The sequence below is a fragment of the Clostridioides sp. ZZV14-6345 genome, from assembly GCF_020657775.1.
In the GTDB taxonomy this organism is placed as follows: domain Bacteria; phylum Bacillota; class Clostridia; order Peptostreptococcales; family Peptostreptococcaceae; genus Clostridioides; species Clostridioides difficile_D.
The window spans coordinates 1-57,671 of sequence record NZ_JAGWCX010000003.1; the positions used below are offsets into that span (position 1 = coordinate 1).

54 protein-coding genes, 1 rRNA gene and 1 pseudogene (1 of these 56 running past the window's edge) are annotated in these 57,671 nt (G+C 29.4%); 7 read left to right on the forward strand and 49 right to left on the reverse strand.

Features of this window, described 5'->3' with window-relative positions; genetic code table 11:
• The 25 genes from KGF39_RS01060 to KGF39_RS01180 form a co-directional block, all read right to left on the reverse strand.
• Positions 1-284: ribosomal RNA gene (locus KGF39_RS01060) — 16S ribosomal RNA — on the reverse strand; the annotation flags it as partial.
• Positions 285-569: 285 nt separating this feature from the next.
• The gene (locus KGF39_RS01065; RefSeq protein ID WP_054275396.1) at positions 570-764 is read right to left on the reverse strand and encodes a hypothetical protein; all 195 of its coding nucleotides are present in this window, start codon (positions 762-764) and stop codon (positions 570-572) included.
• A gap of 308 nt (positions 765-1,072) precedes the next feature.
• Complete coding sequence (gene lysS / locus KGF39_RS01070) at positions 1,073-2,602, reverse strand: lysine--tRNA ligase (protein ID WP_227820863.1); 1,530 nt, start codon at positions 2,600-2,602, stop codon at positions 1,073-1,075.
• Between the two features lie 14 nt (positions 2,603-2,616).
• A complete protein-coding gene (gene greA / locus KGF39_RS01075) occupies positions 2,617-3,096 on the reverse strand; it encodes a transcription elongation factor GreA (protein WP_107598370.1) in 480 nt (159 codons plus the stop codon).
• A 108-nt stretch (positions 3,097-3,204) separates the two neighbouring features.
• Positions 3,205-4,173: a tRNA dihydrouridine synthase DusB gene (gene dusB / locus KGF39_RS01080; protein ID WP_227820864.1), complete on the reverse strand. Its 969-nt coding sequence runs from the start codon at positions 4,171-4,173 to the stop codon at positions 3,205-3,207.
• Between the two features lie 135 nt (positions 4,174-4,308).
• The gene (locus KGF39_RS01085; RefSeq protein WP_227820865.1) at positions 4,309-5,079 is read right to left on the reverse strand and encodes a type III pantothenate kinase; all 771 of its coding nucleotides are present in this window, start codon (positions 5,077-5,079) and stop codon (positions 4,309-4,311) included.
• An 18-nt stretch (positions 5,080-5,097) separates the two neighbouring features.
• Positions 5,098-5,688, reverse strand: coding sequence for an ECF transporter S component (locus KGF39_RS01090; protein ID WP_054275400.1), 591 nt, complete (start codon positions 5,686-5,688; stop codon positions 5,098-5,100).
• 185 nt (positions 5,689-5,873) lie between these two features.
• Positions 5,874-6,842 carry a P1 family peptidase gene (locus KGF39_RS01095; RefSeq protein ID WP_227820866.1) on the reverse strand — a complete coding sequence of 323 codons (969 nt, stop codon included), beginning with the start codon at positions 6,840-6,842 and terminating at the stop codon, positions 5,874-5,876.
• Positions 6,835-7,812 carry a biotin--[acetyl-CoA-carboxylase] ligase gene (locus tag KGF39_RS01100; protein ID WP_227820867.1) on the reverse strand — a complete coding sequence of 326 codons (978 nt, stop codon included), beginning with the start codon at positions 7,810-7,812 and terminating at the stop codon, positions 6,835-6,837. Before KGF39_RS01100 ends, KGF39_RS01095 begins: the two co-directional genes overlap by 8 nt.
• A gap of 316 nt (positions 7,813-8,128) precedes the next feature.
• Entirely contained in the window at positions 8,129-10,099 is a 1,971-nt protein-coding gene (gene ftsH / locus KGF39_RS01105) for an ATP-dependent zinc metalloprotease FtsH (protein ID WP_054275403.1), read from the reverse strand.
• Between the two features lie 33 nt (positions 10,100-10,132).
• Entirely contained in the window at positions 10,133-11,521 is a 1,389-nt protein-coding gene (gene tilS, locus KGF39_RS01110) for a tRNA lysidine(34) synthetase TilS (RefSeq protein ID WP_107595743.1), read from the reverse strand.
• A 182-nt stretch (positions 11,522-11,703) separates the two neighbouring features.
• A complete protein-coding gene (locus tag KGF39_RS01115) occupies positions 11,704-12,132 on the reverse strand; it encodes a DUF1934 domain-containing protein (RefSeq protein ID WP_306800909.1) in 429 nt (142 codons plus the stop codon).
• Positions 12,133-12,148: 16 nt separating this feature from the next.
• Positions 12,149-12,955: a glutamate racemase gene (gene murI / locus KGF39_RS01120; protein ID WP_227820869.1), complete on the reverse strand. Its 807-nt coding sequence runs from the start codon at positions 12,953-12,955 to the stop codon at positions 12,149-12,151.
• 201 nt (positions 12,956-13,156) lie between these two features.
• Positions 13,157-13,642 (reverse strand): cell wall hydrolase, encoded by a 486-nt coding sequence (locus KGF39_RS01125; RefSeq protein WP_227820870.1) that lies wholly within the window; start codon positions 13,640-13,642, stop codon positions 13,157-13,159.
• A gap of 50 nt (positions 13,643-13,692) precedes the next feature.
• Positions 13,693-14,352 carry a stage II sporulation protein R gene (spoIIR, locus tag KGF39_RS01130; RefSeq protein WP_227820871.1) on the reverse strand — a complete coding sequence of 220 codons (660 nt, stop codon included), beginning with the start codon at positions 14,350-14,352 and terminating at the stop codon, positions 13,693-13,695.
• A gap of 143 nt (positions 14,353-14,495) precedes the next feature.
• Positions 14,496-15,176 carry a GntR family transcriptional regulator gene (locus KGF39_RS01135; protein WP_009892132.1) on the reverse strand — a complete coding sequence of 227 codons (681 nt, stop codon included), beginning with the start codon at positions 15,174-15,176 and terminating at the stop codon, positions 14,496-14,498.
• A complete protein-coding gene (gene ispE, locus KGF39_RS01140; protein WP_054275409.1) occupies positions 15,160-16,050 on the reverse strand; it encodes a 4-(cytidine 5'-diphospho)-2-C-methyl-D-erythritol kinase in 891 nt (296 codons plus the stop codon). The genes KGF39_RS01135 and ispE overlap by 17 nt, the downstream gene beginning before the upstream one ends.
• Positions 16,051-16,167: 117 nt before the next feature.
• Positions 16,168-17,718 carry a DUF3794 and LysM peptidoglycan-binding domain-containing protein gene (locus KGF39_RS01145; RefSeq protein WP_227820872.1) on the reverse strand — a complete coding sequence of 517 codons (1,551 nt, stop codon included), beginning with the start codon at positions 17,716-17,718 and terminating at the stop codon, positions 16,168-16,170.
• A gap of 92 nt (positions 17,719-17,810) precedes the next feature.
• The gene (locus KGF39_RS01150; protein WP_009892135.1) at positions 17,811-18,077 is read right to left on the reverse strand and encodes a Veg family protein; all 267 of its coding nucleotides are present in this window, start codon (positions 18,075-18,077) and stop codon (positions 17,811-17,813) included.
• 147 nt (positions 18,078-18,224) lie between these two features.
• Positions 18,225-19,085 carry a sporulation peptidase YabG gene (gene yabG, locus KGF39_RS01155; protein WP_227820873.1) on the reverse strand — a complete coding sequence of 287 codons (861 nt, stop codon included), beginning with the start codon at positions 19,083-19,085 and terminating at the stop codon, positions 18,225-18,227.
• Between the two features lie 83 nt (positions 19,086-19,168).
• Positions 19,169-20,107, reverse strand: a complete 939-nt coding sequence (locus KGF39_RS01160; protein WP_227820874.1) for a dipeptidase — start codon at positions 20,105-20,107, stop codon at positions 19,169-19,171.
• A 98-nt stretch (positions 20,108-20,205) separates the two neighbouring features.
• Positions 20,206-20,367: a hypothetical protein gene (locus KGF39_RS01165; RefSeq protein ID WP_054275413.1), complete on the reverse strand. Its 162-nt coding sequence runs from the start codon at positions 20,365-20,367 to the stop codon at positions 20,206-20,208.
• A 9-nt stretch (positions 20,368-20,376) separates the two neighbouring features.
• Complete coding sequence (locus KGF39_RS01170) at positions 20,377-20,874, reverse strand: SEC-C metal-binding domain-containing protein (RefSeq protein ID WP_227820875.1); 498 nt, start codon at positions 20,872-20,874, stop codon at positions 20,377-20,379.
• A 105-nt stretch (positions 20,875-20,979) separates the two neighbouring features.
• A complete protein-coding gene (locus KGF39_RS01175) occupies positions 20,980-21,690 on the reverse strand; it encodes a UPF0489 family protein (RefSeq protein WP_227820876.1) in 711 nt (236 codons plus the stop codon).
• A gap of 444 nt (positions 21,691-22,134) precedes the next feature.
• Complete coding sequence (locus tag KGF39_RS01180) at positions 22,135-22,305, reverse strand: hypothetical protein (protein WP_227820877.1); 171 nt, start codon at positions 22,303-22,305, stop codon at positions 22,135-22,137.
• A gap of 245 nt (positions 22,306-22,550) precedes the next feature.
• On the opposite strand from KGF39_RS01180, the gene KGF39_RS01185 reads away from it, so the two are divergent.
• Positions 22,551-23,306, forward strand: coding sequence for an SGNH/GDSL hydrolase family protein (locus KGF39_RS01185; RefSeq protein ID WP_227820878.1), 756 nt, complete (start codon positions 22,551-22,553; stop codon positions 23,304-23,306).
• A 13-nt stretch (positions 23,307-23,319) separates the two neighbouring features.
• Here KGF39_RS01185 and KGF39_RS01190 read toward each other — a convergent pair whose 3' ends face one another.
• From KGF39_RS01190 to KGF39_RS01210, 5 genes are all read right to left on the reverse strand, one after another.
• On the reverse strand, positions 23,320-24,516 hold the full coding sequence (locus KGF39_RS01190; RefSeq protein ID WP_227820879.1) for an alginate O-acetyltransferase AlgX-related protein: 1,197 nt from the start codon (positions 24,514-24,516) through the stop codon (positions 23,320-23,322).
• 15 nt (positions 24,517-24,531) lie between these two features.
• Positions 24,532-25,947 carry an MBOAT family O-acyltransferase gene (locus KGF39_RS01195; RefSeq protein ID WP_227820880.1) on the reverse strand — a complete coding sequence of 472 codons (1,416 nt, stop codon included), beginning with the start codon at positions 25,945-25,947 and terminating at the stop codon, positions 24,532-24,534.
• 652 nt (positions 25,948-26,599) lie between these two features.
• A complete protein-coding gene (locus KGF39_RS01200; protein ID WP_227820881.1) occupies positions 26,600-27,853 on the reverse strand; it encodes an MFS transporter in 1,254 nt (417 codons plus the stop codon).
• Positions 27,854-27,903: 50 nt separating this feature from the next.
• A complete protein-coding gene (locus KGF39_RS01205; protein WP_227820882.1) occupies positions 27,904-29,058 on the reverse strand; it encodes an aminotransferase class I/II-fold pyridoxal phosphate-dependent enzyme in 1,155 nt (384 codons plus the stop codon).
• Positions 29,059-29,619: 561 nt separating this feature from the next.
• Positions 29,620-30,189, reverse strand: coding sequence for a recombinase family protein (locus tag KGF39_RS01210; RefSeq protein WP_079740218.1), 570 nt, complete (start codon positions 30,187-30,189; stop codon positions 29,620-29,622).
• A 202-nt stretch (positions 30,190-30,391) separates the two neighbouring features.
• On the opposite strand from KGF39_RS01210, the gene KGF39_RS01215 reads away from it, so the two are divergent.
• The gene (locus tag KGF39_RS01215; protein ID WP_054275421.1) at positions 30,392-30,619 is read left to right on the forward strand and encodes a single-stranded DNA-binding protein; all 228 of its coding nucleotides are present in this window, start codon (positions 30,392-30,394) and stop codon (positions 30,617-30,619) included.
• A 218-nt stretch (positions 30,620-30,837) separates the two neighbouring features.
• Here KGF39_RS01215 and KGF39_RS01220 read toward each other — a convergent pair whose 3' ends face one another.
• Positions 30,838-31,581 (reverse strand): DUF3298 and DUF4163 domain-containing protein, encoded by a 744-nt coding sequence (locus KGF39_RS01220; protein ID WP_227820883.1) that lies wholly within the window; start codon positions 31,579-31,581, stop codon positions 30,838-30,840.
• A 167-nt stretch (positions 31,582-31,748) separates the two neighbouring features.
• Here KGF39_RS01220 and KGF39_RS01225 point away from each other — a divergent pair, with 167 nt between their 5' ends.
• From KGF39_RS01225 to KGF39_RS01235, 3 genes are read left to right on the forward strand one after another with little or no spacing between them, the layout of a single operon-like run.
• Entirely contained in the window at positions 31,749-32,621 is an 873-nt protein-coding gene (locus KGF39_RS01225; protein WP_227820884.1) for a class I SAM-dependent methyltransferase, read from the forward strand.
• Complete coding sequence (locus KGF39_RS01230) at positions 32,621-33,286, forward strand: RluA family pseudouridine synthase (RefSeq protein WP_227820885.1); 666 nt, start codon at positions 32,621-32,623, stop codon at positions 33,284-33,286. The genes KGF39_RS01225 and KGF39_RS01230 overlap by 1 nt, the downstream gene beginning before the upstream one ends.
• A 20-nt stretch (positions 33,287-33,306) precedes the next feature.
• Entirely contained in the window at positions 33,307-34,164 is an 858-nt protein-coding gene (locus KGF39_RS01235; RefSeq protein ID WP_107595752.1) for a MerR family transcriptional regulator, read from the forward strand.
• 308 nt (positions 34,165-34,472) lie between these two features.
• Here KGF39_RS01235 and KGF39_RS20145 read toward each other — a convergent pair whose 3' ends face one another.
• The 5 genes and pseudogenes from KGF39_RS20145 to KGF39_RS19780 form a co-directional block, all read right to left on the reverse strand.
• Positions 34,473-34,742 carry an FtsX-like permease family protein gene (locus KGF39_RS20145; RefSeq protein WP_413927058.1) on the reverse strand — a complete coding sequence of 90 codons (270 nt, stop codon included), beginning with the start codon at positions 34,740-34,742 and terminating at the stop codon, positions 34,473-34,475.
• Between the two features lie 18 nt (positions 34,743-34,760).
• Positions 34,761-35,447, reverse strand: a pseudogene (locus KGF39_RS01245) (ABC transporter ATP-binding protein).
• 44 nt (positions 35,448-35,491) lie between these two features.
• Positions 35,492-36,100: a sensor histidine kinase gene (locus KGF39_RS01250; RefSeq protein WP_413927001.1), complete on the reverse strand. Its 609-nt coding sequence runs from the start codon at positions 36,098-36,100 to the stop codon at positions 35,492-35,494.
• On the reverse strand, positions 36,087-36,773 hold the full coding sequence (locus KGF39_RS01255) for a response regulator transcription factor (RefSeq protein WP_054275429.1): 687 nt from the start codon (positions 36,771-36,773) through the stop codon (positions 36,087-36,089). Before KGF39_RS01255 ends, KGF39_RS01250 begins: the two co-directional genes overlap by 14 nt.
• Positions 36,770-36,892: a hypothetical protein gene (locus KGF39_RS19780; RefSeq protein ID WP_054275430.1), complete on the reverse strand. Its 123-nt coding sequence runs from the start codon at positions 36,890-36,892 to the stop codon at positions 36,770-36,772. The genes KGF39_RS01255 and KGF39_RS19780 overlap by 4 nt, the downstream gene beginning before the upstream one ends.
• 290 nt (positions 36,893-37,182) lie before the next feature.
• Between KGF39_RS19780 and KGF39_RS01260 the strand changes: the two genes are divergently transcribed.
• Complete coding sequence (locus KGF39_RS01260; protein WP_227820886.1) at positions 37,183-37,512, forward strand: PadR family transcriptional regulator; 330 nt, start codon at positions 37,183-37,185, stop codon at positions 37,510-37,512.
• A gap of 111 nt (positions 37,513-37,623) precedes the next feature.
• Here KGF39_RS01260 and carB (KGF39_RS01265) read toward each other — a convergent pair whose 3' ends face one another.
• From carB (KGF39_RS01265) to KGF39_RS01295, 7 genes are all read right to left on the reverse strand, one after another.
• Positions 37,624-40,830, reverse strand: coding sequence for a carbamoyl-phosphate synthase large subunit (carB, locus tag KGF39_RS01265; protein ID WP_227820887.1), 3,207 nt, complete (start codon positions 40,828-40,830; stop codon positions 37,624-37,626).
• Between the two features lie 181 nt (positions 40,831-41,011).
• On the reverse strand, positions 41,012-42,061 hold the full coding sequence (gene carA, locus KGF39_RS01270) for a glutamine-hydrolyzing carbamoyl-phosphate synthase small subunit (RefSeq protein WP_227820888.1): 1,050 nt from the start codon (positions 42,059-42,061) through the stop codon (positions 41,012-41,014).
• 258 nt (positions 42,062-42,319) lie between these two features.
• The gene (carB, locus tag KGF39_RS01275) at positions 42,320-45,526 is read right to left on the reverse strand and encodes a carbamoyl-phosphate synthase large subunit (protein WP_227820889.1); all 3,207 of its coding nucleotides are present in this window, start codon (positions 45,524-45,526) and stop codon (positions 42,320-42,322) included.
• A gap of 53 nt (positions 45,527-45,579) precedes the next feature.
• Positions 45,580-46,623, reverse strand: a complete 1,044-nt coding sequence (gene carA, locus KGF39_RS01280) for a glutamine-hydrolyzing carbamoyl-phosphate synthase small subunit (RefSeq protein ID WP_227820890.1) — start codon at positions 46,621-46,623, stop codon at positions 45,580-45,582.
• Between the two features lie 25 nt (positions 46,624-46,648).
• A complete protein-coding gene (gene pyrF, locus KGF39_RS01285; RefSeq protein WP_227820891.1) occupies positions 46,649-47,365 on the reverse strand; it encodes an orotidine-5'-phosphate decarboxylase in 717 nt (238 codons plus the stop codon).
• Between the two features lie 377 nt (positions 47,366-47,742).
• On the reverse strand, positions 47,743-48,378 hold the full coding sequence (locus KGF39_RS01290; RefSeq protein WP_227820892.1) for a DUF1847 domain-containing protein: 636 nt from the start codon (positions 48,376-48,378) through the stop codon (positions 47,743-47,745).
• Between the two features lie 24 nt (positions 48,379-48,402).
• Entirely contained in the window at positions 48,403-49,317 is a 915-nt protein-coding gene (locus KGF39_RS01295) for a nitroreductase family protein (RefSeq protein ID WP_227820893.1), read from the reverse strand.
• A gap of 602 nt (positions 49,318-49,919) precedes the next feature.
• Here KGF39_RS01295 and KGF39_RS01300 point away from each other — a divergent pair.
• Complete coding sequence (locus tag KGF39_RS01300) at positions 49,920-51,149, forward strand: aminopeptidase (protein ID WP_227820894.1); 1,230 nt, start codon at positions 49,920-49,922, stop codon at positions 51,147-51,149.
• A 204-nt stretch (positions 51,150-51,353) separates the two neighbouring features.
• Here the strand turns inward: KGF39_RS01300 and KGF39_RS01305 are convergent, their stop codons facing one another.
• The 6 genes from KGF39_RS01305 to KGF39_RS01330 all read right to left on the reverse strand — a co-directional run.
• Complete coding sequence (locus KGF39_RS01305; protein WP_227820895.1) at positions 51,354-53,735, reverse strand: homocysteine S-methyltransferase family protein; 2,382 nt, start codon at positions 53,733-53,735, stop codon at positions 51,354-51,356.
• Positions 53,707-54,432: a vitamin B12 dependent-methionine synthase activation domain-containing protein gene (locus KGF39_RS01310; protein ID WP_227820896.1), complete on the reverse strand. Its 726-nt coding sequence runs from the start codon at positions 54,430-54,432 to the stop codon at positions 53,707-53,709. The genes KGF39_RS01305 and KGF39_RS01310 overlap by 29 nt, the downstream gene beginning before the upstream one ends.
• Positions 54,422-54,877: an S-ribosylhomocysteine lyase gene (locus tag KGF39_RS01315; RefSeq protein ID WP_227820897.1), complete on the reverse strand. Its 456-nt coding sequence runs from the start codon at positions 54,875-54,877 to the stop codon at positions 54,422-54,424. Before KGF39_RS01315 ends, KGF39_RS01310 begins: the two co-directional genes overlap by 11 nt.
• Before the next feature lie 273 nt (positions 54,878-55,150).
• Positions 55,151-56,338 (reverse strand): ATP-binding protein, encoded by a 1,188-nt coding sequence (locus KGF39_RS01320; RefSeq protein ID WP_227820898.1) that lies wholly within the window; start codon positions 56,336-56,338, stop codon positions 55,151-55,153.
• A complete protein-coding gene (locus tag KGF39_RS01325) occupies positions 56,328-57,020 on the reverse strand; it encodes a response regulator transcription factor (RefSeq protein ID WP_227820899.1) in 693 nt (230 codons plus the stop codon). The genes KGF39_RS01320 and KGF39_RS01325 overlap by 11 nt, the downstream gene beginning before the upstream one ends.
• A 133-nt stretch (positions 57,021-57,153) precedes the next feature.
• A protein-coding gene (locus tag KGF39_RS01330; protein ID WP_227820900.1) for a M15 family metallopeptidase crosses the window boundary here: on the reverse strand, positions 57,154-57,671 show its 3' portion. The gene runs 199 nt beyond the window's last position; 518 of the gene's 717 nt are visible here — the last part of the coding sequence; its start codon lies beyond the right edge, outside the window; the stop codon is at positions 57,154-57,156.

The following is a 57,671-nucleotide window of genomic DNA, read 5'->3' on the forward strand; positions in this document are numbered from 1 at the left end:
CAGGTCGGCTACTGATCGTCGCCTTGGTAAGCCGTTACCTTACCAACTAGCTAATCAGACGCGGGTCCATCCTGTACTGGCTCACCTTTGATATTCAAGAGATGCCTCTCAAATATGTTATCCCGTATTAGCATACCTTTCGGTATGTTATCCGTGTGTACAGGGTAGGTTACCCACGCGTTACTCACCCGTCCGCCGCTCTTTACCGAAGTAAATCGCTCAACTTGCATGTGTTAGGCACGCCGCCAGCGTTCATCCTGAGCCAGGATCAAACTCTCAAATAAAAGTTTATCAGGCTCAGATACTATTGTTATCAAAATATCTGGCTTTATGGTTTGTTTCTTGTTTTATAAATTAACCTACTGTTTAATTTTCAAAGTTCATTTTTTATGTTTGCCCTTTTCTTAAGTACAAGTAATACTATATCATCTTAAAAATAATTCGTCAATACTTTTTTTGTTTTTTATTTTAAAAAAGGTTATAACTCTTTGTTTTTTTTAATAAACTTAACTAAAACTAATAGATATAACCCTTGATATTACAGACAATACATGCATATATAACTTTCCCTATTTTGCAATTTTATTTTCATAAGAATATGAATTGGCTCTTACTCTATCTGCCCAAACATTTATACTCTTAACTTTATTAACTTTAGTTGTACTTTCAAAAATATCCATTGCATCCTTACAAAAATATATCATAACATCAAGAACCAAAAATCCAACACAAAATAAGCATAAAAAATTAATCACTTGAAACATCAGACATTCCCCCAATAATTTTTTATATATAGTATTCTCAGAAATTATTCCTTTTACCTTCTCAAAAATTATTCTATATATTTTCATAATAAATTACTTTCAATCATATTTTCTAAATATAAAGTCTCAATCAACAAAAACTAATATCAATTTCTAACGTTTGTTGGTAATTTATAAATTAAATATATGAGAGTCTCTTTGAAACATATAAAAAGCATTCTACATTGACATTTTAAATAAAATAAAGCTATTTATTGCTAATTTAATAGTTACACTTTATTTAAAACTTAGTAGAATGCTAATATTTTTTAGTTCTCTTCTTCTTTATTTGAATTGTTATCAATAGGTTTCATAGTAGGGAATAATAATACATCTCTTATAGATGGAGAATTAGTTAATAACATAATTACTCTATCTATACCTATTCCTAATCCTCCTGTAGGAGGTAGACCTACCTCTAATGCTTTTAAGAAGTCTTCATCCATTTCAAAAGCTTCATCATCACCTAATTCTCTTTTTCTTAATTGGTCTACGAATCTTCCTTTTTGGTCAATCGGGTCATTAAGTTCAGAGAATGCATTAGCTAACTCCCACTTATTAGCAAATGCCTCAAATCTATCAGTTTTTCTTGGGTCTTCAACATTTCTCTTAGACAATGGAGATACTTCAACTGGATGATGAGTTATAAATGTTGGTTGGATTAATTTATCTTCTCCAAATTCTTCAAAGAAAGCATTTATTACTTCTCCTCTTCTCATTCCAGGTTTTATCTCTATACCTTTTTCTCTAGCAACTTCTAATGCTTCTTCATCTGTGTTTATAGTAGAAAAATCTACGCCAGAATACTCTTTAACACAATCTTCCATACTCATTCTCTTCCAAGGTGGTGTAAAGTTTATTTCTGTTCCTTGATAGTTAATTATCATACTTCCTGTAGCAACTTCCGCCATATGTGCAATAACATTTTCTGTTATTTCCATCATATCAGTATAATCTGCATATGCTTGATATAGTTCTATTGCAGTATATTCAGGATTATGTTTTAAGTCCATACCTTCATTTCTAAACATTCTTCCCATTTCATAAACTTTATCAAATCCACCAACAATAAGTCTCTTTAGATATAATTCATTTGCTATTCTTAAATACATTGGTATATGTAAAGTATTATGATTAGTTATGAACGGTCTAGCATTTGCTCCACCTGCTATAGTATTTAATATTGGAGTTTCAACTTCTAAAAATCCTCTATCATCTAAGTATGCTCTTAATGCTTTTAATGCTTTTGTTCTAATTAAAAAAGCATTTTTTACTTCTGGATTTACTATTAGGTCAACATATCTTTGTCTATATCTTAATTCTTGGTCTTTTAATCCATGATATTTTTCTGGTAGAACTTGTAAAGATTTACATAGCAATACTACAGATTTAGCCTTTACAGATATTTCTCCCTTTTTAGTTTTAAATATTTCTCCTTCAATTCCAACTATATCTCCAATATCATACGTCGAAAATACACTATATTCTTCCTCTCCTATAGCATCTAATCTTACATAAGATTGAATTCTTCCCTCTTGGTCTTGAATATCTATAAAGCCAGCTTTACCTTGTATTCTCTTGCTCATTATACGTCCTGCTATTTTTGTAGTTTTACCTTCAAGAGAATCAAAGTTGTCTTTTATCTCCATAGAATAATGAGTTCTATCATATCTACTTTCTTTAAAAGGGTCTCTACCTGTTTCTTGTAATTTTTTTAGTTTATCTCTTCTTACTTGAAGTACTTCACTAAGGTCTTCCTGAATTTGAGCTTCTTCATTGCTTTGTTGATTATTTTTCATTTTTTTCCTCCAGATTATCTTCTTATTTCTAATATTTCAAACTTAGCAACTCCATCAGGAACTTGCACTTCTACAACTTCTTTGACAGCTCTACCTAAAAGTGCTTTTCCTACAGGAGATTCGTTTGATATTTTACCATCATATGGGTCTGCTTCTGTCGAACCAACTATAGTATATTCAACCTCTTCATCAAATTCTAAATCCTTAACTTTAACTATTGATCCTATTGTAACAACATTAAGGTCTATTTTGCTTTCATCTATGATAACAGCTTTTCTAACCATATTTTCTAATTTTAGAATTCTTTCTTCAACTTGTGCTTGTTCCTTTTTAGCTTCATCATACTCAGCATTTTCAGATAAATCACCAAAAGATATAGCAACCTTTATTCTCTCTGCAACTTCTTTTCTCTTTACAACCTTTAAGTTTTCTAATTCTTCTTCTAATTTATCATATCCCTCTTGTGTCAATAAAAACTCTTTATTTTCTTCCATTATAAATACAACTCCTTCACAAATTTCTTAGGAATTTTCCTAATTATATTTTAAAAATTTTATAATCTTTTTTTAATTTATGCGCTATATTATAAGTCACTATTATTTTTATGTCAAGGAGTCTTCCATATAGTACTCCAATTTCGACACAACTTCTTGATAGTCTTCTATTTTGTTAATTTCATCCCTTAATTTTGCAGAGTTTCTAAGACCTTTTAAATACCAAGCGATGTGTTTTCTCATTTCCCTTACAGCTACATACTCTCCATGTTCTTCTACTGCAAGCTTTAAATGTTTAATGGCAGTACTTATTTTTTCGTTAAGAGTTGGCTCTGGCAAAATCTCGCCTGTATTCATATAATGGTTTATTCTTTTAAATATCCATGGGTTACCTTGAGCACCCCTACCTATCATTATAGCATCACAACCAGTTTTGTCTAACATATTTATTGAATCTTCGACTGTAAATACATCGCCATTTCCTATCACTGGTATGTTTAAGTTTTTCTTAATTTCTGCAATTATATCCCAATCTGCTTTACCTGTATAAAATTGTTCTCTTGTTCTTCCATGTATTGCTAAAGCACTTATTCCACAAGCTTCTGCTATTTTTGCTATTTCAACAGAATTTACACTATTGTCGTCCCATCCTTTTCTTATCTTTAAAGTTACTGGCTTTTTTGAATTCTTCACTACTGCATTCAATACCTTCTCTGCAAGCTTAGGATTTTTCATAAGTGCTGAACCATCTCCATTTTTAACTACCTTTGGAGCTGGACATCCCATATTTATATCTAGAATTTCATTTGAATAATCATTCATTATCTCTGCTGCTCTTCCCATAAAATCTGGTTCTGAACCAAATATCTGAACTGCTACAGGATGTTCTTCCTCTTCTATCTTAAGCATTTTTTTAGTATTTTCATCATCATAGCAAAGTGCCTTACCATTTATCATTTCTGTATATAAAAGTCCACAGTCTTGTTCTTTACAAATCAATCTAAATGGTAGGTCTGTTACCCCTGCCATAGGCGATAGAAAAACTTTATTTTTCAATTCTAAATTTCCTATTTTCATTGTTTTTCTCCTATTTTTCCTTTATTTTCTGATTTAACTTTAAATTCATATTTCCTCATTATAATATACCACACAAATCTAGAAATCTATCATAAAAAGGGAATTGGATATATAACCCAATTCCCTGTATATTAATTATTCTTGGTTTTTTTCATATATTATTCTCAATCCTTCTAGTGTTAAAAAACCATCTACATAATCTATACTTTTTGTCTCTGAAGCAATCAGTTTAGCTAATCCACCTGTAGCTATAACCTTAACATCATCACAATTCAATTCTTTCTTCATCATACTTATTATTTTATCAACTAAACCAACATATCCATAAATTATTCCAGATTGCATGGCTGATACAGTGCTCTTACAAATAGTCATACCTGGCTTAGCTAATTCTACTCTAGGTAATTTAGACGCACTCTGAAATAAAGCCTCACTAGATATTTTTATTCCTGGTGCTATTGTTCCACCTAAATATTCACCTTTTTTAGAGATAGCACAAAATGTAGTTGCTGTTCCAAAATCAACAAGTATACTTGGTGCTCCATATTTTTCTATACCTGCTACAGCATTAACTATCCTATCTGCTCCAACTTGTTTTGGATTATCATATTTTATATTTAGACCTGTTTTTATGCCTGGACCTACTATTAATGGTTGTTTCTTACAGTACTTTATACAAAAGTTTTCAAGAGAATGCATAACATTTGGAACTACAGATGATATTATCACATCATCAATATCATTTATATTCACATTATCATAATCAAATAGGTTACTTATTAGAATTCCATATTCATCAGATGTTTTTTCTCTATCTGTTTTAATTCTCCAATAATTAACTAATTTGTCACCTTTATATATACCTAAAACCATATTAGTATTTCCAACATCAAATACTAGAAGCATATGTCATTAACCTTCTTTCTATTTTTTGCTTTTCTTAAGTACAGTGGCAACGGCAGCTACTACTAAAGCCCCTACTATTGCTTCTGGTACTCCATTTGCTGCAGCAAGAGCCATTATTACTTTTCCTGCTGAACCACTTTTACCCATTGCCTGAAGATACTTGTCAGCATATAGGACATATATCATTCCTAAAACTCCAGCTGTATTTAACATGGAACCTATTGCTCCTGTAATTAAACCTGATATGTATACCTTATTTGTAGCTTTAATTATTAGCTGATATACATAGTAAGCCAATATACCTATCATAACTCTTGGTAATATTGAAACTAATGGATTTATAAAAACAAAAGATGTTACTGTTGGGTTTATTATAGCATTTAAGAGACTTGATACCCCAAATATAAATCCTATTACTCCCCCAACTATTGGTCCCTCCATAATAGCTCCAATAATAACTGGTATATGCATTATAGTTGCTTTTGTAGGTCCAACTGGAATAAATCCCAATGGAGTCATAGATAGCATAATAGAAATAGCTGATAGTACTCCTATTATAGTCATCTTTCTTACATTTACTTTTCTTACTGATGCACTTGTGTTCATCATAAAAAATACACCTCCGTTCCAGCTCATTACGATGCCGGACTACTTATTTTTTTAGTTTTTTCGTCTTTTTTTCTTATTAATTATGAGTCAAGCTACCATTGTAGGATGCCCGCTCTAACAAGAATAATTTTATCAAGATGAGTTGCCATTGTCAACAATTTGACAAGAAAAATATGCTAATTTCATCATATTTCTCGTTTTTTTACTATATCTTTATATGCTATTATATTTTCTACACTATCCGCTTTTTTTACTGCATTTATTATACTTTTTTCCACAACCTCTACAGCCAATGAACCTACTAATGTTATATCTGTTTCTATTTCTCCTGTCGATATTGTGAATATTGTATCTCCATCATGAGATGTATGGATAGGAAAGATAGCTTTAGCATATCCATCATGCCCCATTTGAGATATCTTTTTACATCCAGCCTTGGTTAACTTAGCATTTGTTGCAATTATCCCAATCGTAGTATTATCTATACTAAACCCACCCTTACCTTCGCCTTGTTTCATTAATTTATATGTATCAATAGTTTCTGTCTTTTTATCATTTAAAGCACCAGCTATAACCTTACCACTTTCATAAACATCTCCAAGAGCATTTACAGCAACCAATGCAGATACAATTAATCCATTATCTAATTTTATAGAATAGCTACCTATTCCACCTTTCATAGCATATTCCTGCCCTCTTATCTTTCCAACAGTGGCTCCACATCCTGCTCCATAATTTCCTTGATTTAAAACATCAGCATTTGCAACTTCACAAGCTCTATAACCCATCTGCATATCTGGTCTACATTTAAAATTTCCTACTCCTAAATCAAATAGAACCGCCCCCACAACTATAGGTACTTTTCCAACACCCACATCAAAGCCAATTCCTTTTTCCTCTAAGTATTTACTTACACCACAAGTAGATTCAAGACCATATACAGAACCTCCAGCTAAAACCACTGCATGGACTTTTTGAACCATATTTACAGGGTCTAATAAATCGGTTTCTCTAGTCCCTGGAGCAGAACCTCTTACATCAACACCACAAGTAGCTCCTTCTTCACATATTACTACTGTGCATCCAGTAAGACCATCTCTATCCTCAACCTGTCCAACCTTTAGACCTTCTATATCCAAAATATTATTATACATATCCCTTTTCTCCTCTTATAGAAACTTCACCTGAAATAATTTCTTTTACACTCCCATCACTGCTTTGAACTAACAGATTCCCTTCTTCATTTATGTCTAAGCATTTCACTAGTTCCTTATCATTGCCTTTTAATACATATATATTTTTATCTATAATTGCAGAATAATCTCTACATATTTTTAAGGTTTCCTCTTTGGAATTATTTGCAATATAATCTAAATATAATTTTTCAAATTCAGTCAATACATTTCTAACAATATCTACTCTGGATAACTTGTATCCTTCTTTATACAATGATGTAGCTTTATCAACTATTTCTGGTTCAAAATCCATTATCTTAACATTTATTCCAATTCCAAGAACAACATAATTTGTTCTTTCAATTTCAGCAGATAACTCTGTCAATATGCCACATATTTTTTTTCCATTTAAAATAACATCATTTGGCCACTTTATTAATGTATTTATTCCTAGATTATTTAAGGCTTTTGTTACACTTGCTCCTGCTATTAAAGTTATAAATGGAGCTTTAAATGGTTCCATATCCGGTTTTAATATAATACTCATCCATATTCCTTCATGAGGTTTGGAATCCCATCGTCTTCCCAATCGTCCTTTTCCCATATCTTGATGTTCACTTAAAATTACAGTTCCATCTACACTATTTGTAGCTATTCTTTTAGCATGTTCATTCGTTGAATCTACAGTTTCAAGATGTTCAATATTCTTTCCAATAAACTTTGTATTTAGTTTATAGTAAATATTCTGTGGACTCAACAAATCAGTTGGATTTTCTGCTAATCTATATCCTTTTTTATTTACAGATTCTATATTATATCCCTCTTCTTTTAAGGCTTTCATATGTTTCCATATAGCTGCACGTGACACCCCTAATTGTTTTGATAATTCCTCTCCTGAAATAAATTCAGATTTATTATTTAATATAATCTCTATTATCTTATCTCGCATATTTCACCTCTAATATGACATGATTTCATGACTTATTTTCTTCTAATAAATAATTATACATTATTAATACAACTTTAATACTATTAATTTTAAATTTCCTTTTTAATTATTCCCACAGTTAGATTTATATTTTATGTTGATAATTTATATGTTTTATATTTTACTTAAATATTTTTAAAATAATAAAAAAACTGAAAGTATCAATCAAATTAACATATGCAAATATACTTTGCTTATCAATTTAATATTATACTTTCAGTTTTAGTATTATTTAACCCATAATAGATAATAATCTTAAATTACTAATATTTTAAAATTATTTATCTTCATCAGATTTATTTTCTAAATTTTTGTTTATATCAATAACATTATTTCTTTCTTCTTCATTTTTTTCTAATTTTATAGTAAGTTGCTCTTCAATTTCTTTAGGAGAATTTTCCTCTGTAATTGCATTTTCAATATCATTTAATGGTAATTCTTTATTGAATGCTTTTACAAATTGCTTTGCATCTAAAGTTTCGTATATAAGTAAAGCTTGTGCTACATACTCTAATCTATCCATATTTTCTTGTAATATACTTCTTGTCTTATCGTATGCATCATCAACTATACGCTTTGTTTCTTGGTCTATTTCAAAAGCAACTTCTTCAGAATAGTTTCTCTTGCTTGAAAAACTATTACCTAGAAATACTTCATCATCACTATCAAATGACATTGGCCCAAGCTTAGAACTCATTCCATATTTGGTTACCATACTTCTTGCAGTAGCTGTAACTCTTTCTAAGTCATTTGAAGCACCTGTAGATACATCTTTAAGTACTAACTCTTCTGCTACTCTACCACCAAGTAAAACTACAATATTTTCTTTCATTTCATTTTTTGTAGCATAAAACTTATCTTCAACAGGAAGTTGCATTGTAAACCCTCCAGCTCTTCCTCTTGGAACTATTGTAACTTGATGAACAGGACTTACTTCCTCAAGTACATGAGCACAAACTGCATGCCCTCCTTCATGATATGCTGTAAGTCTTCTTTCTTTCTCACTTATTACTTTTGATTTTTTAGCTACACCTGCTATAACCTTTGTTATAGCTTCTTCTATAGTTTCCATCTTAATTTTCTTTTCTCTTTTTCTAGCTGTTAATATTGCAGCTTCATTCATTAAGTTCTCTATATCAGCAGGAGTAAATCCTGGTGTTCTTCTAGCTAAGACATCCATTTTTACATCATCACTTAATGGCTTATTTCTTGAGTGAACTTTAAATATAGCCTCTCTACCTTTTACATCTGGTGTACCAACAACAACTTGTCTGTCAAATCTTCCTGGTCTAAGTAAAGCTGGGTCAAGTATATCTGGTCTATTTGTTGCTGCCATGATTATTATACCTTGGTTTACTCCAAATCCATCCATTTCAACTAGAAGTTGATTAAGAGTTTGCTCTCTTTCATCATGACCTCCACCAAGACCTGCTCCTCTTTTTCTACCAACTGCATCAATTTCATCTATGAATATTATGGCTGGAGCACTTTTCTTAGCCTGTTCAAATAAATCTCTTACTCTTGATGCACCAACCCCAACAAACATCTCAACGAAATCAGAACCACTTATACTGAAAAATGGAACGCCTGCCTCTCCTGCAACTGCTCTTGATAGATATGTTTTACCAGTTCCAGGTGGGCCTACCATAAGCATACCTTTTGGTATTCTTGCACCTAATTCAATATATTTCTTAGGATTCTTTAAGAAGTCTACTACCTCTTGTAAGTCTTCTTTTTCTTCATCTAAACCAGCTACATCTTTAAATGTAACTCTAGTTTTTTCATCATCTTTATGAACCTTAGCTTTTGATTTACCAAAGCTCATAACCTTTCCGCCTCCACCTTGAGACTGATTCATAAATACGAACCAAAGAATCACCATAAAGAATATTAACAGTAATGTGGGCAACATTTCGACAAACCAAGGTGTAGATGGCTTAGCTTCACCACCAAAAGTTAGTTTCCCTGCTTTAGCTTGGTCTAACACCTCATCTGCAAGTTTATTTCCCATTACTTCTGTTGGAACATATGATTTAAACTTTGTATTTGTATCTTTTATAGTACCTTCTACAGAAGTTTGATTTACAAAGTATAATCTTGATATATTCTCATCTGTTAATTCTCTATATACTTCAGAGAATTTTAAATCTTTTATTTTTTCTGTAGGCTTACCTGAGAATTGAACTATACCTACTATAATTATAAAAACAAGTAGATAAAAACCTGCCCCTTTTAGCAACTTATTCAATATAGAAGCCCTCCTTTCATACATTGCTTTGCCCTATAATTTGTTGAAATTAATTTTTAATACTTCTTTTGTGCTTTCATCAATTTTATAATTCTCACTGATTTTATAATCTCCAACACATATTATTCCTTCACTATCTGTGATTATAGGAATTTTACATCTTTCTTCTCTTGGGATTTTTAAATCTATGAATAAATCCTTCACTTTTTTACTTCCCATAGCAAGCTTTATCTTATCACCTTGCCTTCTACTTCTTATTACTATACCCCCTTTTACCTTATTAAAATCAAACCCTTTAGATGAATTGTCTAATTTCATACTCTTATACCTATCTATACTTATTACTTGGGTCTCAATAATTTGTTTTAATTCTTTTATTTTTATAAACCCATTACTAGGTACATTGTAATAAAATTCAATTTCCTCATTAACAATTTCCTCATTGGTTAATATTATACTGTCTTTTTTTCTATAAACAAATATATTTCTTGGAAGAGTTAACATTTTATTTACTTTTGAATCACTTTCTAAAGACATTATATCCTCTATATGTCTTTGGTCAACAAAATTAGTATCTCCTAGTATATGTTTTATAGAATTTCTAAGAACCCTAACTTTGATTGCATCATGCAAGCAAATAAAATTATCTAAATTTATCTCTACAAAGCCTTTTTCTTTTACATTTGAAACTTCTCTAAATTTAGCCTCCGCCTCTTTCTCAATATAATCGTTATCACTTTTTAAACTATTGCTCATCCTCACTATAGATTCTATTACATTTGAATTAAAATTATCCTTCATATATGGTAAAAGGTCTAACCTTATTTTATTTCTAGTGTATATATTTTCTAAATTTGTTTTATCTATTCTCGGGTTTAAATTATAAGCTTCACAATACTCCTCTATCTCACTTCTTTCCACATCTAATATGGGTCTAATTATGCAATTATCTCTAATATAATCAATTCCCTTTAGACCTGTTAAACCTGTTCCTCTCATAATACGCATCATAACAGTTTCAGCTTGGTCATTGAGATTATGACCTATTGCTATTTTATTGGCTTTAATCTTATCCTTAATTTCATAAAACATTTCATATCTTAGCTTCCTTGCTCCTTCTTCTAATGATAATCCCTCATTTTCACAATATTTTGGTACATTAATAGACTTTACAAAGAATACAATTCCCATATCCTCACAAAGCTTAGATACATATAATGCATCTTTTTGAGCTTCTATCCCTCTTATTTGATGATTTAAATGTGCTGCATATATTTCTATATTAAAATCTTTTTTCAATCTATTTAGTACATGCAATAAACAAACTGAATCAGGTCCTCCAGAAAGACCTAAAACTATTTTATCGCCTTTTTGTATTAAATTATGTTTATTTATAGTACCTAGTACCTTATCAAATATCATATTTATCCCTCTTACACTTAGTTTTATTCACTTTTAAGTATACTTTCTATAAAAAAACGCTAAACCCTTGTATCAATTTTAAGAAATTAAAGTTTAATATAAATATAATAATACCAAATAAATTAAATAAAAGGTAGTTTTTTCACTACCTTTATAAAATTTCTGGAAAATAGCTATAGTTATTATTTAATACCTATGTATATATCTATTTTATTCCTACCTAAAAATAAATCTTGTATCTTTATATTATAGTCTATTTTCAATTTTATGTATTCCCCTTCTTGTATATTTATATCTAATTCTCTTGTATCAATATCAATTAATAAAGTAGCTTGTGGGGTCACATATTTTGTAGTGCTACTTTCTCCACATTTAAACAGCATTGTTGAGTTAATAGCGCCAAACTTTTTGATACTAACTTCATTTTTAAGTATCTTTATAGTATTAGTTATTTCTATATTTTCTTCTTTTTCCTTGTAAATAACATATATTCCATCATTTTTGTAAAAAATTTTACCAAAGGCAGTCATCTCTATGGTGTCCATATTTCCTTTTTCATCATATTGTCTAGTATTTATACTTATTTTTACACTCAACGATTTTTCCTCCATAGATTCTTCATATAAGCTAATATTTTTGTATTTCTACTTTTTGAATCTTATCAATTTTTTTCTTTAAAAATTCTCTTGCTATATCTGAAAATTTTTCATGTATATCTGATACATAATATTGATAAGTTCCGTGAACTTCTGTATTGTTTATAATATTTTGTCCCTCTAAAATTGTTTTTAAATCTTTAGCAGTCTCTTTAGCTGGATTAACTAGTTTTATATGTTCTCCAACTTCTTCACCTATTGTTCTCTTCAAAATAGGATAATGAGTACATCCTAATACTAGAGAATCTATGTTTTTTTCTTTCAATTCTTGTAAATATATCTTTGCTGTCAATTTAGCTACTTCTGTATTTGCCCATCCTTCTTCAACAATAGGTACAAATAGAGGACATGCTTTATTGACAATTTCTATGCTCTCATCTATTTTAGATATTTCCAAATTGTATGCTTTTGAACTTATAGTTCCTTCAGTTCCTATTATTCCTACAATTTTGTTTTTTGTAGAACTTACAGCTGTTCTAGCTCCTGCTTCTATAACACCAATTATTGGTATATCATATTTTTCTTGAGCTTCTTTTAAACTTCTTGCAGTAGCAGTGTTACATGCTATAACTATAGCTTTTACATCTCTTGTTTTTAAAAAGTTTATGGCTTGAAAAGTATATTTAATTATAGTTTCTTTAGACCTTGAACCATATGGTATTCTAGCAGTATCTCCAAAATATATTATATCTTCATTTGGTAATATCTTCATTATCTCTTTTAAAACTGTTAATCCACCCAATCCTGAATCAAAAACTCCTATTGGCTTATTGCTCATATTTATACAACACCTACTTTACATTTTTGTGTTTAACAACAACTTATTTATCGCTAAAATTTTTATTTATATTCATAATTAATATATTATTACCTAAATGATTATTATAGTTTATTTTACACAAAAAATAAAGGAGCTATCTAAAATTAGAAAATAATTTCTAGAAAAAGACAACTCCTTTCACTACTTAAAAATTTAAATTTATTTTGCAAACACATGATTTCCTATTCTCATATATGGATTTAGTCTATTTATCCATTTGCAAGTGGCTATTTCTGGATTCCAGAAATATACTGCTTTATTAGTTGGGTCAGTTCCATAAAGAGCTTCTTGAGCTGCTTTACATGCTGAGTCTGTCGGTGTCATCTTTATTGAACCATCAAGCACAACTGAGAAAGCATTTTTTTGGTATATAACTTCTTCTATTGTGTCTGGAAATCTAGGGTCCAATACTCTATTTATTACTACAGCTGCTACAGCAACCTGTCCCTCATAGCTTTCTCCTCTAGCTTCTCCTGCAACCAACTTAGATAATAGTATTAAGTCATTATCAGATAAATTTATGACTTCTTTCTTTGCTATATTTTTTTCTTGTTTATTTATTTTCTTAATCTTCTCTGTTGGTTCATATGCAAATACCTCTTTAATAGGTATAAATATAAAAGTCAAAGCTAATAGTATAGCCATCAGTTTACTCCACCTGTCCATGATTAAAACCACTCCTTACAATCTTATTTTTAAAATTTTTTCTCTAAATCTTTTACCACTTCAAGTACTTTAAATTTAATTTTTACTCTACTTGTTTTCTTTGGTGTATCTTGCTTTATTAACTTATATTCTTCATCAGTTAAAACTTCTTTCAACTTATCGTCTGTAGATTTATCTATTACTCCATTAGACTCATCAACAAAGCATAGTGGAGGGAACATAACACACCACCAATTTTTTCCTTCACCTTTTCCAATAATAATCTTTAATGCCTTATATTCACCAGCAGGAAGAACTATATTAGAATATTGTTTAGTAGGAAAGTTGCTGTATTGTATACCTACCTTTACACTGTAATTATATCCATTTTCAAGAATAATATTTTTACTTATTTCTTCCAGATTACTATATTCCTTTTTTATAATAGCTTCACTCTCTTTTATACTTTTTGAATTTTGAAGCTTTGGTTGTAAATATTTTATTACTTCATCTCTAACTTTTAGTTTAAGTTCTTGGTCTTCATCTGTATTGCTGTTTGCTATAACATGAAATCTTATTAATTTATCTTTATAATCTTTTGATATATTATCTACCTTTTTTACCTCACCATTTATTACTATTGTCATTATTGATATGACTGATATAAGACTTAATATTAATAGTCCCAATCTAATCTTAATTTTTCTCATTGAAAATTCCCCCTTAAGATAAATTTATATCATCAATTATGTCCAATTAAATTTAATTTATTCATAATATTTTTTAATATTAATAAAAAAAGCTATTTTAAAATGATTGTAATCATTTTAAAATAGCTTTTTAAACTTATATTTTATAAGTCTTTACTAATCATAGCCTTATCTATCATAAACTGCTCTGCTTTTTCTATATGCTCCGTAGCATACTTCTTAGATAGCTCACTATCACCTTTAATTATAGCATCAAGTAAATATTTATGCTCTTCAACAATATTATGCGATGTATCATAAGCAGACATGTAAGTAACCCTAAACCTATATACTTGTTCCCATAATGAGTTTATTAATTGGATTAATTTTTTATTATTAGTTGCTTTAAATATACATTCATGAAATTCTACATCAAGTTTTAACAGTGCATCTACATCGGATTCTAAAGTACTCTTTTTGAATTCTTCTGATATATCTTTAAGCTTTTTAATATCTTCATCACTAATTCTTTCGGCGGCAAGATATGCTGCTAAGCCTTCTAAGCTTGCTCTTACTTCTAATACATCCATAATATCCTTTAACGACATATTTGCAACATACGCACCTTTCCTAGGCAACATAACAACTAAACCTTCTAATTCAAGCTTTCTTATTGCCTCTCTCACTGGAGTTCTGCTTACTCCTAATTGTTCTGCTAGTTGTACTTCCATTAGCCTTTGACCAGGCTTTAATTTTCCTTCTAAGATTGCCTCTCTTAAATTTTCAAAGACTACATCTCTTAATGGCTTGTAATTATCCAAGTTCAGTTTAGTTAAATTCTCCACAAATTTCAACCCCTTTTTGACTGCTATTAACAACATACACCTGTTTATATTTTTTTAATAATTCTTTTTTTCCAATTAGAGCATCTTCTTTACTTTCAAATAGTCCAAAAACTGTAGGACCACTTCCACTCATCATAGAACCTAAAGCATTATTTTTCATCATTACTTGCTTTATATCATTTATTTCTCTATGTTTACTTATAGTAACATTTTCAAGAATATTTACCATGCTTTCTGATACAGCTTTTATATCTTCAGACTTTAAACACTCCATCAAATATTTATTATTTGGTCTTTTTTTAATATTATTCAAATCTAATCCTTGATAAACTTCTTTAGTAGAAACGAATAAGTCTGGTTTACATATCAATATATTCATATCACACGGTAAACCTTTGATGTCTGTTAGCTTTTCTCCAACACCTTGAGCTAAAGCAGGTCTTCCTGATATACAAAATGGAACATCTGCTCCTAAATTAAATCCTATTTCTTTTAATTCATCTTCAGATAATCCAAGTTTCCATAATTGATTTAGACCTACTAATACTGCGGCTGCATTAGAACTTCCTCCAGCCATTCCTGCTGCTACAGGAATATTTTTTTCTATGAATATCTCTACACCTTTTTTTATATCAAATTTATTCTTAAGTATTTTGGCAGCTTTATAAACAATATTATCTTCATCTAAAGGAATATCTAAACTAGTGCTTTTTACCTTTATTTCATCTTCATCTAAATTTTTTATCTCTACTATATCGTATAAATCTATCGTTTGCATTATCATTTCAACAAAATGATAACCGTCTTGCCTTTTTCCTAAGACATCAATGGATAAATTTATTTTTGCTCTACTCTTTAGTCTTATAAAATCCATTCTATCCTCCTTGTTTAAAGAATAATGCATCACTAACAATAATATTATACTACAAAAAATAAAATAATAGGGTATTATAATACCCTATTATACTTAATTACTTTAAATTTTTTAACATTAATCTACTAATACGACTTTTTTTTCTAAAATAAGACACTTACCAGGCTTAATTGGTTCATCAAGTTTTATATCATTAAGTTCTGCAATTTCATTTTCTGTTGTATTGTATTTTTTTGCAATGTTCCAGAAAGTATCTCCTTCTTTACATATATATACGATTATGCTAGGAGCTTTAGATAAATCATAGACACCTTGGTCTTCACCCTTGATAATAAAGTTTTCTGCTTTCTTATCTAATGCTTCAGTAAATCGCTTGATTTTTATAATCAAATCTATCTGGTCTCTATTCAAATCAACTTCAACTTTATCAATACATGCTGTATTAAACACAGATGCTGTATCAGTTAAATTATCCATCTCTATATCGTGTTCAAATGGAATTTCTTCACTAATTTTATAAACCAATTTTAAACCTTCAACTGGAACAAATAAAATTTCAACTTTTACGATTCCTTGTATAATGCTTTTATTTCCTTCAATATAGCTATTTTCTATAGACATAGTTGGACAAACGCTTACAATATCTTTTATTTGTATATCATCATTATCATTTCTTATGCCTTCTCTAACCATAAATGTTTCTTCACTATTTCTTAAAGTCTTATTCAACTGAATAGGTTTATGGTCAAATTTTATTATTTTTTGAGGAGAATATGCATCTTGTAATACTTCTCTTGTCACTTCATCTGTAACTTTTACTTTACAACAAGCCATACAATCTATTTCTAAAAGACCTGTATTACTTTCACTATTTTGTTTGAAAATATGATTAAAGTCTGACATAGATAACAGAACTTCCTCAGTCATACCATCACTAACTCCAGGTACTTCTACAAATTGAGTAAACTCAATACCTACTCTATCCAACTCCACAAGTTCACCCTCATATGTACAAGCTAATGGATTTATTTCTAATACTCCACCAATAATAACTTTATTGTCAGTCACTCTACTTTCTTTTACTTTAACACATGGATTCAAACTTATTATAGACTGAATTTCTTCTGTGTTTATAGTTATAGTATCTCTTATAGAACTTTCTGCTTTTTCTATTCCAACTATATCTTGAAAACATATTTCCTTTCTGTACTTTTGTATTCCTTCTACTTGTGCTACATCTTTTACAATGTCTAATCTTTGCTTCTCAAACAAACTTCCCCTTATATTCATAAGAGCTCCTACTTTAATTTTTCTCTCATTCATTATAGTACAATCCATATGCTCTACTTCTGAAAACAACATGTATTCCATATCTTGAACAACATTATCTTTTTCTATTACTTCGTTTATATCTACTTTCCCATCTACATTAGAAATAGTATTTTTATCATCTGCAATATAGATTACATTATAATTAAAACTTCCTCTACAAAGTATCTTCCCATCTGCCATTTCAATTTTTTTAATTGATATGTACCCTTCTGTTTTTACAATTTCATATACATCTAATTTTTTGTCCGGCACAACTGCCTCCGCCTCAATGAATGTTTGAAATTTTCCAAAGTCTATTCTATTGTCAACCTTAATTACATCTTTAATTAATTCCATAGCTTACCTCCTTAAGTATTATAAAAATATCACACTATATTTATATTTAAGAAGCAAAAAAAAAATTACACCTATTTTTAATAGGTATAATTTTAACTGATTTGTAATTTATCTTGATCTCTAAAAACTTGTAACTTTACATTAGATGTTAATAAATCTGAGTAACTATAAGATACTCTAGGATATCCATTACTTTCATCATCTAATTTTATAACAAACACGCTTGGATAAACTTTTTCTAGTATACCCTCTTTTGTAATAATCTGCTTTCTTCCTTTATTAGCTTTCAACAATATTTTCTTTCCTATATGTCTCTCTAAGCTTACTCTTATCTTGTCTAGAGTTTGAACAGTAGCCACAATATCACCTTCTTTAACGTTTATATGTTTACATAATATCACATATAAACATTTTTGTCAAATGTTTAAACTAATTATTTTATATATTTTTTGCAAAAATGTCAATACTATTTTTGAAGATATACAGTATAATTATGTTAATTTTTGCTAATGTAATATTGTTTTTGGCATTGCCCATCTAAATTTTCCTCTTGTTTCAGAACCACCAATTCCCTTAACACCTGTAATAGTCTGCTCTATAACCTCATCAATAGGCACTACTACATCAATTCTTGAACAAGCAATTTTCTCTACTATAAAAACAGGGTCTAATGCATGTATCATTATTCTTCCAGGTGAACTTGCATAGTTTGCTCCTGCACTTATTATTTTTTCATAATTTGATTGGCATGCTCCTGCAAATATAACAAGATTATCCAAATTTGGTTGCCATTTACGTGCTTCTTTTACTGTTTTAATAAAGTTTAAAGAGTTTCTATAGTTACTCATATCTTCTATATCCCCTCTTTTTATTGTCATTGCATCATGACCTGTTATTACTAGTATATCTGGATTATATTTTTCTAGTAACGCTCTTACTTCTTTATATTGATTTTGTTCTGAAACAGCTACACCTACTGCAGGTATTCCAAGTTGAGCATATACATCCAAGCAAATCTTTAAATATTCTTTATCTCCATCTATCTGTAATACCTTTCCAGGCATTCCATATGTGTTAGGATTTAATTGAAGTTTTGGAACTGCTCTTGTCATTCTTTTTTGTCTTTCTTTAGCTTTTCTTACTGACTTATATAATAAATTTTCTACATTTTTATCTATTAATATACCTTTTATATCAGGTGCTTTTACTAATTCTAAGTCATCAATATAAGCATCTGCTATTACTCTAAATGCAATTCCCTTTAGTATAGCTATTTTCTCATTATTTTCATCTACACCAAAAGAGACTATTTTAAATACTATATCTTTGTCATGTGACTTTCTAGCTACAATGTCTCCTACCTTCATAGTTAAACCTCCAGTAAATTTTTATCTTAGTTTATACTATGTTCGATATAAAACTTTGTTTCCTAATGTCAAAAGAACATTTCTTATAATACTTCTTTTATTACTCTTAAAGCATTTTTATAGTATATCTTTTCTATCTCATCTTCACTAAATCCTTCTTTTTTTAAAGGTTCATACAATTTACCCATTTGTGATATATCTTCAATCTCAACCTTTGAATCTATTCCGTCAAAATCTGAACCTAGAGCCACAACATCTATTCCTCCAACATTTACAATATGTTTTATATGTCTAACCATATCTTCAAGTTTACTTTCACTTTTATCACTTAAAAATAAGTGGAAGAAGTTAATACCTGTAACTCCACCTTTATTTGCTAATACTTTAATCATATCATCAGTTAAATTTCTAGAATGGCTCATCATTTTTCTTGAATTAGAATGTGTAGCAACTATTGGTTTAGAAGAAATCTTTGCAATTTCATAAAATCCACCATCTGAAATATGAGAAACATCAACTATCATTCCTAATTCATTCATTTTATGCACCACTTCTCTTCCAAAATCAGTAAGTCCTTTTTCTTTATACTCTACTTTATTATGAGGAAAACTCAATTCATTCACATGATTCCAACTTATTGTCATCATTCTAACTCCTAAGTCGTAAAATTTCTTTAAATTCTCTATTTTACCTTCAAGTACTGCACCTTCCTCAATAGATAAAAGTGCTGTAAGTTTACCTTCTGATTGATTTTTCATAATTTCTTCATAATTAGTGGCTAAAGCTATTACATCACTATTTTTTTTCATTTCCTCATGAAATTTACTTGCCATACTCATACAGTAATCAAAAGGATGCTTTACTTCTTCAGTATCAACAAAAAGAGCAAATGTTTGAGCTAATGAATCCCCTTTTTTTAATCTGTCTATATCAACAGAATATTTGTTAGACTTAAGTTCACTTGTCTCTACATTTTCCATTAATTTTGCTATAGTATCACAATGTAAATCAATAAATTTCATATTTATACCCCCTGTATATTTTATATTTATATCTAAAAATAGAAATAGTTGTCCTTATAGACAACTATTTTTAATATTCTTTTTGATGTTACTTAATCTTAGTCTTCTTTTAAGTTAGGTATTACTTTTTTAACTTCTTCAATTTGATGCCATGTTTTATCTATATCATTTTCACTAATATATTTTTTTAAATCAGTTAAAGATGTAAAATCTTTAACTGATAAATTGTCATCATCATCCGCAAATCTTAAAATAAACATGAGACTACCTTACTTTCCACAACATTTCTTATATTTTTTCCCACTTCCACATGGGCATGAATCATTTCTTCCTATTTTTGCTTCTTTAACTATTGTTTTAGATTTCTTGTAAGCCTTTATTATTTCTTTTCTTTGGTCTGCTGGTAGTATTTCTTCCCAACCTTGTAAATTATATAGCCAATGAGCTTCAACAGTTACCATATTGTTATATAATTTTTCCCAATCTATTTTTATAGAAACTTCTTTATCAGCTTCTACATCTTCTAAAACTATACCTTCTTTTAAACTTTCACTTATTCCATCTATGAATCCCATGAAAAATTCATTAGTAGTTCCAAATTTTTCAGCTAATTCACTTACTTTCCCTTCAACAACATCCATTTTATTATTTAATATTTCATTATATATTCCAGCTTCAATTTTTAAATATTCTTCCCAGAATTTTACCTCTGCTTCTTGACTTTCATGATTATCACTTAAATTTCTCCATTCAGTATATAAACTCATACTTTTTCCTCCTAAGTATACCTATATTTTTATAGTATAAAATCTTTTAGTTAGATTAGAAGTTTCTTCTTTTTGATTATACCATATTTTATTTAAAGTTAACTCTTACATTATATCATAATTAAACAATTCTTTTAATACTTTTATAGCATACTCTTGATTTATAAAGTAAGGGCTTGTCGCAATTGTTATTATTTTGGCTTTTTTAATTAAGTTTTTTATCTTTTCTAATTTGAAATCAAATGGTATATAGTCCATATCACTTGAAAATATATCTAAATCTATATCAAGGACAAATTCTGATTCTATATCTAAATCAAATCCATATGAACTGTCTATTATTATTAATTCTGAGAATATGTTATGTTTTAAAGCGGGTTTTATAAAACTTCCTACATTTAAAACTTCATTTGTATACCTGAATACATCTTTTATATTATTTATATCTACATTATAGTTTTCAGGTTCTCTAGTATCCTTATGTTGGTCCACATGCACTAACTTACATCCTCTTGTAAACTCATCCTTCAGCATAGATTTTACCCAAAAATAAAATGCATGATTATGATTGTCAAATACATATATCTTTTTATTTCCCAGGACATATTCGACCATATTCTTCAACCCTATTGCTTTTATTTCCTTATTCTCATCTATTTCATTAAAGACTACCTCATTACCTAACATTACATCATTCAATGTACCATTTATAAGCTTTGGAACATATATACTCTTACCTTCTCTTTTTTCATATGAAAACACATTATTTCCAACTGGTTTTTTTATATAAAACCCAATATATTCATACTTTTCCATAAAAGTTAAATTCCTCCATTATTATAATATATAAGCCTAAATTCACCTATTTTTGTATTCTCCTCATAGACAAATTTATGGTATTCTTGGTGACTAACACTAATATCTTCTCTCAATATGTATTATACAATAAGTATAAGATATATTTATAAATTAGTATTATTTCTTGCGTAAACATAAACGAGATTATCTCAAAATTGATTTTTTTCTAATCAAATTTTAAGTTCAACTCATTTTTGAGTTTTTGTATGTTATTTTTTATTACTTCTTTTTCAATTAATATCTTAAATTTTAATATTGAGGAAATTTGAGTACAAGAAATAGAGCCTATGTATTTTTTTAAATTACTTAAATAGCTATTTCAAATCAATATCCATTTCATTTATTTTCACCATCCTTTACTTTTCTACTCATATACATTAGTCAACAGAGCAATAATATATTCTAATTTGAATTTGTTCTAAATGCTTTAAGATATTCTGATTTTTGATCAATATCCTTATCTCCAATTTCTATTAATTGTTCAACACTTAAATTATCTAATTTTTCAGACTTACCATTAATATTTTTATTAGAAAATACTAATGGTACTTTTAATAAAAATACAATTATCATTAAAATGATGGACTTATTTTTTTATTTAACATATAATCCTCGTTTTATAAAAACATCTAATACTACTAAAAAAAATAGCCATACAAATCAATCAAAGCAATATGTTTATACATTTTATTCAAATTTTTTATAGGTATATTTAGTTTTAGATATCCATAAATTTTCCGCTTTATTTGTATCTAAATTATGTTAGGAATAATTTATGAATACTTAATACATAATAAAGCATATAGGAGTGGTATCATATGAAAAAGAGCACCATATGTTTTTTATTAGTTACAATAATTAGCTGTATTACTTCATATACGTTAGTTGATTTAAATAATTCATCACCTGTATTTAGTGATACACAAAACAATACATCCTTAGAATTGATGTACTTTAACAAGTGGAAAGGCAAGTCATGGATAACTCTAGGTGATAGTATAACAAGGGCTAATGGATATCAGGATAAACTTAAGAATATATTAGGATTCTCAAGAATTGATAATATGGGTGAAAATGGTCAAACAATGGTATCCCAATCTAAAAATAAGTCAACATATACACTTGGAAAGACAATTGATTATAAGGTATACGATTTGGCAACAATTTTTACTGGAACTAATGATTTTAGATATAATAAAAAACTTGGAAAAATTAAAGCTAGCGGAAGTGTTGAGTTTGATGAAACTACCTTTACAGGGTCATATCAGCTGTTAATAGAGAAAATATTGTCATCAAATCCTAGTATAGATTTGGTTTTAATTACTCCGCCCCAAAGAATTCGTGATGGATATGATATTGACTTTACCAATGAAGTTGGAAGTAAGCTAATAGATTATGTAAACGTTATAAAATCTTTAGGTCAGATGTATTCGCTTCCTGTATTAGATTTATACTCTGAAGGTGGGATATCAAAAAAGAATATTAGTACATTTACAAGAGATGGTCTTCATCCAAATGATGTTGGATATGATCGTATATCAGATAAAATGTATAGATTTTTATTAAGCATATAGCAAAGAGAGAAGATTAACTCTTCTCTCTTTGTTCTTTCATTACATCTATCATCATTTTAAAATCTCTTGTATTGTACATAAACATGACTAAATCGGCCTCACTATCTCTTATAATATCATCAATAGATATATCAAGTTTATCAATATATCTAGGATCTACTAGTTGCACCTCTGAGAATATATCCGCGAACAACCATGATGTAGGAGCTTGATATGAATCTCTTATAATAAGTATTTTTTTATCAGATAATGCATCTTCATTTCTAATTTTTAAAATAGAGCAAGCATTACCAAACATATATGCACCACCATATAAAATGTCTTCTTCATTTTTACGAGTAGCTATAACATCTTCTTCCTTGCATTTAGTTTCTGTTTTTCCATCAAATTTATAATATTCGTAATTAGGCTTATCTTTTAGATGAACATATGGAATAGTCTCATCTTCTTTAACTAGTTTATTTAAATTTTTATTGAAACTTCCTAGAAAATATCCTTTATCATACATTGTTTGGGTATAGTTATCCCAAGAAATATTATTTACTATATTCATATCTTCAATTATAAATTTAAAGCCTTCATAAGCTCCTATTCCATTCCAGTGATGGTCTGTTTTAAAATACAAGCCTTCTCGCTGAGATTCATTAAACTCTTTTAAAAAATGTTCATCTACATCTATAGAGTTTATAATTTCTAAATCCAAATAACTTTTGAAAGCATTTTTATTATTAATATCATTTTTTAATCCATCAGTATATTTGGGGTATAAATGTGTTAACATACTTTCTTTATTTGGAGTAGAAATATAATAAACTTTTTTATTTGAATCAGCTGCTATTTTAGATAATTCATTTATTTCATTTGCAGCATCTTTTAATTCTTTTTCAGTCATTGATTTTGATGGCATTGGCATAATCCAGTTATCATCTAGTAAATAATAGTTTTTAATTTTATTTTTACCAAGAACTATTTGTGCCTTAGAGTATATTTCAGATAACTCTTCTCTAAATGGAAACTGGTCTGAAAAATAACTTTCAAATTTACTTGTATATTTTTCAAATTTAAAATCTTGTAGAGTTGGTTTTTGAGCCAACGTTCTATTTTCAGATTCACTAATTTCTTTATCTTTGCTTACTATGTGTATAAGGAATGTTCCTATTATTATAACTACAAAAGGAATTGATATCCACTTTGATTTCTTATTATTCATCTTAATTGTCCCCCCTTAGAATCTGAAATATAAAAATGGATTATATGTAGAATTTATCAATATTACAACCACTATAAACATTAGTGCCACTAAAAAAGTTGAATGAAGTACGTATACAAAATTACTTTCAACCAGCTTTTTAGTTTTTGATTTTAATATTGACTTAAGCTTAGGTATTATAGGTATTGCAAATATAATAGATAAAATTATAATATATCCATAATCATTTATATACATAATAAAGGAGTTATTATATATTGGACTTGAGCCAATTCCAAATAAAACTTGTACAAATTCAGATGCTTGTACTATATTATCTGCTCTAAAGAATACCCATCCAATCATTACTATTAGTACTAAGTATATATGTCTAAATATCTGTGGTACCTTTTTTAGTAATTTATCTAAAAAGGCTTTTTCTATACTAATTAAGATTCCATAATATATACCCCATGTAAGAAATGTCCAGTTAGCACCATGCCATATTCCTGTTAAAGACCATACCACAAATAAATTTGTATACTGCTTAATAGGAGAAACTCTATTTCCACCTAAAGGTATGTATACATAGTCTTTAAACCAACTACTTAGTGATATATGCCATCTTCGCCAAAATTCAGATACAGATTGTGATATGTATGGATAGTTGAAGTTTTCAAGAAAATCAAATCCAAACATTTTACCAAGACCTATAGCCATATCACTGTAACCTGAAAAGTCAAAGTATATTTGAAGTGTATAGCATATTATTCCCAGCCACGATTCAGCTATTGAAAGATTAGCTATATTTGCTGAAAAAACTCCATCTGCTACCACACCAAGTTGATTTGCTAAAATAACTTTCTTAGCTAGTCCACATATAAATCTATTTACTCCAACTGCAAATTTTTCATTAGAATGAGTCCTCTTACTTATTTGCTCATCTACAGTTCGATACCTAACGATGGGACCTGCTACAAGTTGTGGAAATAAACTTACATATAGCCCTAAGTCAAATATATTTTTTTGAACGCTTCCATCTTTTCTGTACACATCAATTACATAACTCATTGTTTGGAATGTGAAAAATGATATACCTAAAGGTAGTGCTATTGTTGGAATGCTTATATGAGCATTAAATAAAGCATTAAAATTGTCTATAAGGAAATTAGAATATTTAAAAATCACCAATAATGATATGTTAAAAATCACAGATAATGTTAACCACAATTTCTTTTCTTTCTTATTATCTGAAGATACTTTAAGCCCAAACATATAATTGATTGCTATAGACCCAAGCATTAAGAATATATATCTAGGTTCCCCCCATGCATAAAAGAATAGACTCATAAGTAATAACACAAAATTTTTAAGTTTATCATTAACTAAAAAATAAAGTATAAAAACTACAGGTAAAAACGCGAATAAAAATGTTAAGCTACTAAAAATCATATTTTTATATCAATTTAAATCCTCTAAATTGATATATTCACCTCCTTTAATTGACACCTTTATGGATCTATTTTATTATATAACTACACTTGAACAAACTTTGTTTAAAAAAAATGTATAATAGTGGACTAACATAGTTATATTTAGATACAAAATGTATTAGTATGTAAATTTAAGTAAGAGTAGGACTTAATTTTATAATTAGAGCCATCTCTTGATAATCATGAAAGTTATTTTTGACAGACTTATTCCTTATATAAATATAAAATTATATAAACGCATAAAATCATAATATTTTTCTTGAATCTAAGTCTATTTTATATATTACTTATATAGGTTAACATAATAACATAAAAAACATATTTTGCAAATATTTTTAATTTAATTGTAATTATTTGTTATTGAAAATATTATTTATATATACTCATCTCGACACAAAATCTTATAATAACGAGTCGCACCTGGAAATTTTCAAACATATTGTAAACACTTATTTACATAGATTTTTCATTTCTAACTATAAATTCGTTATATTTCTAGTTGTGCAAATAAATTTTCTAGAAGAATAAATGCATTGTGTTATTTTTTGCCCAAAAAGGGGATAACTCAAAGTTTTATTTTGAGATATCCCCATATAAATAAGTATAAATATTTAAGCAATCTTGTTATTCAAATTCTTATTTTCTCTTTTGTTTATCTTATTTAAAGCATAAGTGGCAAATATACCTATAACTGCACATACTACAGATAAAATAAATATATATGTATATCCTGTTTGTCCATATTTATCTAACCAATTACCTGCAATAGTGTAATAAAATGCGTCTGGAGAAAATCCTATAAATGACGCAAATCCAACTACTGCTCCTGTGGTTTCTAAAGATATATTAGACTCTGAAACAGATGCAAAGTATATACCTCTAAATCCAAATAATATTACACTTAGTATTATCATGTTTATTACAGCTATCCATATAAATCCTGCACTCTTAGGAATAACCAAGTAAGCAGCTGTGCTCACTGTCATTAGTATAAATCCTACAAACATTACTCTTATAGATGAACCAACTTTATCTGTTATGACACCAGCAACTGGAGATGCACCCATTTTTATAACATAAGTTCTGATTATTGATAGAGCTGAAACTAGAGTCATTGGCATTACGTAAACTTCTGATAAGTATGGACTTAAATAAGTTAAACTTGAAAATACTAAATAAGTTGAAAATATTATAAGACCAATCAACCAAGCCTTTGGCATTGTAACTACTTTTAATAATGACTTAATGCTTAATCCTTCGTCTGATGTTCCACTATCTTTTTTATCTTCTACTAAGAAGAATAGAAGTATACCACATATTATAGATGCTGCAGAATATAACCATACTACATATTTGAATCCTACTGTTATTTCAGCAAATTTACCAAAAAAGTAAAGACCTATAAAAGAAATTAATGTACCTGATACACCTGATAATCCTTCATAAAAACCAAATATTCTTCCTTGCTCTGACTCACTTCCTTGCATTCTAACAACCTTAACAGATGCTGAGAAGAAAGTTAATATAGTCGTAAATCCCCATAATACAAATATTAAAAGTATCATACTATATGATGGGAATGTAGAGAAATAAAATCCAAGTATTCCTGAAGCAATTAAAGAAAAAGTTATCAGTTTTCTAACTGAGAATCTATCTGCAAACCATCCTCCTATAAAATAAGATACCATTCCTACTAATCCATATAAACTTAATAAGTTCCCTATTTGTGTATGACTTAATGCTAAAGCCTGTTGCATTGGGTCATAAAATGATGATTTCATATATGGTAAACTATACATAGCTGTTGTTCCAAATGCCAATATGAATATTATTAAAAATCTTTTAACATTACTTTTGTTTTCCATTGATTCTCTCTCCTTAAAATTTTATTGTTTATAATCTCATTCATGTAATTTTATTTTAATTTTTTTATTGCTTGTTTGAAGTCATTTATTATGTCATTTGAAGATTCTAATCCAACAGCTATTCTTATTAGATTTTCTCCATTCATTTGAACCAATGTATGTTCTTCCCCTAAGCTTGTTGCTATTGTTGCAAGCTCTAAAGAATTCATTAATTTTCTACTAGCTTGGTCTCTTGTCAAACCATTTATACCATCCTTAAGTTTAAATGAAACTACCCCTCCACCTAAACCATTCATTTGAGTTTTACAAAGCTCATATTGAGGATGAGATTTTAGTGCTGGATATTTTACTAATTCTACATTTTCTTCTTTCTCTAAAAACTCTGCTACTGCTAATCCATTTTCACAATGTTTTTTCATTCTCATATCTAATGTTTTCATACCCCTTAAAATCATCCACGCACTCATTGGTGGTAAAGATGCTCCTGTAAAACAACATAAACTTGGCCATCTAACTAAATCTATCAATTCTTTTGAGCCTGCTACTGCTCCTCCTAAAGTATCCCCATGTCCATTTATAAATTTAGTAAGACTATGTATTACTAAGTCTGCACCTAAATCTATTGGTCTTTGCAAGATTGGTGTACCAAAAGTACTATCAACTATAGCTAAGCTTTTATTTTCATGAGCAATTTCTGCTATTGTTTTTATATCTACTAAATCTAAGGATGGATTTAAAGGACTTTCTATATAAACTATCTTAGTATTTGGTTTCATTGCATCTTTTACATTTTGAGGATTTACTGCATCTACAAATGTAACTTCAACTCCAAATTTAGATAACAATTCAGACATAAATAATTTAGTATGTGAGAATATTCCATCTGAGCTAACTATATGGTCTCCACTTTTTACTAATGCCAATATAGTAGATGTTATTGCTCCCATACCTGATGTACTAGATATAGCGCTTTCTGCATTTTCAAGCATAGCTAACTTAGCCTCTAACTCTGTAAGTGTTGGATTACACTCTCTTGTATACACATATCCCCATGTCATACACAACTCTTCAAAATGTTCTACTGTCTTTGCAGCAAATGTTGCTGTTTGACATATTGGTGTAGCTAATGCTCCTGTTGCTGGGTCTGCACTATGTCCCCAATGTATTATTTTTGTCTCTAAATCTTGATTAATATTATTACTCATTTTGATTCCCTCCTGTTTTGATTTATCTATACAACGTTTTCCCAGCTAAATTTCACCAATTTAGCTTATCCTTAATATATTTTTTTAAGTATACTTTTATATTTGTTATAATTCCTAAAAATCTGACACTTATTTTGTTTTTTTACAGTTCTAATTATAAACTCTATAGTAACTATAGAGTCAATATATTTTTGATATTTTTTTTACAATGTTTAAAATTTTTGATACAAAAATAGGTATATCTTAGAATAACTAAGGTCATTCTAAGATATACCTATTTTTATACTATATATTAAATAATTTACATAAAGCATCAACTTTTTATATCATACATAAGTTTTTCAATATTTATTACCTTTTCATAAATGCATTACAGTTAAGGACTTTAATATTACTTAATATTTATAACAAAATATACCTTTATAAAATTATATAATTTAAAAATATCCTATAAAAAGTTAAAAAAGTTTTTCTACTTATTAAATCTAAAAATAAGATTATTTAAAGGCATAAATATATTTAGTTTACTTATACCTCTAATATTTCATAAATTATGCCTCATTAGATTGACTTCTTAGCACGAATAAGTGTACTCTTAGATATGCCAGTCATCTTCACAACCTCTCTATAGGATTTAGAATTTAATAATCCCAATGCATATTGTATCTGTTGATTGCTGTATTTCTTTGGTCTACCATCTTTAAAATCTTTTTTCTTCCTAGCAAATTCTTTCCCTAATTGAGTACGTTCTATTATCATGTTTCTCTCAAGTTCTGCAACTGCAAGTAATGTAGTTAGAAAAAACTTGCCCATTGAAGTATTTTCTAAGAGACCTATATTTAAAATATGAACACTCACTTCTTTAGCGAACAAACCTTCTATTAGTTGTATCCCTTCTGATGTACTTCTCGCTAGTCTATCTAATTTAGTAGCAACAAGTAAATCTCCCTTTTTTAGAGATGATATAATTTTTTCAAATTTAGGTCTATTTGTAGTAGTACCTGTATAAGTTTCCTTTATTATTTTAGCATCATTATATTTGTTCAATATTTCTTGCTGTTGCTGATACAGACTGTTATTATCTGTTTGATTTTTTGTACTTACACGGCAATATCCATATATAATAATCATCACTTCCTAACATAAATATTTAGTACAGAAGTTACTCATAAGTCTGTATTTATTTATCTTTATCCATTTTACTAAAACGGTTTTTTAGTGTCAATACTGTTAACTTTTGACACCATAATAATTCCTTTATAATTTGTTTGACTATGTCAAAAATTACCAATATAATGAAATTAATGAGTCTATACAAATTGGAGGAAATAATATGAATAGTCTGTTAAAAGAAGCAATAGATGAATTAAAAAACATCCATTGCGGAGAAGTTTTTTTATTAAAAGAATTGTTCAAAGGCTATGAATGGAACAGGTTGGAGATGAATATCAGATTAAAATTAGGAAAGCTTTTTTTGTATGAAGTGGTAAGTAATCCCAATTTGAATGTAGAGGTCATAAATAAAAACTCTGCTTATCAGCAAATGTATAAAAAAAAATAATCACTTAAATGTATATAATAATATAATCTTCTTGTTGATTCAAAAGTTAAAACTTTTAATACAAAACAATCGTGCTATTTTAATATTTATCAATATGTCTAAGTTTATAGAATTAGTACATATAAATAGTATTGTTTAAATCACATTGTTTAAGATAGATAAATCTTAACCCTACTCCAGCATAAATACTAAAATAGGGCTTAGAATTATCTATATTTTTATCTCATAAAATGTTTAGCCCTTCCTCTTGATTGAACATATATATCTGGGGAAATACAATAAAAGCGTGAATTTATGAAATTTCCAAAGTCAGAAAACTTCAACTTAAACTTAGGTATTCCAAAGCTTTCAGGTGCTATCTCATCAACCCCAAAATAGATGACAATTCCACCATCTGTAAGATAAAAAGCTTGGTCTTCAGGTACAACTAATTCAACATTAGAATAATACATTTCTCTATTTTCATTTATTTGAGATTTTATATAATCAGTTATTATATTTATATAATCAACCCTATCTCTAAAAATATCACCAAGCAAAAGTTCCTTTCCAGTTGTCAAATCTATATTGTAATTATTCAATGTATTGTATTTAGGTCCAGAGTTATTAGTAAATCCCATAAGGTTTAATATCATACTTAGTACATAATTTTTATTAAAAGTAACTGCGTAATTAGTGGATACCCAATAACTTTGTTTTGGAAGTGAATTTTGAGAAGCTGCATTATTATATTCTTGTTCTTCTTCCTGCAAACCGTTTTTAAAATTATTTACAGTCATTCTTACAGCATTGTTTATGTTATTTAAAATAACTGGGTTTACGTACGTAGATTGATTTCTAATATTGTATATAACAGGATACTTTACATCATATGAAAAATACTTACTTCTTTCAAAGTCTTCATTAAATTGCACATATAATATATTATATGTACAAGTATTTGTGGATTGATAATTTTCCATTAAAATCCTCCCCCTTTTATAAAAAAATCAGATACAATATAATATGCTTAAAACAGTAATAATGTTAATAGTAAATGTAAAGAATAGAAAGTATCTAAAACAGCAAAAAATGACTAATTTTGTGGTATAATACATAGGATTGAGAGTTATTTTATAGGAGGAAAAATATGTTATTATTAGCAGATAAATGGAAAGATTATGAACTTATAGATATGGGAAATGGAGAAAAATTAGAACGTTGGGGTAATTATGTACTTAGAAGACCAGACCCACAAGTTGTATGGCCAATGGAATCTGAATGGGCTTTATGGAAAAACCCTCATGGACATTATCATAGAAGTAATAAAGGCGGAGGTCAATGGGAGCACAAAAAAAGATATCCAGAACAATGGACTATAAATTATAAAAACTTAAAGTTTCACATTAAACCAACTGGATTTAAACATACTGGATTGTTCCCAGAACAAGCAGCTAACTGGGATTGGATGATAGAAAAAATAAAGAAAGCTAACAGACCTATAAAAGTGTTAAATCTTTTTGCATATACAGGTGGAGCTACTGTAGCTTGTGCATCTGCTGGTGCAGAAGTATGTCATGTTGATGCTGCAAAAGGTATGGTTAATTGGGCAAAAGAAAACATAGAGTTATCAGGTCTTAAAAATCAAACAGTAAGATTTATAGTAGATGATGTTGTAAAGTTTGTTGAAAGAGAAATAAGAAGAGGTAAAAAATATGATGCAATAATAATGGACCCACCTTCTTATGGAAGAGGTCCTAAAGGAGAGGTATGGCAAATAGAAGAAAAGTTATATAGTTTTGTAGATTTATGTATGGGAGTTTTATCAGATAACCCTTTGTTTTTCTTGATTAATTCTTATACAACAGGTTTTTCTCCAATAGTTCTTGAAAATGTATTGTCTACAACAATAGGTAAGAAGACAAATACAGGAGATGTATATGGTGGAGAATTAGGAATACCAGCTTCCAGAGATGGTAAGATACTTCCTTGTGGTATATTTGGAAGATGGGAGAAAAAATAATGATAAAAGTCATATATGAAGATAACCATTTATTAGTTGTAGAAAAACCAGTTAACATATTATCTCAGGGAGATAATACTAATGATAAGGATATGGTAAATCTTTTAAAAGACTATATTAAAAAAAAGTATAACAAACCTGGAAATGTATATATTGGTTTAATACATAGATTGGATAGACCAGTAGGTGGAGTTATGGTTTTTGCAAAAACATCAAAGGCAGCATCTAGATTATCTGAGCAAGTGAGAAATAAGAGCTTCAAAAAAACCTATCTAGCTGTTGTTCATGGCAAGATAAAATCTAGTTCAGATACATTAAGGGATTTTTTATATAAGAATAAAAAGACTAATATGGTAACTGTAGTGAAAAAAAATCATACAGATGCCAAAGAAGCTGAACTTAACTATAAAGTATTAGACTTTAAAGAAAATTTAAGCTTAGTTCAAGTTAACTTAAAGACTGGTCGCTCTCATCAGATAAGAGTTCAATTTTCAAGCAGAAAACATCCATTATATGGAGACCAAAGATATGGAAAAGAAATAAATAAAGTTGGACAACAAATATCTCTTTGGTCCAATAAGATAGAAATCTACCATCCTACTACAAAAGAAAAAATGGAGTTTACATGCCATCCACCTGATAAATATCCATGGAATATATTTTAAATCTCAAATGAGGTGATTATATGAGTAAAAAATTTTCAATAGGTGAAATGTCAAAGCTTCATAAAATAAGTATACAAACACTAAGATACTATGACCAAATAGGTTTATTTAAACCTGTTCATGTTGATAAAGAAAGCAATTACAGATATTACTCAATTGACCAATTTTCACAATTAGATATTATAAAATACTTAAAGTATTTAGGTATGCCCTTAAAAGAAATTAAATCAAAGCTTGATGAAAATAATGAAGAAATTCTAAAGCTACTGACTAATAAAATTAATATAGTGGACGAAAAAATTAAAGAATTAGAACTAATAAAAAAAGTGCTAAGTGCAAAGAAAGAAACCATGGAAAAAGGTATGAAAGTGGATGAAGTCGGTAAAATAGTGAGAAAACATATCCCACGAAGAAGTATCTTATCTATAGAATATGAAGAAGGATTAAGTAATGAAGAAACTATGGAACTTTCCAGAAGACAAATAGCAAATATACTAGAAGATAATATATCTGTGTTTTATGGTGGAGTAAGTGGACTTGTATCTATAGATAAATTTTTAAAAGAAGATAAAGTTATTTATGACAATAGTTTTGTAACTGTTGAAAGAGATTTATTTGATATAAAATCACAAAAATATATAACAGAAATTTCAGCTGGTGACTTTATTTGTATGACATATAAAGGGTCTTACAAAGAAAACTATACTGCTTTTAAGAAACTAGTTGATTATGTTGAGTATAAAAGAATACCTATTGAAAATTATATATATGAAATACCTATAATAGACCCTCTGTCTACAAACAACGAAAAAGAACTTCTAACTGAAATTCAGATACAAGTTAAAAAAAGAGAAATTGACTTAAGATGCCTGGTATAGTAATTTAGTTTGCTTATAAATCTTAATATAGTTGTCTATTATCAATATACGGTTTCTCTGGATTGTGATTACTCACAGTGAACTTTTTAAGAAAACAGGTGGGAACATGGATAAAGCCAATTCCCACCTGTTTTTAATCAAGCCATATCATCACGAAGTGCGTCAATAATATTTTCTTTTTTTATTTTATTAATAGTATACAACATTGTAATGAACACAATAAATAGAACACTAAATATACTAATTCCGATACTAGCCCATGGAATCACAAAATCGATATCATCTGTAACCATTACTTTATGAATTAGTCAGGACGAAATTACTGCTATAGGAAGGCCGAAAATCAACGCCCTTATACCATAAAAAGCACACTCAAAATTCATCATCTTCTGGAAATCATGCTCAGACATTCCTACTGAACGAAGCATGGCAAGCTCTCTACGGCGTAGCTTGATATTAGTTGAAATTGTGTTAAACACATTGGCAATCGAAATCAGAGAAATCATAATTATGAAAGTATATGAAAACACATTGGCAATAAAAATGTAATTGCGATTCTCATCCATCATTCCATACATATTTGTTAAAAATGTTCATTAACGGTTCACCTTCCTATCATCACGCACTACTTTTCCATCTGAAATGCAGATAGTTCTATCTGCCTGTAGGGCAATATTTTCATCGTGTGTGACAATGATGAGAGTCTGGTGATATTTGTTATGGCTTTCTTTTAGTAGATGGATAATCTCCTGTCCGTTTTTGCTGTCTAGGCTACCAGTAGGTTCATCTGCAAGCATAACTGCTGGTGCATTCATCAATGCACGACCAATAGCAACACGTTGCTGCTGACCTCCAGAAAGCTGGTTTGGCAAATGTGTTTTTCTTTCTTTTAAGCCAAGTTATTCTAACAGTTCATTTAACCTTTCTTGGTTAACCTTACGCTTATCCATAAGTATAGGTAGAGTAATATTTTCCACCACATTTAACGTTGGTGTCAGATTGTGAAACTGATAAATCAATCCAACTTGTCGCCTGCGGAAAATAGCAAGTTTTTCATTGCTCTGACCATATACATCCTGCCCCTCCAGATATATCTTTCCACTTGTTGGTACGTCCACGCCTGCGATGGAATGTAGCAATGTAGATTTACCAGAACCAGAGGAACCAATGATTGCAGTAAACTCTCCTTTTTCAACAGTAAGTAAAACACGGTCGAGTGCAGTAACTTGGTTTTCATTCTTACCATAGACTTTGCATAAATCTTCAATTTTTAAAAATTCCATTATATAAGTCTCCTTTCATATTTTATAAATATATCATAGGACTTTCAATTTAAATCTCCCCAAATTTTTGTTCCTTTTGGTACATTAATTTGTAAAGTTATATTGTGTAGTTCCATGGGAATTAGAAATTGGTGAAGTGCAGCACTAATCAAATTATTTACATCAATTTCTTCTTTTTGAAAAACCACAATACCTGCATCCAAACGAGATAATTTTAAAAGTGAAGTAATCAACCAATCCATTCGCACAAGCAATTCCTCTGTTTCCCTTATCAAATCTTTTCTCTCCTTTTCATCAGGATTATTCTCTAACAATGACAAAATAAGAGTAACTGATGTAAGGGGAGTACGGAGTTGGTGGGCGATGTCAGCCAGTGAATCGGCAAGATATTCTTCACTTTGTAGAATGGAAAGTTCGCCTTCCTCTGATTCAGCGATATATAAGTGGTCAGCATTATGAAGCACAATATCGATTTGTTCTGAAATATGTGCAATGCTTTCGTATCGGTTTTTAGTAAACATGAAAAACACAGTTCCAAATGCAGTGGCAAGTATCCCAGTCATAACATTGATTGCAAATCCCAAAGTTACAGTAACAATAGTTATTAATAAAAATAAAATGGCAAACTTCTGAAACTCTTTATTTCGAAGCATACCCTACCCCCAATCTATACCCTGTCCCACGAACAGTCAAAATTATTTGTGGACTTGAAGGGTCGTCTTCTATCTTCTCTCGCAAGCGTTTGATGTACACAGTCAATGTATTGTCATTAACAAACTCGCCTGCTGCATCCCACAATTCGTCAAGCAATCTGACCCTTGTAATGATACTTTTTGGATTGCTAATAAACACCAACAACAAGCGGTATTCTAAAGCTGAAAGAAAAACTTCGTTACCGTTTTTTTTAACAACACCAGTTGACATATCGACATAAAGCCCACAGATTTCAAAAGCCGACCCAAAACGCTCACTTTTTCGTAGTGCTGTTCTAATTCGAGCAATCAATTCACGTGGACGAAAAGGCTTGGTGATATAATCATCCGCACCCATGTTAAGCCCAGTAACAACACTCGATTCATCTCCTGAGGCTGTTAGAAAGATAACCGGAATCTCTTGCTTTTCTTTAATTTCTGTGCAAATCGTAAACCCATTTCCGTCAGGTAAGGAAATATCAATCAGTGCCAAGTCAAATTTATTCTCAGCAATCTCTACAAGGGCTTCACTTCTTGTGGGTACATGGGTTACTATAAACCCTTCTGAGTCAAGCAAAAGAATAAGATTCTTGGCAATTGCTTTATCATCCTCAACCAAAAATATCCGTTTCATTTACTTTCACCCTCCTCTGTTTTATTAGTTTTATATCTTCCAGCAGAGTAATAATACACTACTATTTTATCTATTATTCCAAAATTTTCAGTAGTTTCTTTTGTTCTTATATAATCCATACATAACACCTCCATTGATTTATTATATTTCTTATAACAGAAATATACAATCTAGGACAAAAAACATAATGTAAGTGCAACTATTTTTTAACTCACTAACTTATAAACATACACTCCAACGCACGCCACCTCCCTGATGATGTGCTTATCAATCTACATGTTTACTATGGTACCCCCATGTTAGTATACGCTTTATAATCGATACTTGAAAAATTAAGCTCGATGTTTTATTATATACTTATATATACCTTATAATACGATGTATATGATATAATAAAGTAGGTGAATCTATGGACTTGAATAAAGAAGTACTTAAGGGTCATATTGATACTTTAATATTATCAATAATAAATAAAGGGGATTCATATGGTTATGAAATAGCAAAAGTAGTTAGAGATGAAACAACTTTTGAATTAAAGGAAAGTACTCTCTATGTATCTCTTAAAAGACTAGAATCTAAGGGTCTAATAAAATCATATTGGGGAAATGACCAAGGACTTGGAAGTAGAAGAAAGTATTACAATATAACAGACGAAGGAAAAGAAAACTTAGAATTAAAGATTCAAGAGTGGGACTTTATACAAAGCGTTATTAACAAATTTCTAAAGAGAGGGAAATAGATTATAAAAGGCGAGAGCTTCTATAGCTAACGCCTTTAAAATAATTTAATACTATATAGTTGTCATGAATAACTGTAAATAAATTTGTGTAAAATAGAAAATTTATCACTTCTACTCAGCTATATTATAAACTTTTAACTTATCTTTGTTTAAATGTTTCTTTTTAACTTCTACCAAAGCTTTTAGTGTATCCAAAGATGTCATTATTTCAGTAGAAAATTCAATGGCTGTTCTTCTCATTTTAAATCCATCCCTTGTAGAGTCATTTCCTTTAGTAGGTGTATTTATTACTATGTCAACTTGTTTATTTCTTATAGCATCTAGTATATTTGGTCTAGGCTCTTCAATTCTATTTACTATATCTGCCTCTATTCCATTTTCTCTTAAACTCTTAGCTGTTCCTTCTGTAGCAACAAAAGTATATCCTAACTCTTTCATATCTTTTGCTATCTCTATAAATTCATCTTTATCATGATTATTGACAGTAGCAAGTACTACCCCTCTTTCATCAGACATATGTCTACCTGCCGCCAAGAATCCTTTATATAAAGCTTCTTCTAAATTTTCTCCTACACCTAGGACTTCTCCTGTAGATTTCATCTCAGGTCCTAGACTTACTTCAACCTTAGATAATTTAGACATTGAGAATACTGGCACTTTTACTGATACTAATTTTGGCTCTTTGTAAACTCCTGTACCATATCCTAAATCTTTTAATTTAGCCCCTAGCATACACTTAGTTGCTAAATCAACTATTGGTACTCCACTCACCTTACTTATATATGGAACTGTTCTACTAGCTCTAGGGTTAACCTCAATTATATATAATTCATTTTGGAATTCTATAAACTGTATATTAACCATACCAAGTACATTAAGGTCTAAAGCTATCTTCTTAGTGTATTCTACTATCTTTTCTTTTATTTCATCAGATATATTTTGGCTTGGATACATTGTTGTACTATCTCCAGAATGAACTCCAGCTCTTTCCAAATGCTCCATTATACCAGGTATCAATATATCTTCTTTATCACATATAGCGTCTACTTCTATTTCTCTACCAGTTAGATATTTATCTATAAGTACTGGATTTTTATGGTCTCTATCAAATGCATCATCCAAATACTGAATTAATTTTTCTTCGTTATAAGTTATTTCCATACCTTGACCACCAAGTACATAAGATGGTCTAACTAATACTGGATAGCCTAACTCCTTAGCAATTCCAACACCTTCATTAGTTGTCCATACACCTTTTCCTTTTGGTCTATTTATATCTAGTCTTTCTAGTAAATCATCAAACTTTTCTCTATCTTCTGCTGCATCTATATCTCTAAAGTCAGTTCCCAATATAGGTATGTTTTTTTCGTGTAAGAACTTAGCCAATTTTATAGCTGTTTGCCCACCAAACTGTAATATTACACCTTCTGGTTTTTCTTTTTCGATTATATTTAAAACTTCTTCTTCTGTTAATGGTTCAAAATATAACTTATCTGATGTATCAAAATCTGTACTTACTGTTTCAGGATTATTGTTTACAATTATAGTTTCTATTCCCATTTTTCTTAAAGATTTTACACAATGAACTGAACAATAGTCAAATTCTATACCTTGACCTATTCTTATTGGACCAGAACCCAATACTATCACTTTTCTCTTATCACTAACAACTACCTCATCATATTGCTCATAAGTTGAATAATAGTAAGGTGATAGAGCTTCAAATTCTCCTCCACATGTATCAACCATTTTATAAACTGGCTGTATATTATATAGACTTCTTAATTCATATAATTTTTCTGGGCTTATCTTCATTAAGTCAGATATACCTTTATCAGAGAATCCTTTTTTCTTTAATTCATGTAGATACTCTTTATCTAGGTCTTCTATTTTTAGAACTTTTAATTTTTCTTCTTGCTCTACTATCCATTTAAATTTGTTTATAAACCACTTATCAACACCTGTTATTTCTGATATCATTTCTACTTTATAGCCTCTTCTTATCATTTCAGCTAAATCAAATAATCTCTCATCATCAGGTACTACAACTCTAGCCTTTAATTCTTCTAATGTTCTACCTTCTGATGGTGCATGAACCAACGAATATTTTCCTGTTTCAAGTGATCTTATCCCTTTAAGAATTGCAGCCTCAAAGTTACTACCGATACTCATGATTTCACCAGTTGCCATCATCTTAGTACCTAATTTTCTATTGGCATGTCTAAATTTATCAAATGGCCACTTTGGTATTTTTACTACTACATAATCTAATGTTGGCTCAAAACAAGCATAAGTTTTTTTAGTCACTGCATTTTCTATCTCATCCAAAGTGTAACCTAAAGCTATCTTAGCTGCTACTTTTGCTATTGGATATCCTGTAGCCTTTGATGCTAAGGCTGATGACCTACTGACCCTTGGGTTTATTTCTATTATCGCATATTCTAAACTATGTGGGTTTAAAGCTATTTGAACATTACATCCACCTTGAACCTCTATTGCATTTATTATGTCTATTGATGCTTTTCTAAGTAATTGATACTCTTCATCACTTAGAGTTTGACTTGGTGCAACAACTATACTATCTCCTGTATGAACTCCAACTGGGTCTACATTTTCCATATTACATACAGTTATACAGTTCCCATTTCCATCTCTCATTACTTCATATTCTATTTCTTTCCAACCTTTTATACTCTTTTCAAGAAGAACTTGACCTACTGGACTTAATTGTAATCCATGTGTAAGAGTTTCTCTTAATTCTTCCTCAGTATCGGCTATACCTCCACCAGTTCCACCTAATGTATATGCTGGTCTTACAACTACTGGATATCCTATTTTGTTGGCAAATTCAAGTCCTGCTTCTAAATTTGTAACTATATCACTAACTATTACTGGCTGATTTATTTCTTTCATTACCTCTCTAAACAAATCTCTATCCTCGCCCTTTTTTATAGACTCTATAGATGTCCCTATAACTTTTACATTATATTTATCTAGTATACCAGCATCATGTAATTCTACAGCTAAGTTTAATCCTGTTTGACCACCCATACCTGCAAGTAAACTATCTGGTCTTTCTTTTTCTATTATTTTTTCTATAAATTCTATTGTTAATGGCTCTATATATATTTTATCTGCAATCTCTTTATCAGTCATTATCGTAGCTGGATTACTATTTACTAATACAACTTCAATTCCCTCTTCTTTTAATGCTTGGCAAGCCTGTGTTCCTGAATAGTCAAACTCTGCCGCCTGACCTATTATTATTGGCCCTGACCCTAATACTAAAGTTTTCTTTATACTATCTAATTTAGGCATAACTCATTCTCCTTATCTAAACAATTTTCACATCTCTTATCTTCATCATCTATATAATCAATTTTAATTACTTTATTTCATCTTAAATTTAAGTTTTCTCATTATATACATCTATATTAATTAAATCAATCTTTTTTGATTTAAGTTATTCTTATTTTTTAGTTATATATCCTAATATTATCTATTTTACTAACTCTAAAAATTTATCGAAAATATAGTCATTATCTTTTGGTCCTGGACAAGCCTCAGGGTGGTATTGAACACTGTATACATCTAGTTTCTCATGTCTCATTCCTTCAACAGTATTATCATTTAAATTTATATGTGTCACTTTCATGTGTTCAGGAACTTCTGAAACATAATACCCATGATTTTGAGAAGTTATAAAGACTTTTCCCTCTTCTAAATCTTTAACTGGGTGATTTCCACCTCTATGTCCAAATTTAAGCTTAGCAGTTTTTCCTCCAAGAGCTAAAGCTAAAAGTTGATGTCCTAAGCATATTCCAACTATAGGCTTTTTACCAATAAGAGCTTTTATATTTTCTATAACATCTTCTAAGTCTTCTGGGTCTCCAGGTCCATTTGACAAGAATATTAAATCAGGGTTTATACTTAATACATCTTCAGGAGATGTTGTAGCTGGAAATATTGTTACATCACATCCACGAGCTATAAATGACCTTAATATATTTCTTTTAACTCCAAAATCCATCACAGCCACTTTTGGACCATTCCCTTTTATATGCTCTACTTCTTTTCTTGTAACTGTTCTAACTGCTTCTGTATTTGAAAACTTATCCAATTTATGTTTAACATCTTCTAACTTGCTGTCTTCTAATGTAATTATACCTTTCATTGTTCCATTATTTCTAAGTATCTTAGTCAAAGCTCTTGTATCTATTCCTTCAAGACCGATAACTTTATTTTGTTTTAAATATTGGTCTATATCAATTTCACATCTAAAATTACTTGGAGAATCACTTTTTTCCCTTACTATGAATCCCTTTACTTGAACTTTTTCAGACTCTGCTGATGATAAATTTATACCATAATTTCCTACAAGAGGATAAGTCATAGTAACTATTTGACCATAGTAAGAAGGGTCTGTTAAAACTTCACCATATCCTATCATAGAAGTATTAAATACTACTTCTCCTACACTTTCTTTTAAATATCCAAATGCCTTTCCTATAAAAACTGTTCCATCTTCTAATATTAACCTTGCTTTCATATTACAGTACCTCCTAATAATTCTCTTTAGGCAAACTAAAGAACATTAACTAAATATTAGCTTTTAAATATCTATATATATTTTTCACTTTTACATTCTAGTTTTATACTTATTTACATTTATTTTTTATCTTTTTCTATTATACTACAAATTTCTTAAAAAAAAGAAGTTATCTCAAAAGTAAAAACTCATAGAAAAAATAACTTCTTCTTTTTAATTTAATAATTAAATTCTTAAACTATACAATCAACTTAATCTCTATTCAGCTATATTGTAAACTTTTAACTCATCTTTATTTAAGTGCTTCTTCTTAACCTCTACCAAAGCTTTTAATGTATCCAAAGATGTCATTATTTCAGTAGAAAATTCAATAGCTGTTCTTCTTATTTTAAATCCATCCCTTGTAGAGTCATTTCCTTTAGTAGGTGTATTTATTACTATATCAACTTGTTTATTTCTTATAGCATCTAATATGTTTGGTCTAGATTCTTCTACTCTATTTACTATATCTGCCTCTATTCCATTTTCTCTTAAACTCTTAGCTGTTCCTTCTGTAGCAACAAAAGTATATCCTAACTCTTTCATATCTTTTGCTATCTCTATAAACTCATCTTTATCATGATTATTGACAGTAGCAAGTACTACCCCTCTTTCATCAGACATATGTCTACCTGCCGCCAAGAATCCTTTATATAAAGCTTCTTCTAAATTTTCTCCTACGCCTAGAACTTCTCCTGTAGATTTCATCTCAGGTCCTAGACTTACTTCAACCTTAGATAATTTAGACATTGAGAATACTGGCACTTTTACTGATACTAATTTTGGCTCTTTGTAAACTCCTGTACCATATCCTAAATCCTTTAATTTAGCCCCTAACATACACTTAGTTGCTAAATCAACTATTGGTACTCCGCTCACTTTACTTATATATGGAACTGTTCTACTAGCTCTAGGGTTAACCTCAATTATATATAATTCATTTTGGAATTCTATAAACTGTATATTAACCATACCAAGTACATTAAGGTCTAAAGCTATTTTTTTAGTATACTCTACTATCTTTTCTTTTATTTCATCAGATATATTTTGGCTTGGATACATTGTTGTACTATCTCCAGAATGAACTCCAGCTCTTTCCAAATGTTCCATTATACCAGGTATTAATATATCTTCCTTATCACATATGGCATCTACTTCTATTTCTCTACCAGTTAGATATTTGTCTATAAGTACTGGATTTTTATGGTCTCTATCAAATGCATCTTGTAGGTATTGAGATAATTTTTCTTCGTTATAAGTTATTTCCATACCTTGACCACCAAGTACATAAGATGGTCTAACTAATACTGGATAACCTAATTCATTAGCAACTTCAATACCTTCGCTAAGTGACCATACACCCTTTCCTTTTGGTCTATTTATATCTAGTCTTTCTAGTAAATCATCAAATTTTTCCCTATCTTCTGCTGCATCTATATCATCAAAGTCAGTTCCCAATATAGGTATGTTTTTTTCATGTAAGAACTTAGCCAATTTTATAGCTGTTTGCCCACCAAACTGTAGTATTACACCTTCTGGTCTTTCTTTTTCGATTATACTTAAAACTTCTTCTTCTGTTAATGGTTCAAAATATAACTTATCTGATGTATCAAAATCTGTACTTACTGTTTCAGGGTTATTGTTTATGATTATAGTTTCTATATCCATTTTTCTTAAAGATTTTACACAGTGAACTGAACAATAGTCAAATTCTATACCTTGACCTATTCTTATTGGACCAGAACCCAATACTATCACCTTTTTCTTATCACTAACAACTACCTCATCATATTGCTCATAAGTTGAATAGTAATAAGGAGATATAGCATCTATCTCACCTGCACAAGTGTCAACCATTTTATATGCTGGTTTTATATTATATAGACTTCTCAATTCATATAATTTTTCTGGGCTTATCTTCATCAAGTCAGATATACCTTTATCAGAGAATCCCTTTTTCTTTAATTCAAGAAGATAATCTTTAGTTAAATCTTCAATTTTCATAACTTTTAGTTTTTCTTCTTGCTCTACTATCCATTTGAATTTATTTATAAACCATTTATCTATACCTGTAATTTGCTCTATCATTTCTACTTTATAGCCTCTTCTTATCATTTCAGCTAAATCAAATAATCTCTCATCATCAGGTACTACAACTCTTTTCTTTAGTTCCTCAATACTTCTCTCTTCAGATGGTGAGTGAACTAATGAATATTTTCCTGTTTCAAGCGATCTTATTCCCTTAAGAATAGCAGCTTCAAAGTTGCTTCCTATACTCATGATTTCACCAGTTGCCATCATCTTAGTTCCTAGTTTTCTATTTGCTTTTTTAAATTTATCAAAAGGCCATTTTGGTATTTTTGCCACCACATAATCTATAGTTGGTTCAAAACAAGCATAAGTTTTTTTAGTCACTGCATTTTCTATCTCATCCAAAGTGTAACCTAAAGCTATTTTTGATGAAACTTTAGCTATTGGATATCCTGTAGCTTTTGATGCTAAGGCTGATGATCTACTAACTCTTGGATTTATCTCTATAACTGCATATTCAAAACTATGTGGGTTAAGTGCAAATTGAACATTACATCCACCTTGAACTTGTACTGCATTTAATATATCTAAAGATGCTTTTTTAAGCATTGCACATTCTTTGTTACTTAAAGTTTGAGTTGGGGCAACAACTATACTATCTCCTGTATGAACTCCAACTGGGTCTATATTCTCCATATTACATACGACTATACAGTTTCCTTTTGAATCTCTTATTACTTCATACTCAATTTCTTTCCAACCTTTTATACTCTTTTCAATTAATACTTGTCCAACTGGGCTTAATTGTAGTCCATGTGAAAGTATCTCTCTTAACTCTTCCTCATTCTCAGCTATACCTCCACCAGTTCCGCCTAGTGTGTATGCTGGTCTTACAACTACTGGATAACCAATTGTAAGTGCATAATCAAGACCTGCTTGTAAGTCTGTAACTATATCACTAACTATTACAGGCTGATTTATTTCTTTCATTACTTCTCTAAATATATCTCTATCTTCACCTTTTTTGATAGATTCTACTGAAGTACCTATTATCTTTACTCCATATTTACCTAGTATGCCTTTTTCATAAAGTTCAACTGCTAAGTTTAGACCTGTTTGACCACCCATACCTGCAAGTAAACTATCTGGTCTTTCTTTTTCTATTATTTTTTCTATAAATTCTATTGTTAATGGTTCTATATATATTTTATCTGCCACTTCTTTATCAGTCATTATTGTAGCTGGATTACTATTTATTAATACAACTTCTATTCCCTCTTCTTTTAAAGATTGGCAAGCTTGTGTTCCTGAATAGTCAAATTCTGCCGCTTGACCTATTATTATTGGTCCTGACCCTAATACTAAAGTTTTCTTTATACTATCTAATTTAGGCATAAATTTTTCTCCTTATCTAAATGGTTTTTACTATCTGTAAATAATACTTCAATCTATATTAATGCTAAGAATTTATTAAATATACAATCTAAATCTTCTTTTGTTGTGTATTCTGGAATGTACTGAACACTATATATTGGTAATTCCTTATGTCTCATTCCTTCTATAGTATTGTCATTTAAATTTATATGAGTTACCTCTGTATTTTCTGGCATTTCTGAAACATTATATCCATGATTTTGAGAAGTTATAAATACTTTTCCAGTTTCTAAACATTTAACTGGATGATTTCCTCCTCTATGTCCAAATATAAGCTTTGAAGTCTTTCCTCCTAATGCCAATGCTAAAATTTGATGTCCTAAACCTATTCCTGTCAGTGGCTTTTTACCTACTAAATTTTTTATATTTTCAACTATATCATTTACATCTTCTGGATTTCCTGGTCCATTAGATAATAATATTAAGTCAGGATTTATATTTAAAATTTCTTCTGCTGTAGTCATTGCTGGTACTATAGTTATATCACAGTTACAAGCTTTAAGAGACTCTAGCACACTATTTTTAACACCAAAATCTATAACTACAACCTTAGCACCAGTACCTTTAATATTTTCAATTACTTTTCTTGTAACATTTTTTACTGAACCCTTGCTACAATGCTCTGCCAACTTAGATTGAACATCTTGCAATGATACATTTTCTAAAGTTATAATTCCTCTCTTTGTTCCATTGTTTCTAATGGTTTTAGTTAGTGCTCTTGTATCTATTCCTTCAAGTCCTATTACCTTATTTTGCTTTAGATATGTATCTATATCCATCTCACATCTAAAATTATTTGGGTTATCACTTTTTTCTCTTACAACAAGTCCTTTTACTTGTACTTTATTTGATTCAACATCTTCTAAATTTATTCCATAGTTTCCTATAAGTGGATAAGTCATAGTAACTATTTGTCCGTAATAAGTTGCATCTGTCAATAACTCTCCATATCCAGCCATTGAAGTATTAAATACAACTTCTCCAACAGCTTCCTTTAGATATCCAAATGCTTCTCCTTCAAATACTGTTCCATCTTCTAAAATTAATTTCCCCTTCATGTAAGCTACCTCCCAAATATTTTATCTAAGCATTTTCTATTTCTTTTACAATATTAATAGCTGATTCTCTTGGATTTTCTGCTTTTGTTATAGGTCTTCCAACAACTAAGTAATGAGCGCCTCTTTTTATTGCATCTGATGGAGTTACAACTCTTTTTTGGTCTCCAACCTCTGCTGATTTAGGTCTTATTCCTGGGCAAACTGTTATAAAATCAGTTCCACATGCTTCTACTATCTTATCTACTTCTTGTGCTGAACAAACAACCCCATCTATTCCGGATTCTTTTGCCAGTTTAGCTCTCTTTATAGCTAACTCTTCTGTTGTCATATTACATCCTATGTCCTGTAAATCTTGATTGCTTAATGAAGTTAGAACTGTTACTCCTACTACTAAGGGCTTTTCTATATTTAATCTTTCTGCTTCTTCCTTAGCAACTAATGCACATTGTCTCATTCCTTCCATATCTGATACATGTATTGTCATCAGCCAAACATTATCTGTCACTGCAGCTCTCACCGCACTTTTCATAGTATTTGGGATATCATGGAATTTAAGGTCTAAAAATATTTTTTTACCTTTTTCTTTAAGATAATCTATTGTTTTACCTTTTGTTGCAACATATTGCTCTAGCCCTACCTTAAATATATCTACACTATCTTCTAATCTGTCTATTAATTCTTTAGCTTTATCAAATTCGTCAGTATCAATTGCAACTATTAGCTTTTCTTTACCATTTATCATTTTTACATCTCCTTTTTAATAAAGCCTAAATACTCATAAAAAAATCCTCACACCAAAAGAGGCACAAGGATTTTATCTATACATAACTCTATTCATTAGCTATGAGATATCTTTCCCAGTCTCTCTGGACTAGTTTAAAAGACTTTATTATATTTAAATTTTTATTTTATACTCATCAAAAACCTCTAGAAGATTTACTAGAGGTTATATATTAACACTATCTATAACCCTTTAGTCTCTCTGGACTAATTTAAGGAATTTAGCTGTAATATTTTTCTTTATTTCATATAACTTTATGTATCTTTTTAAGATACATAAAGTTATATCTTTTTTATAATTAAACCACTAATTGCTTTTTATGTCAATAAGTCTTTGAATTATTCTTCATCTTTATCAAACAATTTTTTTTCAAAATAAGACTCTGCATTATATATCGCAGCAGCTGGATTATGCCCAGTTACTCTATCTTTGACAATTAGAGTTGTTATAGGAGCTTCCATATATTTCATGGCTAAGGTATCGTGACCAACACATAATCCAAGAATTACATTAAGGTCAACCTTAGCTTCATTTAAAAATAAAGCCTGTCCTATTGGATTACACATTATTTCATCTGCACACTTTGATATTGTTTGAGATGCATCTAGTCCAATTGTACTTTTAGGCATTGCTCCATTTTTACATATAACAGAAAATACTTCAAAACCATGATTTTCAAATATTTTTTGTACTGTTTGCATTTCTCTTTTTAATCCAATACAAAATGCTATACCAATTTTTTTATAACCACACTTCTTTGCAAACTCTATAATCTCTTTTAGTCTAGTATATTGACAATATCCTTCTGTTTCAACTAGTCCAGCATTATAAGCTATTTTTCTATTTTCTTCCTCTTCATAAAGTTGTTTTGCTTTTTGTTGTAATTCAACCTCTCTAGTTGGACATATCTTCATTAGCTTCTCCATATTTCCATCAGAACAGCCTCTAAGATTACATTTCCCACACTTATACATATTCAATATTCCCCTTCCAAAATCTTATTCATCTTGTGATTCTTCTTTTTCTAGACTCACATTTTCTTCTTGGACTTCTTCTTCTTGTTTAACATGCTCAATTACAGTTATAAAATATGATTTCCCTATTTTATTCCTTATAGGAAGCTTTTCATATGAAACATCTATTTTATTTTTTATACAAGCTATATCAAAGTGCCTTAAACCTACACCTAAACTAACTTTATTCATATCTTCACAATGTTTCTTAGGTTTTTTTTCAAATAAATGAAGACCTCGTTCATTCTTATGGAAATACCACGGTTGAGAATTTTTTACAGATGGAGCTCTCCTTGTCAATTCTAATATTTCTTTCCACTTTCTATTCCTATTTATCTTATTTATCATATCTTTTACTGGTTTTCTATCAGGTCTAGCATATCTTGTTCTAAATAAATCTTCATTTTTTGCTGGATATCCAAAAGCTATTATTATATAAGGATTCTCTATTTCGTTTTCGTCTTCTTCTTCTGTTTTTATTCCAGCTAAATAATCTAAATCATCTTCTTCATCTTCTTCAGAGCTTTTATCCCCGATATCCACAAATTCTAAGATATCTTCTCTCTTTAAGTTTCCTTCCAGCCAACAAGTAGCTATACCCAATGTTGTAAGACGTAAAACTACACCTTCTGTAGCGAAACCTATATTTTGTAAATAGTCTTCACCTTTATTTGATGTAACCACTATATAATGGGGTGCTTTTACCTTACACTCCTTACCCATTAAAAAATGGATTATATGACCTCTGTCAACAACATGTGCTTTAATATTTAAATCTTCATTTAAGTATTCTAAATTTTTACAACTTCTTTTTATTTCTTCCATTAATGGCTTTTTTATCTTCTTACTGGAAAAATTTCTTACAGATTTTCTATAAAAAATGGCTTCATAAAGCTCCATTTATGCCCTCCTAACTGAAATCTTCTGACGTATAAACTCTATAAATTTATATAAATACTTTATATTCTTTATAGTTTTATTTCCTTTTTCCTCCTGCTCTATTTTGAAGTTCATAAGAATATCTACTCTAGTTTAATATAGCAGTCCAAAGGCTTAAATTCGACCTCGTCAATGTCTACATATTAGCACAATTTTTTTATTTGATTTTCTATGCTAATTTAAATAACCACACTAGCGATTACTTTTATAATTAAGCTTTGCCAGAAAAATTTTTTTTCATTTATAAATATCTATCTCATTATTATATTATAAGTTTTTTTCGGTATTCTTGTATAGCTTTTCACTAAAAAAGTATTTTTATTTCTACTTTAATACTATTATCAACAAAAAACATACTGCTTAAATAAGCTTACTATCTTAATAATCTGTTTTAATTAAAATATATATTTTTTATTTCTCAATCTATAAAGTATAAATATTTTAAATATGACCCAAAATCTAAGTAAAGTTATAATATTTTATAAGTTGTTTAATATTAAAAATCTAAGTAATGTTATAATAACTTATAAGTTATTCAATATTAAAAATATAGGAGGATAGATATGAATTTAAATAGAAATTTAGAAAAATACGCTGAGTTAGCAATAAAAGTCGGAGTCAACATACAACCAGGTCAATCTTTACTTATAAAGTCACCAATAGAATGTGCTGATTTTGCAAGAAATGCACTTAAAGAAGCATATAAATGTGGAGCTAAAAATGTATATATAGAGTGGTCTGATGAAGAAAGTACCCTTATTAAGTATTTATATGCTCCAGATGAGACATTTCATGAGTTCCCAAAATGGACAGCAGAACAATATGTGGATATAGCAAAGGAAGGTGGAGCATTCTTATCAGTCTATGCCCAAAATCCTGACTTACTAAAAGATGTTGACCCTGAAAGAGTTGCAAATTTTCAAAAGGCGTCTGGGAAGGCTTTAAAAGAATGGCGTTCTTACACTCTAACTGATAAATGTAAATGGAGCATAGTTTCTGTACCAACAAAAGATTGGGCAAAAAAAGTATTCCCAAATTTATCAGAAGATAAAGCAATAGAAAAATTGTGGGATACTATATTTAAGTGCTCAAGGGTAGATGGTCAGGACCCTATAAAGGCATGGGAAGAACATAATGAAAATCTTAAGTCTAAAATGGATTTTCTAAATAAAAATAATTTTAAAACTTTAAAATATAAATCCTCAAAAACTAATTTGACTCTAGACTTACCAAAGGGTCATATCTGGTTAAGTGGAGCATCTAAAGACCCTAATGGAATAAGCTTTAATCCTAATATTCCAACTGAAGAGATTTTTGGAATGCCACATAAGTTTAAAGTGAATGGAACTGTTTATAGCACAAAACCTCTTGTTTATGGTGGAAACATAATAGACAACTTCTTCTTAACCTTTAAAGATGGTAAAATAATAGATTTCTCTGCTGAAAAAGGATTCGAGACGCTAAAGAAACTTATTGAAACGGATGAAAGTTCTCATTATTTAGGAGAGGTTGCTCTTGTCCCATACAACTCTCCCATATCTGATACAAATACAATCTTTTATAATACTTTGTACGACGAGAATGCTTCTTGCCACTTTGCAATTGGTTCTGCTTATAAAACTTGTCTAGAAGGTGGAAATAATTTAAAAGATGAAGAATTAGATGAATATGGTGTAAATGATAGTTTAACACATGTAGATTTTATGGTTGGTTCTGCTGATATGGATATTATTGGAGAGACTTATGATGGAAAGCAAATACAGATTTTTAAAAATGGTAACTGGGCTTTTTAACATATGCTTTTAACTAAAAAGGGCTGATGGAAGTTATACCAGACTTCCCAGCCCTTTTTAATGTTGATGATAAATATTTTTTATATTAATTAATCTCATTATTATAGATTAATTCCTATTGTTTTAAACATAAGTATCTAAAACTTATATTTATATTATATATAAAATATCCTATTTAGTAAAACCTTTATTTTAATTTACATGCTAAAAATTTAACTTTGCTATTTCAACAGCAGATTTTGCATCTTTTGAATAATAATCAGCACCCATTTCTTCAGCATACTCTTCTGTTAGAACTGCACCACCTACAAATACTTTTGCATTTATCTCATTATCTTTTAATGCCTGAATTGTATCTTTCATACTTTGAACAGTTGTAGTCATAAGTGCACTTAATCCTACTAATTTTATATTTCTTTTTTTAGCAACTTCCACCACTTCTTCAATTGGAACATCTTTACCTAAGTCTATAACTTCATAGCCATAATTTTCTAACATTATTTTTACTATATTTTTTCCAATATCATGAATATCACCTTTTACTGTAGCAACTATTATTTTTCCTTTAGATACATTATCGCTATTTTTACTTAATAGGATTTCCTTTATTGTATTTAATGAAGCTTTTACTGTTTCTGCTGATTGAATCAATTGTGGTAAAAATATATCTCCACTATCATATCTTTTTCCTACTTTATCAAGGGCAGGAATTAAAATCTCATCTAATATATAATTTTCATCCTTCTCTTTTAAAAGATTCAGTGTTACATTTTTTGCTTCGTCTTTTAATCCTCTTTCAACTAAGACATCTAGTGGCAAATCTTTATCAATTTTCGTAGTAGAATCCGATTTCTTTGAATTATTTATATTACTATATTGACTTATATAGTTTATACACCCTTTATCTGTGTTATTTAATATTTTAAAAGAATTAATAGCTTCCATCATACTATACTCATTTGGATTTATAATTGCTAAATCAAGACCTGCTCCTAAAGCTAATGTTAGAAAAGAAGCATTAAGTGCTTTTCTATTTGGAAGACCAAATGAAATATTTGAAACACCTAATATAGTTTTTACTCCTAGTGTCTTTACCATTGTTATAGCCTTTATAGTCTCTATTGCTTCTTCTTGTTGTGCTGAAACAGTTAGTGACAAGCAATCTATAAATATATCTTTTGGCTTTATTCCATAAGAAACTGCTCTATTAACTATTTTTTTTGCTATTTCAAATCTTTCTTCAGCCTTTTTAGGTATCCCCTTTTCATCAAGTGTAAGACCAACCACACAAGAACCATACTTTTTGACTATTGGTAATATACTTTCTAAAGACTCTTCTTTGCCATTTACAGAGTTTACTATTGTCCTTCCATTATAATATCTAAGACCTTGCTCTAAGGCCTCTACATTGGAAGAATCGACTTGTAAAGGTGTATCGACTACTGCCTGAATCTCTTTTATTAATTTTGGCATTAATTTTTTTTCATCTATCTCTGGAAGACCAACATTCACTCCAAGTATTTGTGCTCCAGCATTTACTTGTTTTAGACCTAAATTTATAGCATAATCCACGTTTTCGTTTTTCAATGCTTCTTGTAAAGATTTTCTACCTGTAGGATTCAATCTTTCTCCAATAACTATAGGTGATTCTATTTCTACAAATTTTGATGGTGAACAAACTACACACTTATCAATTTTCTCGATACTTCCTTTGGTAACAGAACTTATATTTTCAGATATTTCTCTTATAAAGCTTGGATTCGTACCACAACATCCACCTATTATAGTAGCACCAACCTCAACAAACTTTTTAACTCCTTCAAAAAACTCTTTTGCATCAACATCATATATAGCCTCCCCATCAACTATGTTTGGAAGACCTGCATTTGCTTGAACCATCACAGGTATTGTAGCTCTTGATACTATTTTTTCAACTATTGGTAAAAGTTGTTTAGGTCCTAGCGAACAGTTTACTCCTATTACATCTACACCTAATCCTTCTATAGTAGCCACCATACATTCTGGCATACATCCAGTAAAACTTCTTCCACCTTCATCAAATGTCATAGTACAGAAAACAGGTAAATCAGAATTTTCTTTAGCTGCTAATACAGCTACTTTAGCTTCATATAAATCCATCATTGTCTCTATTACTATTACATCAACTCCAGACTTAACACCTTGTAGTACTTGCCTTTTAAATATTTCATATGCCTTATCAAAACTTAAAGTCCCCATAGGCTCTAACATTTCACCTATAGGACCAATATCCAATGCTACATATCTTGGTTTAGTATTATCTACATTTTCTATAGCTTTTCTAGCCACTGAAACAGCATTATCAATTACTTCTTCTACAGTATACTTACTATCTAATTTTAATTCATTACATCCAAAAGTATTTGTAAGTATTACATTTGAACCTGCCTCTAAATATGCTGTATGTATTTCTATAAGTTTTTCTGGATTTTGAAGACCAAATACTTCTGGATTTTCACCTAACTTTAACCCTTTCTGTTGAAGCATTGTCCCCATAGCACCATCAAATATTAATATATTATCTTTTAGATACTGTCTTATTTCCACAAGAATTCGCTCCTTTTCTATATGTACAATTTCTATAGTTTTTACAATTTTCACACGATTTTTCTTTCTTAGATTCATTTATTTTTGCATTAGAAATACCTATTATAGCCACTACCGATTTTCTTGGTATCATAATGCCATTGGAAGTAATCGTTAGACCTATTTGTTTTTGAGCATTTAAAATATTTAATATATCTATATTTTTCTCTATTGGCAAATCCCCATATCCTGGGCTATATCGCATGGTTATAAATTTATTTTGCTTTAAAAAAACCTTTTCTACATTATCTTGAACAATGTCACACACTTCTTCTATTGCTGTTGTTCCACATGAATCAATTATTAGTCCTTTTGTTAAATCTGAATAAGAATGTCTCCTTATTTCTTTCTCTATATCTATTCCTATAGTAGCTGCCATAACTACACATTCATTACATTCTTTTAAAAGTTTATATATGTCATTACTCTCTAAAGTTAAATTTGTCCCCTCTAATTCTACAATATTATCTTTATTTATCTTAATAGGATAAATCCTAGATAGATATCTAGGATTTATTTTATTTTTAGTTATAGCTATACATTCATCAATAGTATCTTTAAGGTCTTTATCTATCTCTTGACCTTTGTATTGTAAATATCTTAAAACTTCACTTTGATTTATGTTTATATTTTCTCTTCCAATTAAATTATTCTCCATATATATTCAAAGAAAATCCCTTATCTAAAACATCTTTTGCGTATTCTTTTGCTCCAAATAAAGATAAGTCTTTGTAGTTTCCACATTCTATAGCTGTAGCTGCTGGCATTTTATCTGATTCAAGAACTTTTTTTAATGCCTCTTCTAAACCAATCTTAACTGTATTGGCATCCACATCTCCCCATAGTATTAAATAAAATCCTGTTCTACATCCCATTGGAGATAAGTCTATTACACCATCTAGTGTATCCCTTAAATAAGTCGCTAAAAGATGCTCTAGACCGTGCATAGCAGCAGTTCCAAAACTTTCTACATTTGGCTGTAAAAATCTCAAATCAAATTTAGTTACTTTATCTCCCTTTACTCCATCAAGTACACTACACTTTCTTACAAAGGGAGCTTTTACTTTTGTATGGTCTAGTTTAAAACTTTCTACTTTTTCCATTATTTAATCCTCCATTATCCTTTAAAATTTGTTACATTAATTCTAAAAAAAACTCTCCCTATCCATTATTGATAAGAAGAGTATATTATTTCAAATCATCTCATCGTTGTTAGCAGGACCACCGATAAAAGGTTGGTATAGGATCACTGAGCTAACTCTCTCCCCTAATTCTTGATAAGTATCTTATTAAACTGACTTAAATTATATATTACTTTTTTATTTTTGTAAACACTTTATTGTTATAATATTTATACACATAATCATACTTTTATTTTATAACTCAGTTGATTGTATTATTGGTAGTTGTACCTCAAATACAGTTTGATATTTGTCACTTGAAACAGTAATTTCTCCACCATGTAAATTTACAATATTTTTTGTAATCGCAAGACCTAATCCAGAACCTCCAATATTTCTATTTCTCGATTTTTCAACTCTATAAAATCTATCAAATATATTTGGTAAATCTAATACAGGAATTGGTTCTCCATAATTTATCACTTTTACAACCGCTATATCTCCCTTTTTCTCTGTGACTATATCTACATAAAGTCCATCTTTTCCATATTTAACAGCATTAGTTATAAGATTTTCAAATGCTCTTACTAATTTATTTGGATCCGCTTTTACAGTTAATTTTTCTTCATTAAAATTAACTCTACTAACCATAAATTCTTGTTCAAAATAAATTTCAAATTGAGATACTATTTGACTTAATAATTCTACTAAATTTATTTCTATTTTGTTTAATTTTATTGTATTATTTTGCATTTTAGTCAATTCAAACAAATCATTTATAAGAACATTTAAATTTTTCGATTTTTCATAAGCAATATCAACATAATACATCATCTGAACTTCATCTTTATACTTACCTTCTTCTATCACTCCTAAATAACCCATTATGGATGTCAAAGGTGTCCTTAAATCATGTGACACATTTGTTATTAAATCTGTTTTTGTTTGCTGAGCTTGTCTCTCTTCAATAGTTATATTTCTAAGTTGATAAACTATATTATTGATTTTATGTGCTAGTTCATCAATATCATCCTTTTCTTTATCCTTTAATATGTTTAAGTCATCCTCAATATCTATACTTTTTTCTAAGTTACCTTCATCCATTAAATTTACAGCACTCATAATGATTTCTAATTTTTGATTTTTTTTATTAGTTTTTCTTATAAAATCTACAATTTGCTTATTTCTATTGTACGACATCATGGAATAAATTGCTAATGATGTGATTGTAAATAAAAATGGATAAAATAAACTCTCTCCTATAAGACTTCTGAAATCTCTTAACTGATATACAAGTTGATTAACTACAGATATATCATTATTGAAATATAATGATTTTATTATATACATACTTGTTAAAATAAGCATTGAAGTTAAAACACAGCTTATTATAAGATCTAATATGGGTCGAAACATGTGATTTAATAAGCTTTTATTTTTCAATTTTATATCCTACTCCCCATACAGTATGAATTATTTTTTCTCCATCTGTATATTTTTCAATTTTATCTCTTATCCTACTCATATGAACCATTACAGTATTATTAGATTGGTAATATTTCTCTTTCCACACTTTTTCAAATATTTCTTCTGTACTATATACTCTGCCTTTATTGTTTGCTAGTAAATACAATATATCAAACTCTCTCGATGTCAAAACTATATCTTTTCCAGCTACTGTCACACTATGTTTTTCCTTATCTATTAATACCACTCCTATTTCTATGACATCTTTATTCTCATCATCAACTCCCCTAAAATAATATGCTCTTCTAAGTAATGCTTTTACTCTCACAGTGAGCTCAAGTGGATTAAATGGCTTTGTTAGATAATCATCTGCACCAGTCATTATTCCTTGTATTTTATCCATATCTTCTGATTTTGCACTCAACATAAGTATTGGTATATTCAAACTTTCTCTAACTTTTCTACAAACTTCCATCCCATCCATTTTAGGCATCATTATATCTAATACCATTAAATGGATATTTTCTTTTTTTAAAATCTCTAACGCTTCTTTTCCATCTTCAGCTTTAATTACATTATATCCATCATTTAAAAGATATATCTCTATAAGGTCTCTTATTTCCTTTTCATCATCCACAACAAGAATTGTATTCTTCACTTTTACACATCCTAACTTAATCTTTGTATATAGCCTTATTCATATAAAATTATACTATATTTTAGTTAGTGCAATCTATAAATTTATTCATTTCTAGATTTCCAATATCATACAATTTATTTACATATTTATATTATTTATTTTGTAAATATTCTTCTAAAGTTAATCCTTTTGAGTAAATTTCCTCGGCAACATCCTTACCAACATATCTAATATGCCATGGCTCATATGCTGTACCTGTTATATCTTCTTTATCTTTAGGATATCTTATTATAAATCCAAACTTATGAGCATTTTCTGCCAACCATATAGCTTCTTTTGTACTTCCAACAAACCATCTTTCTGGATTTGTTAGGTCGATACAAAGTCCAGTTTGATGCTCACTATAACCAGGTTTTGCCACATATGCATCTGCCTTTTCTTGACCCTGAGATTTTACCCTTCTTGTATAAGTATCTAGCTGAGTATCATAAGATCTGTATGCTGAAGACCCTAAAAACTGTATTCCTTCTGCATTAGCTTGCTTAACTAAATCTTCAACTGCCTTTGCAGGTTCTCCTGCCATTTGTTTTTCTTCTTCTGTTGCTTCTTCAACAAAAGGTATGTTTACTTTAGTAATATTTTCAGGAGTATAGTTTTTGTTAATTCCAT

What these genes read in the sequence shown, in the direction of transcription:
- carA (WP_227820888.1), bottom strand. Translation starts at nt 42,061, where the DNA reads ATGAAAGCAAGGTTAATATTAGAAGATGGAACAGTTTTTATAGGAAAG.
- lysS (WP_227820863.1), bottom strand. Translation starts at nt 2,602, where the DNA reads ATGAAAAATAATCAACAAAGCAATGAAGAAGCTCAAATTCAGGAAGAC.
- KGF39_RS01085 (WP_227820865.1), bottom strand. Translation starts at nt 5,079, where the DNA reads ATGCTTCTAGTATTTGATGTTGGAAATACTAATATGGTTTTAGGTATA.
- KGF39_RS01100 (WP_227820867.1), bottom strand. Translation starts at nt 7,812, where the DNA reads ATGCGAGATAAGATAATAGAGATTATATTAAATAATAAATCTGAATTT.
- pyrF (WP_227820891.1), bottom strand. Translation starts at nt 47,365, where the DNA reads ATGATAAATGGTAAAGAAAAGCTAATAGTTGCAATTGATACTGACGAA.
- carA (WP_227820890.1), bottom strand. Translation starts at nt 46,623, where the DNA reads ATGAAGGGGAAATTAATTTTAGAAGATGGAACAGTATTTGAAGGAGAA.
- KGF39_RS01295 (WP_227820893.1), bottom strand. Translation starts at nt 49,317, where the DNA reads ATGGAGCTTTATGAAGCCATTTTTTATAGAAAATCTGTAAGAAATTTT.
- KGF39_RS19780 (WP_054275430.1), bottom strand. Translation starts at nt 36,892, where the DNA reads ATGGATTATATAAGAACAAAAGAAACTACTGAAAATTTTGGAATAATA.
- KGF39_RS01210 (WP_079740218.1), bottom strand. Translation starts at nt 30,189, where the DNA reads ATGATTATTATATATGGATATTGCCGTGTAAGTACAAAAAATCAAACA.
- KGF39_RS01190 (WP_227820879.1), bottom strand. Translation starts at nt 24,516, where the DNA reads ATGAATAATAAGAAATCAAAGTGGATATCAATTCCTTTTGTAGTTATA.
- KGF39_RS01090 (WP_054275400.1), bottom strand. Translation starts at nt 5,688, where the DNA reads ATGATGAACACAAGTGCATCAGTAAGAAAAGTAAATGTAAGAAAGATG.
- KGF39_RS01250 (WP_413927001.1), bottom strand. Translation starts at nt 36,100, where the DNA reads ATGCTTCGAAATAAAGAGTTTCAGAAGTTTGCCATTTTATTTTTATTA.
- dusB (WP_227820864.1), bottom strand. Translation starts at nt 4,173, where the DNA reads ATGAAAATAGGAAATTTAGAATTGAAAAATAAAGTTTTTCTATCGCCT.
- KGF39_RS01200 (WP_227820881.1), bottom strand. Translation starts at nt 27,853, where the DNA reads ATGGAAAACAAAAGTAATGTTAAAAGATTTTTAATAATATTCATATTG.
- tilS (WP_107595743.1), bottom strand. Translation starts at nt 11,521, where the DNA reads ATGATATTTGATAAGGTACTAGGTACTATAAATAAACATAATTTAATA.
- KGF39_RS01255 (WP_054275429.1), bottom strand. Translation starts at nt 36,773, where the DNA reads ATGAAACGGATATTTTTGGTTGAGGATGATAAAGCAATTGCCAAGAAT.
- KGF39_RS01145 (WP_227820872.1), bottom strand. Translation starts at nt 17,718, where the DNA reads ATGGAATTAATTAAAGATGTAATTAAGGTTGACAATAGAATAGACTTT.
- ispE (WP_054275409.1), bottom strand. Translation starts at nt 16,050, where the DNA reads ATGGATTTTATAAGACTAAAGAGTAGAGCAAAAATAAATTTATCCATT.
- KGF39_RS01310 (WP_227820896.1), bottom strand. Translation starts at nt 54,432, where the DNA reads ATGGAGAATAATTTAATTGGAAGAGAAAATATAAACATAAATCAAAGT.
- KGF39_RS01220 (WP_227820883.1), bottom strand. Translation starts at nt 31,581, where the DNA reads ATGGAAAATTATCAATCCACAAATACTTGTACATATAATATATTATAT.
- KGF39_RS01225 (WP_227820884.1), top strand. Translation starts at nt 31,749, where the DNA reads ATGTTATTATTAGCAGATAAATGGAAAGATTATGAACTTATAGATATG.
- KGF39_RS01160 (WP_227820874.1), bottom strand. Translation starts at nt 20,107, where the DNA reads ATGAAATTTATTGATTTACATTGTGATACTATAGCAAAATTAATGGAA.
- KGF39_RS01095 (WP_227820866.1), bottom strand. Translation starts at nt 6,842, where the DNA reads ATGTATAATAATATTTTGGATATAGAAGGTCTAAAGGTTGGACAGGTT.
- KGF39_RS01315 (WP_227820897.1), bottom strand. Translation starts at nt 54,877, where the DNA reads ATGGAAAAAGTAGAAAGTTTTAAACTAGACCATACAAAAGTAAAAGCT.
- KGF39_RS01300 (WP_227820894.1), top strand. Translation starts at nt 49,920, where the DNA reads ATGAATTTAAATAGAAATTTAGAAAAATACGCTGAGTTAGCAATAAAA.
- KGF39_RS01170 (WP_227820875.1), bottom strand. Translation starts at nt 20,874, where the DNA reads ATGAGTTTATATACTGAATGGAGAAATTTAAGTGATAATCATGAAAGT.
- KGF39_RS01125 (WP_227820870.1), bottom strand. Translation starts at nt 13,642, where the DNA reads ATGGCTATACTATTAGCTTTGACTTTTATATTTATACCTATTAAAGAG.
- yabG (WP_227820873.1), bottom strand. Translation starts at nt 19,085, where the DNA reads ATGAAGGTAGGAGACATTGTAGCTAGAAAGTCACATGACAAAGATATA.
- KGF39_RS01195 (WP_227820880.1), bottom strand. Translation starts at nt 25,947, where the DNA reads ATGATTTTTAGTAGCTTAACATTTTTATTCGCGTTTTTACCTGTAGTT.
- carB (WP_227820889.1), bottom strand. Translation starts at nt 45,526, where the DNA reads ATGCCTAAATTAGATAGTATAAAGAAAACTTTAGTATTAGGGTCAGGA.
- murI (WP_227820869.1), bottom strand. Translation starts at nt 12,955, where the DNA reads ATGAGCAATAAGCCAATAGGAGTTTTTGATTCAGGATTGGGTGGATTA.
- KGF39_RS20145 (WP_413927058.1), bottom strand. Translation starts at nt 34,742, where the DNA reads ATGTATGGAATGATGGATGAGAATCGCAATTACATTTTTATTGCCAAT.
- KGF39_RS01215 (WP_054275421.1), top strand. Translation starts at nt 30,392, where the DNA reads ATGAATAGTCTGTTAAAAGAAGCAATAGATGAATTAAAAAACATCCAT.
- KGF39_RS01185 (WP_227820878.1), top strand. Translation starts at nt 22,551, where the DNA reads ATGAAAAAGAGCACCATATGTTTTTTATTAGTTACAATAATTAGCTGT.
- spoIIR (WP_227820871.1), bottom strand. Translation starts at nt 14,352, where the DNA reads ATGAGAAAAATTAAGATTAGATTGGGACTATTAATATTAAGTCTTATA.
- KGF39_RS01260 (WP_227820886.1), top strand. Translation starts at nt 37,183, where the DNA reads ATGGACTTGAATAAAGAAGTACTTAAGGGTCATATTGATACTTTAATA.
- carB (WP_227820887.1), bottom strand. Translation starts at nt 40,830, where the DNA reads ATGCCTAAATTAGATAGTATAAAGAAAACTTTAGTATTAGGGTCAGGG.
- KGF39_RS01165 (WP_054275413.1), bottom strand. Translation starts at nt 20,367, where the DNA reads ATGTTTATTTTAAGATTTGCGGATGATGATGACAATTTATCAGTTAAA.
- KGF39_RS01175 (WP_227820876.1), bottom strand. Translation starts at nt 21,690, where the DNA reads ATGGAAAAGTATGAATATATTGGGTTTTATATAAAAAAACCAGTTGGA.
- KGF39_RS01115 (WP_306800909.1), bottom strand. Translation starts at nt 12,132, where the DNA reads ATGGAGGAAAAATCGTTGAGTGTAAAAATAAGTATAAATACTAGACAA.
- KGF39_RS01230 (WP_227820885.1), top strand. Translation starts at nt 32,621, where the DNA reads ATGATAAAAGTCATATATGAAGATAACCATTTATTAGTTGTAGAAAAA.
- KGF39_RS01065 (WP_054275396.1), bottom strand. Translation starts at nt 764, where the DNA reads ATGTTTCAAGTGATTAATTTTTTATGCTTATTTTGTGTTGGATTTTTG.
- KGF39_RS01180 (WP_227820877.1), bottom strand. Translation starts at nt 22,305, where the DNA reads ATGATAATTGTATTTTTATTAAAAGTACCATTAGTATTTTCTAATAAA.
- KGF39_RS01235 (WP_107595752.1), top strand. Translation starts at nt 33,307, where the DNA reads ATGAGTAAAAAATTTTCAATAGGTGAAATGTCAAAGCTTCATAAAATA.
- KGF39_RS01205 (WP_227820882.1), bottom strand. Translation starts at nt 29,058, where the DNA reads ATGAGTAATAATATTAATCAAGATTTAGAGACAAAAATAATACATTGG.
- greA (WP_107598370.1), bottom strand. Translation starts at nt 3,096, where the DNA reads ATGGAAGAAAATAAAGAGTTTTTATTGACACAAGAGGGATATGATAAA.
- KGF39_RS01290 (WP_227820892.1), bottom strand. Translation starts at nt 48,378, where the DNA reads ATGTATAAGTGTGGGAAATGTAATCTTAGAGGCTGTTCTGATGGAAAT.